This window comes from Micrococcus sp. FDAARGOS_333 (assembly GCF_002206575.2).
GTDB classification, from domain to species: Bacteria; Actinomycetota; Actinomycetes; order Actinomycetales; family Micrococcaceae; genus Micrococcus; species Micrococcus lylae.
The window spans coordinates 731,450-788,851 of record NZ_NJFJ02000001.1; the positions used below are offsets into that span (position 1 = coordinate 731,450).

Annotated in this window: 44 protein-coding genes, 5 tRNA genes and 2 rRNA genes (1 of these 51 running past the window's edge); 31 read left to right on the top strand and 20 right to left on the bottom strand. The window is 69.8% G+C overall.

From position 1 onward, the window contains the following. Window positions 1-55 precede the first annotated feature (55 nt). Both CEQ11_RS03345 and CEQ11_RS03350 read left to right on the top strand, forming a co-directional pair. Window positions 56-373, top strand: a complete 318-nt coding sequence (locus CEQ11_RS03345; RefSeq protein ID WP_088477753.1) for a hypothetical protein — start codon at window positions 56-58, stop codon at window positions 371-373. Between the two features lie 322 nt (window positions 374-695). Then, window positions 696-2,048 (top strand): hypothetical protein, encoded by a 1,353-nt coding sequence (locus tag CEQ11_RS03350; protein WP_088477754.1) that lies wholly within the window; start codon window positions 696-698, stop codon window positions 2,046-2,048. Between the two features lie 108 nt (window positions 2,049-2,156). Here the strand turns inward: CEQ11_RS03350 and CEQ11_RS03355 are convergent. Together CEQ11_RS03355 and tadA are read right to left on the bottom strand one after the other, a co-directional pair. Beyond that, window positions 2,157-2,244 (bottom strand) — tRNA-Ser (locus CEQ11_RS03355). A 68-nt stretch (window positions 2,245-2,312) separates the two neighbouring features. After that, window positions 2,313-2,765 carry a tRNA adenosine(34) deaminase TadA gene (gene tadA / locus CEQ11_RS03360; RefSeq protein WP_070638136.1) on the bottom strand — a complete coding sequence of 151 codons (453 nt, stop codon included), beginning with the start codon at window positions 2,763-2,765 and terminating at the stop codon, window positions 2,313-2,315. Window positions 2,766-2,887: 122 nt separating this feature from the next. Between tadA and upp the strand changes: the two genes are divergently transcribed. From upp to CEQ11_RS03375, 3 genes are all read left to right on the top strand, one after another. Next, the gene (upp, locus tag CEQ11_RS03365; protein ID WP_067190334.1) at window positions 2,888-3,523 is read left to right on the top strand and encodes a uracil phosphoribosyltransferase; all 636 of its coding nucleotides are present in this window, start codon (window positions 2,888-2,890) and stop codon (window positions 3,521-3,523) included. A 400-nt stretch (window positions 3,524-3,923) separates the two neighbouring features. Continuing rightward, complete coding sequence (locus CEQ11_RS03370) at window positions 3,924-4,694, top strand: winged helix-turn-helix domain-containing protein (RefSeq protein WP_067190333.1); 771 nt, start codon at window positions 3,924-3,926, stop codon at window positions 4,692-4,694. 83 nt (window positions 4,695-4,777) lie between these two features. Further along, complete coding sequence (locus tag CEQ11_RS03375; protein ID WP_088477755.1) at window positions 4,778-5,296, top strand: histidine phosphatase family protein; 519 nt, start codon at window positions 4,778-4,780, stop codon at window positions 5,294-5,296. A gap of 118 nt (window positions 5,297-5,414) precedes the next feature. On the opposite strand, the gene CEQ11_RS03380 is transcribed toward CEQ11_RS03375, so the two are convergent. After that, window positions 5,415-5,491, bottom strand: a tRNA-Arg gene (locus CEQ11_RS03380). A 234-nt stretch (window positions 5,492-5,725) separates the two neighbouring features. Between CEQ11_RS03380 and CEQ11_RS03385 the strand changes: the two genes are divergently transcribed. After that, window positions 5,726-7,567, top strand: a complete 1,842-nt coding sequence (locus CEQ11_RS03385; protein ID WP_088477756.1) for a phosphoenolpyruvate carboxykinase (GTP) — start codon at window positions 5,726-5,728, stop codon at window positions 7,565-7,567. 153 nt (window positions 7,568-7,720) lie between these two features. Here CEQ11_RS03385 and CEQ11_RS03390 read toward each other — a convergent pair whose 3' ends face one another. Beyond that, window positions 7,721-8,914, bottom strand: coding sequence for a globin domain-containing protein (locus tag CEQ11_RS03390; protein ID WP_088477757.1), 1,194 nt, complete (start codon window positions 8,912-8,914; stop codon window positions 7,721-7,723). Between the two features lie 163 nt (window positions 8,915-9,077). After that, complete coding sequence (locus CEQ11_RS03395; protein ID WP_088477758.1) at window positions 9,078-9,524, bottom strand: Rrf2 family transcriptional regulator; 447 nt, start codon at window positions 9,522-9,524, stop codon at window positions 9,078-9,080. A gap of 111 nt (window positions 9,525-9,635) precedes the next feature. Between CEQ11_RS03395 and CEQ11_RS03400 the strand changes: the two genes are divergently transcribed. Further along, entirely contained in the window at window positions 9,636-11,795 is a 2,160-nt protein-coding gene (locus CEQ11_RS03400) for an ATP-dependent DNA helicase RecQ (RefSeq protein WP_102957478.1), read from the top strand. A gap of 82 nt (window positions 11,796-11,877) precedes the next feature. Here the strand turns inward: CEQ11_RS03400 and CEQ11_RS03405 are convergent, their stop codons facing one another. Continuing rightward, window positions 11,878-13,296, bottom strand: a complete 1,419-nt coding sequence (locus CEQ11_RS03405) for a phosphomannomutase/phosphoglucomutase (protein WP_088477759.1) — start codon at window positions 13,294-13,296, stop codon at window positions 11,878-11,880. 41 nt (window positions 13,297-13,337) lie between these two features. Here CEQ11_RS03405 and CEQ11_RS03410 point away from each other — a divergent pair, with 41 nt between their 5' ends. Next, the gene (locus CEQ11_RS03410; protein ID WP_193762977.1) at window positions 13,338-14,570 is read left to right on the top strand and encodes an MFS transporter; all 1,233 of its coding nucleotides are present in this window, start codon (window positions 13,338-13,340) and stop codon (window positions 14,568-14,570) included. 2 nt (window positions 14,571-14,572) lie between these two features. On the opposite strand, the gene CEQ11_RS03415 is transcribed toward CEQ11_RS03410, so the two are convergent. After that, complete coding sequence (locus tag CEQ11_RS03415) at window positions 14,573-15,835, bottom strand: hypothetical protein (protein WP_088477760.1); 1,263 nt, start codon at window positions 15,833-15,835, stop codon at window positions 14,573-14,575. 235 nt (window positions 15,836-16,070) lie between these two features. Further along, window positions 16,071-17,507, bottom strand: a complete 1,437-nt coding sequence (locus tag CEQ11_RS03420; protein ID WP_088477761.1) for a polysaccharide deacetylase family protein — start codon at window positions 17,505-17,507, stop codon at window positions 16,071-16,073. Between the two features lie 199 nt (window positions 17,508-17,706). On the opposite strand from CEQ11_RS03420, the gene CEQ11_RS03425 reads away from it, so the two are divergent. Both CEQ11_RS03425 and CEQ11_RS03430 read left to right on the top strand, forming a co-directional pair. Continuing rightward, window positions 17,707-18,591: a hypothetical protein gene (locus CEQ11_RS03425; protein ID WP_088477762.1), complete on the top strand. Its 885-nt coding sequence runs from the start codon at window positions 17,707-17,709 to the stop codon at window positions 18,589-18,591. Between the two features lie 275 nt (window positions 18,592-18,866). Beyond that, entirely contained in the window at window positions 18,867-20,027 is a 1,161-nt protein-coding gene (locus CEQ11_RS03430; protein WP_088477763.1) for an IS481 family transposase, read from the top strand. 65 nt (window positions 20,028-20,092) lie between these two features. Here CEQ11_RS03430 and CEQ11_RS03435 read toward each other — a convergent pair. Continuing rightward, window positions 20,093-20,181 (bottom strand) — tRNA-Ser (locus CEQ11_RS03435). Between the two features lie 188 nt (window positions 20,182-20,369). Beyond that, on the bottom strand, window positions 20,370-21,347 hold the full coding sequence (locus CEQ11_RS03440; RefSeq protein ID WP_088477764.1) for a PRC and DUF2382 domain-containing protein: 978 nt from the start codon (window positions 21,345-21,347) through the stop codon (window positions 20,370-20,372). A 329-nt stretch (window positions 21,348-21,676) separates the two neighbouring features. Here CEQ11_RS03440 and CEQ11_RS03445 point away from each other — a divergent pair, with 329 nt between their 5' ends. Beyond that, window positions 21,677-23,644: an FAD/NAD(P)-binding domain-containing protein gene (locus CEQ11_RS03445; RefSeq protein WP_227718714.1), complete on the top strand. Its 1,968-nt coding sequence runs from the start codon at window positions 21,677-21,679 to the stop codon at window positions 23,642-23,644. 167 nt (window positions 23,645-23,811) lie between these two features. On the opposite strand, the gene CEQ11_RS03450 is transcribed toward CEQ11_RS03445, so the two are convergent. From CEQ11_RS03450 to CEQ11_RS03470, 4 genes are all read right to left on the bottom strand, one after another. Continuing rightward, window positions 23,812-26,487: an ExeM/NucH family extracellular endonuclease gene (locus tag CEQ11_RS03450; protein ID WP_227718715.1), complete on the bottom strand. Its 2,676-nt coding sequence runs from the start codon at window positions 26,485-26,487 to the stop codon at window positions 23,812-23,814. Window positions 26,488-26,671: 184 nt separating this feature from the next. Continuing rightward, window positions 26,672-28,972, bottom strand: coding sequence for a 5'-nucleotidase C-terminal domain-containing protein (locus CEQ11_RS03455; RefSeq protein WP_088477765.1), 2,301 nt, complete (start codon window positions 28,970-28,972; stop codon window positions 26,672-26,674). 385 nt (window positions 28,973-29,357) lie between these two features. Next, window positions 29,358-30,287, bottom strand: a complete 930-nt coding sequence (locus tag CEQ11_RS03465; RefSeq protein WP_227718698.1) for an IS3 family transposase — start codon at window positions 30,285-30,287, stop codon at window positions 29,358-29,360. A gap of 17 nt (window positions 30,288-30,304) precedes the next feature. Then, on the bottom strand, window positions 30,305-30,622 hold the full coding sequence (locus tag CEQ11_RS03470) for a helix-turn-helix domain-containing protein (protein ID WP_010080477.1): 318 nt from the start codon (window positions 30,620-30,622) through the stop codon (window positions 30,305-30,307). A gap of 212 nt (window positions 30,623-30,834) precedes the next feature. Here CEQ11_RS03470 and CEQ11_RS03475 point away from each other — a divergent pair, with 212 nt between their 5' ends. Then, complete coding sequence (locus tag CEQ11_RS03475) at window positions 30,835-31,995, top strand: IS481 family transposase (protein WP_088477763.1); 1,161 nt, start codon at window positions 30,835-30,837, stop codon at window positions 31,993-31,995. Window positions 31,996-32,057: 62 nt separating this feature from the next. On the opposite strand, the gene CEQ11_RS03480 is transcribed toward CEQ11_RS03475, so the two are convergent. After that, window positions 32,058-32,148, bottom strand: a tRNA-Ser gene (locus CEQ11_RS03480). Between the two features lie 230 nt (window positions 32,149-32,378). Here CEQ11_RS03480 and CEQ11_RS03485 point away from each other — a divergent pair. Next, the gene (locus CEQ11_RS03485) at window positions 32,379-33,449 is read left to right on the top strand and encodes an NAD(P)H-quinone oxidoreductase (protein ID WP_082740033.1); all 1,071 of its coding nucleotides are present in this window, start codon (window positions 32,379-32,381) and stop codon (window positions 33,447-33,449) included. Continuing rightward, window positions 33,446-33,898 carry a hypothetical protein gene (locus CEQ11_RS03490; RefSeq protein ID WP_067191362.1) on the top strand — a complete coding sequence of 151 codons (453 nt, stop codon included), beginning with the start codon at window positions 33,446-33,448 and terminating at the stop codon, window positions 33,896-33,898. Before CEQ11_RS03485 ends, CEQ11_RS03490 begins: the two co-directional genes overlap by 4 nt. A gap of 129 nt (window positions 33,899-34,027) precedes the next feature. Here CEQ11_RS03490 and CEQ11_RS03495 read toward each other — a convergent pair. Further along, window positions 34,028-34,101: transfer RNA gene (locus CEQ11_RS03495), tRNA-Thr, on the bottom strand. Between the two features lie 150 nt (window positions 34,102-34,251). Between CEQ11_RS03495 and CEQ11_RS03500 the strand changes: the two genes are divergently transcribed. Further along, a complete protein-coding gene (locus CEQ11_RS03500; protein ID WP_067191361.1) occupies window positions 34,252-34,992 on the top strand; it encodes an HAD-IA family hydrolase in 741 nt (246 codons plus the stop codon). A gap of 12 nt (window positions 34,993-35,004) precedes the next feature. On the opposite strand, the gene CEQ11_RS03505 is transcribed toward CEQ11_RS03500, so the two are convergent. Both CEQ11_RS03505 and tmk read right to left on the bottom strand, forming a co-directional pair. Further along, entirely contained in the window at window positions 35,005-36,192 is a 1,188-nt protein-coding gene (locus CEQ11_RS03505; protein ID WP_067191360.1) for a DNA polymerase III subunit delta', read from the bottom strand. Then, the gene (gene tmk, locus CEQ11_RS03510; RefSeq protein ID WP_067191359.1) at window positions 36,189-36,851 is read right to left on the bottom strand and encodes a dTMP kinase; all 663 of its coding nucleotides are present in this window, start codon (window positions 36,849-36,851) and stop codon (window positions 36,189-36,191) included. The genes CEQ11_RS03505 and tmk overlap by 4 nt, the downstream gene beginning before the upstream one ends. Before the next feature lie 83 nt (window positions 36,852-36,934). Here tmk and CEQ11_RS03515 point away from each other — a divergent pair, with 83 nt between their 5' ends. Together CEQ11_RS03515 and CEQ11_RS03520 are read left to right on the top strand one after the other, a co-directional pair. Beyond that, the gene (locus CEQ11_RS03515) at window positions 36,935-37,258 is read left to right on the top strand and encodes a DUF2516 family protein (protein WP_067191364.1); all 324 of its coding nucleotides are present in this window, start codon (window positions 36,935-36,937) and stop codon (window positions 37,256-37,258) included. Window positions 37,259-37,364: 106 nt separating this feature from the next. Next, window positions 37,365-38,126 (top strand): phosphoglyceromutase, encoded by a 762-nt coding sequence (locus CEQ11_RS03520; RefSeq protein ID WP_067191357.1) that lies wholly within the window; start codon window positions 37,365-37,367, stop codon window positions 38,124-38,126. Between the two features lie 84 nt (window positions 38,127-38,210). On the opposite strand, the gene phoU is transcribed toward CEQ11_RS03520, so the two are convergent. Beyond that, a complete protein-coding gene (gene phoU, locus CEQ11_RS03525; RefSeq protein ID WP_067191355.1) occupies window positions 38,211-38,867 on the bottom strand; it encodes a phosphate signaling complex protein PhoU in 657 nt (218 codons plus the stop codon). Window positions 38,868-39,021: 154 nt separating this feature from the next. On the opposite strand from phoU, the gene CEQ11_RS03530 reads away from it, so the two are divergent. Both CEQ11_RS03530 and CEQ11_RS03535 read left to right on the top strand, forming a co-directional pair. Next, window positions 39,022-40,254 carry a cell wall metabolism sensor histidine kinase WalK gene (locus tag CEQ11_RS03530; protein WP_067191353.1) on the top strand — a complete coding sequence of 411 codons (1,233 nt, stop codon included), beginning with the start codon at window positions 39,022-39,024 and terminating at the stop codon, window positions 40,252-40,254. After that, window positions 40,251-40,931 (top strand): response regulator transcription factor, encoded by a 681-nt coding sequence (locus CEQ11_RS03535; protein ID WP_067191352.1) that lies wholly within the window; start codon window positions 40,251-40,253, stop codon window positions 40,929-40,931. The genes CEQ11_RS03530 and CEQ11_RS03535 overlap by 4 nt, the downstream gene beginning before the upstream one ends. Before the next feature lie 156 nt (window positions 40,932-41,087). Here the strand turns inward: CEQ11_RS03535 and CEQ11_RS03540 are convergent, their stop codons facing one another. Further along, entirely contained in the window at window positions 41,088-41,627 is a 540-nt protein-coding gene (locus tag CEQ11_RS03540) for a hypothetical protein (protein ID WP_067191350.1), read from the bottom strand. 203 nt (window positions 41,628-41,830) lie between these two features. Between CEQ11_RS03540 and CEQ11_RS03545 the strand changes: the two genes are divergently transcribed. From CEQ11_RS03545 to CEQ11_RS03600, 12 genes are all read left to right on the top strand, one after another. Continuing rightward, the gene (locus CEQ11_RS03545) at window positions 41,831-42,313 is read left to right on the top strand and encodes a CarD family transcriptional regulator (RefSeq protein ID WP_067191349.1); all 483 of its coding nucleotides are present in this window, start codon (window positions 41,831-41,833) and stop codon (window positions 42,311-42,313) included. A gap of 273 nt (window positions 42,314-42,586) precedes the next feature. Beyond that, window positions 42,587-43,417: a 2-C-methyl-D-erythritol 4-phosphate cytidylyltransferase gene (locus tag CEQ11_RS03550; protein WP_088477766.1), complete on the top strand. Its 831-nt coding sequence runs from the start codon at window positions 42,587-42,589 to the stop codon at window positions 43,415-43,417. Beyond that, window positions 43,414-43,983, top strand: coding sequence for a 2-C-methyl-D-erythritol 2,4-cyclodiphosphate synthase (gene ispF / locus CEQ11_RS03555; RefSeq protein ID WP_067191345.1), 570 nt, complete (start codon window positions 43,414-43,416; stop codon window positions 43,981-43,983). Before CEQ11_RS03550 ends, ispF begins: the two co-directional genes overlap by 4 nt. Window positions 43,984-44,031: 48 nt before the next feature. Continuing rightward, entirely contained in the window at window positions 44,032-45,498 is a 1,467-nt protein-coding gene (gene cysS, locus CEQ11_RS03560; protein ID WP_088477767.1) for a cysteine--tRNA ligase, read from the top strand. Between the two features lie 144 nt (window positions 45,499-45,642). After that, window positions 45,643-46,650: a 23S rRNA (guanosine(2251)-2'-O)-methyltransferase RlmB gene (gene rlmB, locus CEQ11_RS03565; protein WP_067191342.1), complete on the top strand. Its 1,008-nt coding sequence runs from the start codon at window positions 45,643-45,645 to the stop codon at window positions 46,648-46,650. A 186-nt stretch (window positions 46,651-46,836) separates the two neighbouring features. Beyond that, on the top strand, window positions 46,837-47,841 hold the full coding sequence (locus CEQ11_RS03570; protein WP_067191340.1) for an ABC transporter substrate-binding protein: 1,005 nt from the start codon (window positions 46,837-46,839) through the stop codon (window positions 47,839-47,841). A gap of 157 nt (window positions 47,842-47,998) precedes the next feature. Further along, window positions 47,999-48,946, top strand: a complete 948-nt coding sequence (locus tag CEQ11_RS03575; RefSeq protein ID WP_088477768.1) for an ABC transporter permease — start codon at window positions 47,999-48,001, stop codon at window positions 48,944-48,946. Further along, complete coding sequence (locus CEQ11_RS03580; RefSeq protein ID WP_067191337.1) at window positions 48,939-49,730, top strand: ABC transporter ATP-binding protein; 792 nt, start codon at window positions 48,939-48,941, stop codon at window positions 49,728-49,730. Before CEQ11_RS03575 ends, CEQ11_RS03580 begins: the two co-directional genes overlap by 8 nt. A 114-nt stretch (window positions 49,731-49,844) precedes the next feature. Next, a complete protein-coding gene (locus CEQ11_RS03585; RefSeq protein ID WP_087133634.1) occupies window positions 49,845-51,935 on the top strand; it encodes a maltotransferase domain-containing protein in 2,091 nt (696 codons plus the stop codon). A 112-nt stretch (window positions 51,936-52,047) separates the two neighbouring features. Continuing rightward, complete coding sequence (glgB, locus tag CEQ11_RS03590) at window positions 52,048-54,327, top strand: 1,4-alpha-glucan branching protein GlgB (protein WP_088477769.1); 2,280 nt, start codon at window positions 52,048-52,050, stop codon at window positions 54,325-54,327. A gap of 755 nt (window positions 54,328-55,082) precedes the next feature. After that, a 16S ribosomal RNA gene (locus CEQ11_RS03595) occupies window positions 55,083-56,606 on the top strand. Window positions 56,607-57,040: 434 nt separating this feature from the next. Then, window positions 57,041-57,402 (top strand): 23S ribosomal RNA (locus CEQ11_RS03600) (it continues 2,732 nt past the right edge of the window). The 16S and 23S rRNA genes sit together here, the layout of an rRNA operon.

A 57,402-nucleotide genomic window follows, 5' to 3' on the forward strand; every position in this document is an offset into this window, starting at 1 on the left:
CAGACAGCACCAACTCGACCCTGAAGAACCAGAACTGACAAGGAAGGAACGACCGATGACGAACACCCTTGACGCCGAGCTGGCCGCGATCCGCAAGGAGGCGCGCGAGAAGGCCGAGAAGGCACGCGCTCGCGCTGCCGCCGAGCAGGCGAAGGTCGATGCCGAGGTGCTGCGCCTCCTCCGTGAGGAGCAGCCGGACGGCTACGCGAACCTCGCCCGCCGGGCCCGGCGGGCCCTCGCCGACAAGGCCGAGGCTCGCCGCCGGGCTCGGGCCGAGTCCAAGGCTCGGCGTGAGGCCGAGAAGCAGCAGACCACGACTTCGGGGCAGTGGCCGGCGTCCGCCGGCCACCCGGAGGAGAGGTCGGACGGCTGACGACGGCCGCCAGGCCGTCGAGGGAGGCGGGTCGCCGGTGCCCTGTGGGTGCCGGTCCCGCCGACCAGGCCGAAGGACACGCTCCGAGCGAGCGAGGAGTGGGGCCGGAGGCCAGCCCCGCAGGGCCCCGGACAGACCGAGCGCCAGCGAGTGTCTGTCTTACGGGGTTAAGACACTTCGTGTCCACGGGGCGGCGCAGCAGGGGTCCCCGTGGAGACGAAGTGTCGTCGGTGGAGGAGAGAAGGGGGTGCGCAGCAGGGGCCCCGCTCTCCTCCACCGACTGGGTGACCAAAGACAGAGTGAACGACGACAAGGAGTGAACATGGTCGGCAGGGCATCCTTGCACATCACGCACGGCAAGAACCTCGGTGAGAGGGGTGCGGTCGTGGACGAGATGTGCCGGTCCGCCTCTCCGGAGAGGTCCGCCTACTGGGCGCGGAAGAACCCTTCGATCGTGCTTGCGGACGAGCATCTCAACGAGAACTGGGTGCACACGGTGGATGGTGAGTGGGTGCAGCCTGCCTCGGTCGCCGAGGCGCAGCGCCACGTCCAGGAGTACGGACGGAGTCGCGCGGATCGGGTCGCCGGGGGTATCCGCGAGGACGTCTGGAACGAACGAAAGCAGAAGGCCACGGGAGGGACGGTCACGACGAGCTACCTGGTCGCGCACCTCCCGAGGACGCTCTGCAAGGAGGTGCCGAACGTCTACCCGGTCCTCGACGACAAGGGGAACCCGGTCCTCGATGACGACGGGAAACCGGTCCGTCGTTCGCGGTGGGTGGCACGGGACCCGGACGAGGCACGGCGGTACTTCGAGGACGTGGAGGAGTTCCTCGTCGAGCACCAGATCCCCGGCGGTCGGGATGCTCTCCTTGCCCGCAGCATCCAGCACTCGGAGAGCACGCCGCACGCGCAGTGGGCGTTCGACACCTTCGCTGACCATCCCACGAAGGACGGCTTCCTCCGGGCTGATGCCTCCCGGGCGTGGTTCTCCCACCGAGACGTCCGCGACGAGGACGGGAAGGCCATGTCGGGCCCGGCCAAGCTCCGCCGTCTCCACGAGAACCTCAAGGCCCACATGCGCGAGCGCGGCTGGGATGTGGAGCTGACCGTCGACGCGGAGCGCGAGGGCGTCGGGCAGGACAAGGCGGCCTACGAGCGGACACAGGATGCCCTGCGCAAGGCGGAGGCGCAGGCCGAGAAGTCGGAGGCCCTCCGCGCTGTGGCGAAGAGGGACGGGGATGCCGCCTTCGAGGACCGTCGGGCCGCCCGCAAGGAGCGCACCCAGGCCGAGGAGGAGGCCGTCTCGATCCGACGCAAGGCCCGCGACGAGGGGCGCAAGGAGGGCTACGCTGCCGGTCTCGCCGCCGGGGCGAAGGAAGCCCGGGAGAACCTCGCGGAGGATCTCCGGGCCGCTCAGGATGCACGGGCTGCCGCCGAGGCTCAGAGAGCGGCTCTCGCCCGCCTGGCTGAGGATCTCGAGGATGAGCTGGAGACAGCTCGGTCCCTCGTCGGCTTGGCAGGGGCAGTGAGGCTCAAGTCCGGGAAGACGGTCGCCGAGAGGGTCAAGGAGCACGAGGCTACGGCGCTTCGCGCTCAGAGACTCCTCGACGACACCTCGCCCCTGGACCTCCCGTCCTCCTCCTCGAGGAGGGAGTTCGAGGCTGGAGGGTGAGGTCCTCGAGCCTTCGTGTTACTGCTGCGTTACCGCGAGTCCATCGTCGGACATGCAGAAGGGCCCGGGATCCGCTTGTTTCTGCGGTTCCCGGGCCCTTCATCTGTGCGGTGACGGTGGGATTTGAACCCACGGTACGGGGTTACCGTACACAGCATTTCGAGTGCTGCACCTTCGGCCGCTCGGACACGTCACCAGACTGGTGCAGACTACCCGAGACCCTCTGCCGACCCCAAACCGGGCGTCGGGGGGCTGGCGCGGCGTTCAGCCCCTGCGGGCGGCGAAGAAGTCGCGGAGCAGGCGGGTGCACTCGTCCTCCCGGACGCCGGCGCGCACCTCGGCCTGGTGGTTGAACCGGGGGTCCCGCAGCACGTCCACCACGGATCCGCAGGCGCCGGCCTTCGCGTCCCAGGCGCCGAACACCACGCGGGGGATCCTGGCGAGCAGCACGGCGCCGGCGCACATGGGGCAGGGCTCGAGGGTGACCACCAGAGTGCAGTCCTCTAGTCGCCAGCCGCCCGCACTCCCGTCGGCCTGCCGGGCGGCCACGGCACGGCGCAGGGCGAGCACCTCGGCGTGGGCGGTGGGGTCGTGGACCTGCTCGCGCTCGTTGCCGGCGGAGGCGATCACCTCGCCGTCCGGCCCCACGACGACGGCCCCGATCGGCACGTCTCCGGCCTCACCGGCCGCGCGGGCCGCCTCGAGGGCGACGCCCATCCAGGCGTGTTCGGCCGGGCGCTCGTCGAGGGAGAGAGGGGAGTCGGTCACCGCTCCAGCCTACGGTCCGGTCGGGCGGTCCGGAGCCCGCCGCCGAGACGGGGCCCCGGTAGATTGGAGGCATGCGCGTACATGTCGTCGACCACCCGCTGGTGGCCCACAAGCTCACGATCCTCCGGGACAAGAACACCCCGTCGATGATCTTCCGTCAGCTCACCGAGGAGCTCGTCATGCTGCTCGGCTACGAGGCCACCCGTGGCGTGGCTGTGGAGCCGCGGGAGATCGAGACCCCGGTGTCGAGGATGACCGGCACCCAGCTGAAGCGGCCGCGTCCGCTGATCGTCCCGATCCTCCGGGCCGGTCTCGGCATGCTCGAGGGCATGGTCAAGATGGCCCCCTCCGCCGAGGTGGGCTTCCTGGGCATGGCCCGCAACGAGGAGACGCTGGACATCGTCACCTACGCCGAGCGCCTGCCGAACGACCTGACGGGCCGTCACGTGATCGTGCTGGATCCGATGCTCGCCACCGGCGGCACCCTGGTCGAGGCCATCCGCTTCCTGTACGAGCGGGGCGCCGAGCGCGTCACCTGCGTGTGCCTGCTGGCCGCGCCGGAGGGCATCGAGCGCCTGGAGAAGGGCATCGAGGGCCTCGAGGTGGACCTCTACCTGGCTGCGATCGATGAGCGGCTGAACGAGAAGTCCTACATCGTCCCGGGCCTCGGCGACGCCGGCGACAGGCTCTACGGCCTCGCGGAGTGAGAGCAGTGTGAGGTGGTCCGCTCTGTAACACTCCGGGCGAATGTTTCATCCATCAGGCGGACCGGAGCGGCTTCCGGAAGGGCCCGGCACCCATTGGGTGCCGGGCCCTTCTGCATGTGCGTGCATAGTTCTTCGGTGCCGCAGAGTGGCAACGGGTGCCGTTCTTCGGAAAACGCCCGGTCAGCGAGTTCTCTGCCGGAAAGTCGCCTGGAAGGTTATGCAGGCGCCTCAATAGTGAGCTTGGCCACGATCAGCCGCCAAGCGTCTCGCCAGGTGAGACGAGCGGCCTTGTGTTACTTGCCGGATCCTTGTGTGACGACACATTCTTGTCATGTGACACGGCGCCGGACTCCACGCCGGCGACCGCACCACCACCCGTCTCGTCAGGAAGAGCAGTCCCATGGGCGACACCGCAGGCTACGTTCACATCTCGGTCCGGAATGCACAGCGTCGAGCTGCCATGCACTCCCACGCCCCGAACCTGCGGCTGGCGTCCGCCCATGAGGACCATCCGACGACCCATCCGGCGGCGGTGTTGGCCCCCCGCGGCGGCGGCCCCCAGCCGGTCTCCCGGGAGAACGAGGCCCGGGGCTTCGTCCTCTACGTGGGCATGGACGAGCTGTCCGCCTCCGCAGCCGGAACCTCTCTGACCCGCCTGGCCAACGAGCTGCGCCACTATGTGGAGTCGCTCGTCCCCGGCGCCGAGTCCCACGCCGCCGTGGCCATCGCCCCGGCGGGCGCGGAGGGGTCGGATCTCGAGGTCGTCCGCCAGGTGCTCGGCGACCCGACCATCCAGTCGGCCGTCCGCCCCGAGCTCGCGCAGGCCCCGGCGCCCGTCTCCACCCGTCAGCCGGGCATCCTCATCGACCTGTCCCGCCGCGAGGTGCAGCTGGACGGGGAGGCACTGAACCTCACCTTCAAGGAGTTCGAACTCCTCAACTACCTCGTGGAGAACGACCAGCGCACGGTCGGCCGCGAGGAGCTGCTCGAGGCTCTCTGGAAGAACTCGGACGAGACCCCGAACGAGCGCACCATCGACGTCCACATCCGCCGGCTGCGCGCCAAGCTCGGCCGCCTCTCCAGCACCGTCCGCACGGTGCGCGGCCAGGGCTACCGCTTCTACCGCCATCCCGAGGTCGTCGTCTGGGCTGCCCCGGAGTACAGCATCTGACCTGCCCGCCGCCACGTGGCGGCCCTTGGCGACGACGGCTCCTCGCCCTGCGCGGGCGAGGAGCCGTCTCGTACTGTGGGGCCATGGCCCGCCACGACGTGAAGACCCTGCTCGTGATGCGCCACGCGACCGCCGCCTGGGCGGCCGACGGCGTCGACCACCATCGACCGTTGGCCGGTCACGGCCACGAGGAGGCGGCGGCGACGGGCCGTTGGATGACGGAGCGCGGCTGGATCCCGGATCAGATCGTCTGCTCGGACGCGCTGCGGACGCGGCAGACCTGCGTGTGGATCGGCGAGGCGCTGGGTGAGAAGGCGCCCACCCCGTACCTGGATCCCCGCCTCTACGGAGCGGACGCGACCGGCGCACTGTCGATCGTCAACGAGACCGAGGAGAGCACCCGGAGCCTGCTCGTGATCGGCCACATGCCGTGGGTGCAGGGGCTCGGAATGCGGTTGATGTCCGCTGACTCGGACGAGGACGCCGCCCTCGACATGGCCCAGGAGTACCCGCCGGCAGGGCTGCAGGTCTTCGAGGTCGAGAAGCCGTGGGCCGAGCTCGACGGCCGAGACGCCCGACTGGTGTCGTTCATCACACCCTGAGTCGAGGCGGAGGCGGGGCTGCTGCACGGGCGAGTGCCGTCGTCGGGAAGCCGCCGGCAGTCCTCGGGATACGGGCAAAGCGAAAGGCCCCGCACCGTGGTGCGAGGCCTTTTGTCTCTGGCGCGCCCTAAGGGATTCGAACCCCTGACCTTCTGTTCCGTAGACAGACGCTCTATCCAGCTGAGCTAAGGGCGCTCGTTCTCAGCTCCTCGCTGCGAACTTGTAGAACACTACACGACGATCTCGGTCGATGCAAAGTCGGGGTCCTGGTGCCGTGACGTGACCTGCCCCACGCTTCGCTTCGCGCGCGCTCGGGTAGGATGGGGCCACTCGGAGAGCCACAAGGATGTGGTGCCGCGCTATGGGCGTGTGCCGTGTTCGTGGTGACTCTGACCGGCCCCGGATCGTCTATGGGAGGAAATCCCCATCATGGCTGACAACGCCACCACCGAGTTCGCCCAGCGCGCCACCGAGAACGCGCCCACCTCGTACGCCCAGCTGCTCCAGTGGGTCGGCGAGATCGCCGAGCTGACCCAGCCGGATGAGGTGCACTGGGTGGACGGCTCCCAGGAGGAGTACGACCGCCTCGCCGCCGAGCTCGTGGAGGCCGGCACCCTCACCAAGCTGGCCGAGGACAAGTTCCCCAACTCCTATGCGGCCTTCTCCGACCCGGCCGACGTCGCCCGCGTCGAGGACCGCACCTTCATCTGCTCTGAGAAGGAGGAGGACGCCGGCTTCACCAACAACTGGATGGAGCCCGCGAAGATGCGCGGCATCCTGGAGGACGCCTTCCGCGGCGCCATGAAGGGCCGCACCATGTACGTGATCCCGTTCGTCATGGGTCACCTGGACGCCGAGGACCCGAAGTACGGCGTGGAGATCACCGACTCCGCCTACGTGGTCATGTCCATGCGCATCATGGCTCGCATCGGCACCGACGTGCTGAAGAGGATGGAGGAGACCGAGGCGTTCTACGTCCCGGCCGTCCACTCCGTGGGCGCCCCGCTCGAGCCGGGTCAGGAGGACGTGGCCTGGCCGTGCAACGAGACCAAGTGGATCGTGCACTTCCCGGAGGAGCGCTCCATCTGGTCCTTCGGCTCCGGCTACGGCGGCAACGCCCTGCTGGGCAAGAAGTGCTACGCGCTGCGCATCGCCTCCGTGATGGCCCGCGACGAGGGCTGGCTGGCCGAGCACATGCTGATCCTCAAGCTGACCAACCCGGAGGGCAAGTCCTACCACCTGTGCGGCTCCTTCCCGTCCGCCTGCGGCAAGACCAACCTCGCTCTGATCGACCCGACCGTCGAGGGCTGGAAGGCCGAGACCCTCGGCGACGACATCACCTGGATCCGCCCGGGCAAGGACGGCGAGTTCCGCGTCATCAACCCGGAGGCCGGCTACTTCGGCGTCGCCCCGGGCACCGGCTGGTCCACCAACCCGAACGCCATGCGCGCGATCGCCAAGGGCAACTCCCTGTTCACCAACGTCGCCCTCACCGACGACGGCGGCGTGTGGTGGGAGGGCATGACCGACGAGACCCCGGCCCACCTGACCGACTGGCGCGGCAACGACTGGACCCCGGACTCCGACACCCCGGCGGCCCACCCGAACTCGCGCTTCTGCACCCCGATCGACCAGACCGACATGCTGGCGGACGAGTACCACGAGCCGAACGGCGTGAAGCTGGACGCCATCCTCTTTGGCGGCCGCCGCAAGACCACCGTCCCGCTGGTGACCGAGTCCTTCGACTGGGAGGACGGCGTGCTCAAGGGCGCCACCCTCTCCTCGGAGACCACCGCCGCCGCCGTGGGCGCCGTGGGCGTGGTGCGTCGCGACCCGATGGCCATGCTGCCGTTCATCGGCTACGACGCGGGCGACTACCTGAACCACTGGGACAAGGTCTCCGGCGAGGCGGACGCGGACAAGTTGCCGCGCATCTACCTGGTGAACTGGTTCCGCCGCAACCGCGACGGCGGCTTCGCCTGGCCGGGCTTCGGCGAGAACTCCCGCGTCCTGAAGTGGGTCGTGGAGCGCCTCGAGGGCAAGGCCGACGCCACCGAGACCCCCATCGGCTTCGTCCCGACCCCCGAGTCCCTGGACCTCACCGGCCTGGACGTCAAGCCCGAGGACCTCGAGGACGCCCTCAAGGTCGACGCCGACGAGTGGGCCAAGGAGAACGAGCTCATCGAGGAGTGGCTCGGCAAGTTCGGCGAGTCCCTGCCGGCGGCCGTGCGTGAGAAGTTCGAGGCTCAGAAGGCCCGCTTCGGAGCCTGAGCGATCCCGGCCCGACGGCCGGCGACTCCCCGACGACGGCCCCCTCGCCTGACAGCGAGGGGGCCGTGGTGTGTTCGGGGCCAGGGACGGCGGTGCGCATCGGTCCGGCGTGGTGCCGTTGAGGCCCCGCACTGCCGGCGGGGCAGGCCCCGCTTAGGCGGCGAGCCAGAGGTCCGGGCCGAAGATCTCGTAGTGGATCTGTGTGGCGGGAACACCGGCCTCGATCAGAGCCGAGCGGACGGCCTGCATGAACGGCAGCGGGCCGCAGAGGACCACGTCCGCATCCTGCGGGACCTCGGCCTGCGAGAAATCCATGCGGCCCTCGCGGGCGTCGAGGCCTTCCGGGGCGTCCGCGGTGGAGTCCAGCCATAGATGCAGCTCGCCCTGCGGCAGAGCGTCTACGGCGGCGCGCACCTCGTCCGCCAGGGTCAGGGCCGCGGCCGAGCGGTCCGCGTGGAAGGCGGCCACACGGCGCTGCGAGCCGCGGGCGGCCAGGTCCTGCAGGATCGCGGCGGCCGGGGTGATGCCGATGCCCGCAGTGGCCAGCACGAGCGGGCGCTCCTCGTCCGCAGACACAGTGGCCAGGGTGAGGTCGCCGTAGGGGTTGGAGACTTCCAGAATGTCGCCGACCTGCACCGAGTCATGCAGGACCGGGGAGACTTCGCCGTCATCGTCCCGCTTGACGGTGATGACGCGGACGTCCGCGGAGGCGGCGTCCGAGGAGAGCGAGTACTGGCGGGCCTGCAGCAGGCCGTCGGCCACGGGCAGGCGTACGGACACGTACTGGCCGGGCTCGCCGACGGTGGCCGGGGTGTCGTCGGCCGGGACCAGGCGGAACGTGAACGCGGATGCGCCCGCCGGATCCTTGGACTCCACGCGCCACGGGGTCCACATCTTGGTGTTGGCCTGCTTGGCGTAGAGACCCTTCTCCAGCTTGATCAGAGCGTCGGCCATGAGCCAGTAGACCTCGGTCCAGGCCTCGGCGACCTCGTCGGTGACGGCGTCGCCGAGGGTGTCCGAGATAGCCCAGAACAGGTTCTCGTAGACGATCTGGTACTGGTCTTCGGTGATGCCGAGTGAGGCGTGCTTGTGGGCGATGCGGGAGAGCACGGCCTCCGGCAGGGAGTTCGGGTGCTCGAGCAGGTGCACGGCGAAGCGGACGATCGAACCGGACAGGGCCTTCGGCTGCTCGCCGTTGCGCTGATTGGCGCGCGAGAATACGCCGTTGAGCAGCTCTGGATGGGCCTCGAACATGTGGGCGTAGAACTTCGGGGTGATCTCATCCATGTGGGCGGCGACGACTTCGGCGGTGGCCTCGATGACGGGGCGAGACTTCTCAGAGAGCACGACTTCCTCCAGGGCGGTATGAATGTTGTCTTGTATATGCAAGATTACTCCGGTGTGCAAGGAGCGCAAGGTGGGGGCGATCGACGGTGACCGCAGCCTCGGGAGGTGAGGGGTCGTCGTCGGGACGGCGGGGAGCGGCCTGCCGATGGGGCGGAGGAATGGTTCAGCTGGGAGGCAGCGCCGGCAGTCCGAGGGCCACCGGACCTCCGGCAGCCACCAGGGAGCGGACGGTGATCGGATCGAGCTCGGCGAGGAACGCCTCTCGGGCGCGGTGCAGGGCGGTGCGCAGGCGGCAAGCGCCGGCGAGCGGGCACGGGGCGCCGGACTCGTGGCCTGCGCAGTCGATGACCTCGTCTCGGGAGGCGAGGTCACGTACCAGGGAGCCCACACTGAGGTCCAGGCCGGCCCGCGTGATCTGCGCTCCGCCGTAGCGGCCACGGGTCACGTCCACGGCACCGCGGCGGCGCAGCTCAACGATCGCCTTGCTCACATGGTTGTAGGGGACGGCGGTCTCGTCGGCGATCGTCTGCCCTGTGGCGCGCTCGTCCGGACGGCGGGCGAGATCCATGAGGACCCGCAGACAGACGTCCGTGAACGCGTTGAGCTTCATGCGGCGATTATCCCGCCTGCGGAAGGCGGATTTCCAGGAGGCGGCGGTCCTGTCCTCCACAGTCGCGCCGGAGACCGTCAGGGCGTCCGCTCCGGCTGGCAGACTGGCCGCATGATCACCGCAGAGCAGACCCCTCCGGCTGACGACGCCCTCCACACTGAGGCGCTGCAGGTGCTGCGCAGCCTCGTGGGGGACGGCCAGGCGCAGTTCAAGGACGGCCAGTACGAGGCCGTCGAGGCGCTCGTGCGGCACCGCAGACGTGCGTTGGTGGTGCAGCGGACCGGCTGGGGCAAGTCCGCCGTCTACTTCGTCTCCTCCCTGCTGCTGCGCGCCCGTGGCGCCGGCCCGACGTTGATCGTGTCCCCGCTGCTGGCGCTGATGCGGGACCAGGTGGAGGCCGCCTCCCGTGCCGGAGTGCGCGCGGTGACCATGAGCTCGGCGAACGCCACCGAGTGGGACGAGGTCCGGACACGTCTGGCGGAGGACTCCGTGGACGTGCTGCTGATCTCCCCGGAGCGCCTCAACAACCCCCGCTTCCGTGAGGAGCAGTTGCCGGATCTCGTGGCGCGCATGGGCCTGCTGGTGGTGGACGAGGCCCACTGCATCTCGGACTGGGGCCACGACTTCCGTCCGGACTACCGGCGCATCCGCGACCTCATCGGACGCCTGCCGGCCGCGGGGGGGCGGGCGGTGCCGGTGCTCGCCACCACCGCGACCGCGAACGAGCGCGTGGTGCAGGACGTGGTGGAGCAGCTCGGCGTGCAGTCCGCGCAGGAGGTCTTCGTGCTCCGCGGCCCGCTGGCCCGCGCCTCCCTGCAGCTGGGCGTGCTGCGCATGCCGAACCCGGCCTCCCGGCTGGCCTGGCTGATCTCCCACCTGAAGGATCTACCGGGCTCGGGCATCGTCTACGCGCTCACGGTCTCCTCCGCCGAGGACACGGCGCGGGCCCTGGCCGAGGCCGGGTACCCGGTGGTGGCCTACACCGGACGGACGGACCCGGAGCAGCGGGCGCAGATCGAGCAGGACCTCAAGGCCAACCGGGTGAAGGCCGTGGTGGCCACCTCCGCGCTCGGCATGGGCTTCGACAAGCCGGACCTCGGGTTCGTGGTGCACCTGGGGGCTCCGAGCTCCCCGGTGGCGTACTACCAGCAGGTCGGCCGAGCCGGCCGCGGCACCGACCACGCCGAGGTGCTCCTGCTGCCCGGTCCTGAGGACCGGGACATCTGGCGCTACTTTGCCACCGCGTCCATGCCGGACGAGCGTGAGGCGCTGACAGTCCTCGAGGCACTCGAGGCCAACGGCACCATGTCCGTGCCGCAGTTGGAGACCGCCGTGTCCATCAAACGCACGGCCCTCGAGCTGCTGCTCAAGGTCCTGGCCGTGGATGGGGCAGTGGTCCGCGTGGGTGGCGGCTGGCAGCGCACCGGGCAGCCCTGGAGCTACGACTCCGAGCGCTATCAGCGGGTGGCCGAGGCCCGGCTGGCAGAGGAGCGGCTCATGCTGGACTACGAGAACACCGACGGCTGCCGCATGGAGTTCCTCGCCCGCACCCTGGACGACCCCACCGCGGCCCCCTGCGGCCGCTGCGACACCTGCGCCGGCCCCTGGTACCCGACCGGCTCGGACATCGAGGCCCGCGCCGCCGCCGAGCGCTCCCTGGGGCGGGTGGGCGTGCCCCTGGAGCCGCGGAAGTCCTGGCCGTCCGGCATGGACCGGCTCGGCGTGCCCGTGAAGGGCCGTATCCCCGCTGAGCTGCAGGCCGACGAAGGCCGAGCCCTGGCCCGCCTCTCCGACGTCGGCTGGGGCACCCGCCTGCGCGAGCTTTTGCACGGTGAGGACGCCCCGGTGCCGCAGCAGGTCCTGGACGGGGCCGTGAGGGTCCTCTCCGCCTGGAACTGGGGACAGCGACCCATCGCCGTCGTGGCCCTGCCCTCCCGCGGCCGCCCGCAGCTGGTCGGCTCCTTCGCCGAGGGGATCGCACGGATCGGGCAGCTGCCGTACCTCGGCGCCCTCGAGCCGGTGCACGGCGGCCCCACCGCAGGGCCCGGCGGCAACAGCGCCTATCGTCTCGGCTCGGTCTACGGGCGCTTCGGCGTCCCGGCACAGCTGGCCGAGATGCTCGCTTCCGCCCCGGACGCCGGTCGCCACGGCCCCGTGCTGCTCGTGGACGACCTCGCCGACTCCCGCTGGTCCATCACCGAGGGTGCGCGCGTGCTCAGGGAGAGCGGTGCTCAGGGCGTGCTGCCGTTCGTGCTGGCGTTGTCCGCCTGACGCGACGAGGCGGCTCCGCCCAGACGAGCAGGAGGGCCTCCTCGTGTGCGCCGGGCGTCCCCGGCGGACTCTGCGCCGTCCCTCAGCGCTCGGCGCGGACCACGGCCAGCACGCGGTCGCGGACGGCGGCCATGGTGGGCTCGTCCTTCGCCTCGCCGTTGTAGCGCAGGAAGGGCTCGGTGTTGGACGGGCGGAGGTTGAACCACCAGGAGCCGTCCTTCGCGGAGACCGTGGTGCCGTCCACGCGGGAGACGTCGATGTCATCGCCCTCGTGGTCGGCCAGCACCGCGGCCACAGCGGCGTCCTTGTCCTCCACCTCGGAGTTGATCTCACCGGAGGCCACGTAGGGCTCGTACTCGTCCGCCAGCTCGGACAGCGGGGCGTCCTGGCCGCCCAGCGCCGCCAGCACATGCATGGCGGCCAGCATGCCCGTGTCCGCGTTGAAGAAGTCTCGGAAATAGTAGTGGGCGGAGTGCTCGCCGCCGAACACGGCGCCCTCGGAGGCCATCACGGCCTTGATGAAGGAGTGGCCCACGCGGGTCACCACGGGGCGGCCGCCGTCGGCGGTCACCAGCTCCGGCACCGCCTTCGAGGTGATCAGGTTATGGATGATCACCGGGGTGTCCTCGCCGGCGGCCTTGGCGCGTGCGATCTCGCGGCGGGCCACCAGGGCGGTGATCGCGGAAGGGGACACCGGGGCGCCCTTCTCGTCGATCACGAAGCAGCGGTCGGCGTCGCCGTCGAAGGCCAGGCCGATGTCCGCGCCGTGCTCCACCACGGCCTTCTGCAGGTCCACCAGGTTCTCCGGCTCCAGCGGGTTCGCCGGGTGGTTCGGGAACGTGCCGTCCAGCTCGAAGTACAGGTCCACGATCTCCAACGGCAGCGCCTCGAGCACGTCCCCGCCCAGGACCGCGGGGGTGGTCTTGCCGGCCATGCCGTTGCCGGCGTCCACCACGACCTTCAGCGGGCGGATGTCACTGAGGTCCACCAGGGAGCGCAGGTACTCGGCGTAGCCGGCCAGGATGTCACGCTCCTCCACGGTGCCGACGGTCTCGGCCGTCGGGATCTGTCCGGCGTCCAGGTAGCCCTGGGCCACGTCGCGGATCTCGAAGAGGCCGGTGTCGGAAGACACCGGGACGGCGCCGGCCTTGGCCATCTTCATGCCGTTGTAGGCGGCCGGGTTATGGGAGGCGGTGAACATCACGCCGGCCGCGTCCAGCACGCCGGCGGCGTAGTAGAGCATGTCCGTGGAGATGGTGCCGATCATCAGCACGTTGCCGCCGCGGGCGGTGGCGCCGGCGGCGAATGCGTCCTTGAACTCGGGGGAGGACGGGCGCATGTCCCCGCCGACCAGCACGGTCTTGCCGGCCAGGCCCAGCACGTCCACGAACGCGGCGCCCACGGCGCGCACGGACTCGGCCGTGATGGTCTCGCCCACGATCCCGCGGACGTCGTAGGCCTTGAACGAGTCGGTCAACTTGATGTCACCCTGAGTAGTCACGTGGTCGATGGTAGTGGACCCTTCGTGCTAGAAGTGGTCGCATGGACCCCTCCCGTGACGGCTCTCACCAGGACGCCGAGGGCACGGAGCGGTGGGCTCCCGGTCAGGCCGGCTACCGCCGCCTGCTCTTCGGCCTCTTCCTCGCGGGCATCGCCACGTTCGCCCAGCTCTACTCCCCGCAGGGCCTGCTGCCGCTGGTGGCAGCAGACCTGCAGGTGACCTCCCACGAGGCGGCGCTCCTGGTCTCCGCGGCCACCGCCGGCCTGGCACTGTCCGTGATCCCGTGGTCCTTCGCCTCGGACCGCTGGGGTCGTCGGCGGGCGATCGCGGTGTCCATGGTCTCCGCCTGCGTCTTCGCCGTGGCCGGGGCACTGGCGACCGCCTTCCCGCTGCTGCTGGCCCTGCGCTTCGCCGAGGGGCTGGCCCACGGCGGTGTCGCCGCGCTCGCGGTGGCGCTGATCGTGGAGGAGGTCGAGTCCTTCGCCGTGACCCTCGCGGCCGGCACCTACATCGCGGGCACCACGCTCGGCGGACTGTCCGGACGTCTGATGGCCGCACCGATCGGCGAGGCGGCGGGCTGGCATGCCGGCATGCTGACCGTGACGGGCGTGGGCGTGCTCTGCGTCATCGGCTTCCTGCTGGTCACCCCGCAGGCGAGGCACTTCGTCCGGCGCCCCACCCCACTGTCCGGTGTGGTCGCGGCCGCTGTGGAGAACCTGCGCTCGCCGGTGCTCTGTGCCGTCTACCTGCAGGGTGCCCTGCTCATGGGCGGCTTCGTGGCGCTCTACAACTACGTCGGGTTCGCCGTGACCGCCGAGCCGCTGTCCTGGCCGCTGTCCGTGGTGGCCCTGCTGTTCCTGGCCTATCTCGCGGGCACCTGGACCTCACCGTGGGCGGGCTCCCTCGCGCTGCGCTTCGGCCGCTACCGGGTCCTGACGGGGGCGTCGCTGGTGATGGCGGCCGGGGCGCTCCTGACCATCGTGCAGAGTCCGTTCACCCTGATCCCGGGCCTGCTGCTGTTCACCGGCGCGTTCTTCGCCGCGCACTCGGTGGCGTCCAGCTGGGCGGGCCTGGCCGCACGTGGCGGCCGCGCCCAGTCCACCTCGCTCTACAACCTCGGCTACTACGGGGGATCGTCCCTGTTCGGGTGGCTCGCCGGCGTGGTCTTCGAGGCCGCCGGCTGGGCGGCCACCGTCCTCGGCATCGTCGGCCTGGTCCTGTGTGCCACCGCCGTGGCGACCCTGGTGCTGCGCCGGGCCGCCCACGCGGACTGAGCTCAGCCGCGGACCTCGGCCAGGTCATCGCCGACGGCCGAGTAGCCCTGCTGGCGCCAGGCCTCGAGCACCTCCGGGTCCTGCAACTCCAGCCAGTCGATCATCGTCTGGTAGGTGACGCAGTAGGTGCCCTCCTGCGGGCAGAACTCCTTCATCGTCTCGGCGAGCGCCGGGTTGTAGGCGTCGCCGCCGTAGGTGTTGAAGTGGTTCCCGAACACGATCGGCGCACGGTTGGAACTGGAGACCGAGTCGTACACGTACCGGTAGGTGTCCAGGTAGATCTCTGACAGCTTCTCGGTGTCGTTCTCTCCGACGCCCAGGCGCTGGGAGGAGATCCAGAAGTTGTAGTCCATGGTCATGATGTACGGGTTCTCTGCGCCCATGGATGCGGCCATGGGCGAGTAGAACAGCGGCATCTCGAACTCCCAGATCCCGTCCTCCTGGTAGGGCCAGGTCACACCGCGCTGCTGGGAGCCGCGCGAGGTGTCATAGGTGTGGCCGAACTCCTTCCACACCGGGACGAGCTGGTCCCACCGGCCGTCCAAGCAGGGCAGGCGCTGGCCCTGGATCGCCTCGGCGGGCACCTCGAGCTCCGGGAAGTCCGGATCGTCATACCCGTTGATGCCGGCCGGGTCCGCGAGGACCTCATAGAACTGCCGGTGCTCCTCACGCCAGTCGTCGGTGTCCCACTTGTCTCCGCCGTACTTCTCCACGAAGCACAGGTGGCCCATGTAGTGGGTGCCGATCTCGTGGCCGGCGGCGTATGCGGCGTTGACGGCCCGGATGCGCTCGGCGATCTCCTCCTTGGGGCCGCCGAGGTCCTTCGCCACGTGGCCGGGCTCGTTGCCCGGGGCCTGGTACCAGGTGCGGTTCTCCGGCTGGAGCAGGTGGATGCCGGACAGGTAGACGGTGAACTTCGCGTCCACCTCCTCGGCGACGTCCATGAAGTACTCGTAGCGGTCGGACTCCAAGCCGCCGTCGAAGGAGTAGAGCAGGAACTGCGGCGGGGTCTCCTCCGCGGAGAAGGCGCGCATCGGCACTCCCTGGTCGTTCGTCTCGCCGTCCTGTGTCCCGGTGCCCTCAGAGTCCTCGGTGCCCTCAGAGCCCTTGGACGTCTTACCCGCGTCGGTGGTGGCAGTCGACGAGGGCCGCTTGTCTGAGAGGTCTTCGTATTGCACTGGATCGGCCTGGCACCCGGCGAGGATGAGGGCGAGGGCGGCGGTGAGGGCGGCGGCGGACCGACGGGCGGTGCGGACTGCAGGCATGAGGGACCCCTTCCATCACTGCAGGCAAAGATCGAGCGCGCCTACCGTCTCATGGTTGTTTCACAGCTGACGACCGACTCAGGGGGGAGTTCCATGGAAGTTCATTTGTGTCCTTGGTCTCACCTGTGTCCACAAGGGAGCCCTCTACTACGACGGCGGCGCCTCACCCTGGCAGGGTGAGGCGCCGCCGCCGTCCGGGGGCGCCGGGGCCGTCAGACCGCACGCGGAGGGAAGATCACCAGGTGATGTCCTCCAGGTCGTCGCCCTTGGCGGAGGCCTCCGCGGACTGCCACTGCCTCACACGCTCCGGGTCCTGCAGCGAGAGCCACTGGATCACGTCGCGGTGGGTGGTGCAGTAGGTGTCCGGCTCGCCGCAGACCTCGGACATGAACTGCTCCACGGCCGGGTTGAACGCGTTGTCGTTCCAGCCGTTGAAGTGGTTGCCGAGCACCAGCGGGGCGCGGTTGCCCGCGTAGGCGGAGGCGTACATGTACCGGTAGGTCTCCAGGGCGGCGTCGTACATGACCTCGCGCTTCTCTGGCTCGTTCTTGGCGCCGTTGATCTTGGCCCAGAAGTTGTAGTCCATCGCGGTCACGATCGGAGAGTCGTCGCCCTCCTTGGCCGGGTTCTCCGGGCCGTCGAAGGCCGGCGAGTACACGACCGGCACCTCGAACTGCCAGAGGCCGTCCTGCGAGTACGGCCAGTGCACGCCCGTGCCGAGCGTGGAGGAGCGGGAGGTGTCATAGGTGATCCCGTGCTCCTTCCACGCCGGGACCAGGTCGCTCCACTTGCCGTCCAGGCAGGGCAGGCGGCCGCCGCGGATCGAGTCGGGCTGCACCTCGAGGGTCGGGAACTCGGCGCCGTAGCCGTTGTTCTCCCGGTAGTTCGTGATGAAGTCGAAGAACTGGTCCAGCTCGGACTGCCAGTCCTCCGTGCTCCAGGTGTCCGCGCCGTTCTTCGAGCTGGCGCAGAAGTGGCCGTTGTAGTGGGTGCCGATCTCGTGGCCGCGGGAGTTCGCCTGGTTCAGGTCGTCGACCAGCTGGGCGATCGACTCTTCGTCCGGGTAGAAGGACACCGCCGCGGATCCCGGCTCCTGCTTCGGGCCCTGGTAGATCTCGCTGTTGGCCTTCTCCACCAGGTAGATGCCGGTCAGGAACACCGTGAAGCGCGCATCGTGCTCCTGGGCCGTCTCCATGAAGGTCTGCCAGCGGTCGTGCCAGCCGCCGCCGTCGAAGGAGACGAGCACGAACTGCGGGGGCTTCTCGCCCTCCTCGAGCTTCTTCATCGGCACGTTCGAGGGGACGGTGCGCCAGGACTCCTCGTTCGGGACCTCGGGGTTCTCCGGCATGGGCTCGCGCGGGATCGGGGCGACGCCCTTCTCGGACGCCTCCTTCCACTTCTCCTCGTTCGTGCTCTCGTCCGCGCCACCCTCGGAGTCCTCGGAGCCCTCGGCGTCCTCCGACCCGTCGGAGCCCTCGGCGTCCTCCGCGTCGGTGTCCCCCTCCTGGCCGCCCTCGGCCGGAGCGGAGGCGGACTGCTCCCGGGACGCGCCCTCCGCGGCCTGGTCGTCCTCAGGGGCCTGGCATCCGGTCACGGTCAGGGCAAGGGCCGCCGCCAGCGCCCACCAGCGGTGACGAGACGGCGTGGGTCGTGCTGCCGCGGACAGTGACATGGATGCTCCTTCTGTTCAGGTCCACTGTGGAGGGGCGCCGACAGGCAGTCCTCTCACGGTCCAGTGTGCCTCCTGTGAGCATCCTGCGTCAGGTGTTGCAGGACTGCGACGTCGGACCCGCCCGTGCCTGGACGCGCCCCCGGCGCCCTGCGCAGTAGGCACCTGGGGCACCCCGCCCAGTGACACCTAGACTGGGGATATGGAGTATCTGGTGCCGGTTCTGGCGGTGGTGGTGATCGGCGCGCTCGCCACGGGCGTGACCGTGTGGCTCGGGAAGCGCCCCAAGCCCGAACGCCACGCAGCGTCCGACGCAGGTCCCTCGGGCGGAGTGTCCGCGGAGCGGGCCCGGCACGCATCCTCCCTGCTGTCCGAAGACGCCCATCGTGCCGTATACGGCCGTATCGCCACCAACCGTCCGATGGAGGCGATCACCGAGTACCGCCGCGTGACGGGCCGCTCCCTGCGTGACTCCATGGTGGACGTGCAGTCCCTCGCCGCCTACCCGCAGGTCTACACGCTTCCGCAGGACCAGGACCCGGTGCAGGTCGACGCCCCGAATGCCGCCCCCGTCGACACCCGTGAGGCAGGTCCGGCCGGCACCGTGGAGGCTCCTGGGAAGACCTCCCCCGAGGCAGGGCCGGACCGGCTGGACGGCGCCGCACCGAGCGAGGCGGACGCGGCACGGCAGGAGGCGGACGCGGCACGGCAGGAGGCGGAGGACACCCAGGGCGGGAGAGCGGAGCAGGACGAGCGGCCGTCGTCGCGAAGTACGGAGGACGCCCAGGACGGCCCCGCACACGGGGACGGTCTGCCCGAGCTGCCTGACGACCTCATGGTCCCGGCCGAGTGGTCCGCCGAGCCTGCCCCGGAGGACCGGCCCTTCGAGGTCGAGGTGATGCGCGGCGACGCCACCGTCCACCTCTCCTCCCGCGACCTGCCGCCGTGGCTGCGCGACCAGCTGTCCGCCATGATGCGCGATGGCAACCTCGAGACCGCCGCCGTGCAGCTGTCCACCCACACCGAGCTTTCCGTGCCCGAGGCGTTCGAGCTGCTCCGACGTATCCAGGAGTCGCGGGGGCAGTGAGGCGGCCCCGCTGCGGCTGTGTGTCCCCAGATGTGAGACCGCCGGTCTGACGCAGAGGCGGGCCGGACAGGAGAAGGGCCCCGGAACCATGACGATTCCGGGGCCCTTCCCGTTGCGCGGACACGGGGGTGTCCGAAGCGGGAGCATCGTTGACACTGTCCCGGCTCAGTAACCGGCACTGATCGTTGACACCTCAGTCGCGACATCGTTGACACACCAGCCCTGGTGATCGTTGACACCTCAGTCGCGACATCGTTGACAGGCGATCCTGGACGATGGGCTTCCAACGCAACAAGGTGATCGTCAAAGCCGTGCTGGACCAACACCAGTCCGTGGCCGAGGTCGCACGCCGTCACAACCTCTCCCGTCAATGGATCTACACCCTGCTGCGCCGGTACGAGGAACACGGCACCGACGGGCTGCACCCAAGATCCCGAACACCCCACCGACTCCCGCACACCACTGACCCGGCCATCCGACAGAAAGTGATCGTGCTACGACAAGAACTCGTGGACTCCGGTGCTGACGCCGGAGCCGCCACGATCGCCTGGCACCTGCAGGCCCAGGGCATCCCCGCCCCGGCCGAGTCCACGATCCGCCGGATCCTGACCCAGGCAGGAATGATCACCCCGGAACCACGCAAACGCCCGCGCTCGTCCTACCGGCGCTTTCAAGCCGAACTGCCGAACCAATGCTGGCAAGCCGACATCACCTACTGGCCCCTGCTGGACGGGACCCGAGTGGAGATCCTGGACTTCCTCGATGACCACTCCCGCTACCTGCTGCACGCCCACGCGCAGAACTTCTTCACCGGCGCTGAAGTCACCGCCACGATGCAGCACCTGATGGACACCTACGGCACCCCAGCCGAGACCCTCACCGACAACGGGCTGGTCTTCACCTCACGCCTGACCGGTCACCCCGGAGCGAAGAACGGGTTCGAGAAGCTGTTAGCCGCGCACTCGATCCGGCAGAAGAACGGCAAGCCGGCCCACCCACAGACCCAGGGCAAGATCGAACGATTCCACCAGACCCTGAAGAAATGGCTCAAGGCCCGGCCCCGGGCCCGAGACCTGCACGAGTTGAACAGCCAGCTCGAGCAGTTCCGGCTCTGGTACAACACCGCCCGCCCGCACCGGGCCTGCGGACGGCGCACTCCAGAGCAGACCTACACCGCTCAACCCAAAGCGACCCCAGCAACGAACACAGAGCCGGAATACCGCACCCGCACCGACCGAGTCGATGCCCACGGCAAGGTCACCCTGCGCTACGCCGGACGGCTGCGACACCTGGGCATCGGACGAGCCCACGCCGGGACCGCGGTCCTGATGCTCATCCAGGACGACTACGTACGTACTTCGAACGCGAGCACCGGAGAGACTATCGCTGAACACACGATCGACCCGACCAAGGACTACCAGCCCAGAACACGATGAACCCACGAAAAAAAGTCATGAGCCGGGCCATCGTGTGTCAACGATGACCCGACTCATGACATGCGCGGACACGGGGGGATTTGAACCCCCGGCCCGATTTTCACCGGGCCCTTCATTAGCAGTGAAGTCCATTCGGCCGCTCTGGCACGTGTCCACGTCTGCCCTGATGAGAGACGAATCCCTCGGACGGACCCCACCAGCCTACCGTGTCCGGGCGGTCACGATCAAAGGTGGCCGCCGCGGCCGGCACCGGACAGGGGACGGCCCCTGCACCATGGGTGCGGGGGCCGTCCCTGCAGGCCGAGCGACGACGGCTTGCTCGCCGCCGTCTGCCCGGTCCGGTCAGCGGCGGGTGTCGTCGGCAGCGCCGAAGTCGTCCTGGGCGTTGCCCTCGACCTCGACGTCCTCGTGCTGCAGTTCCTCGGACACGGTCTCGGTGTCCTGGTGGGTGCGCTTGCCCAGGGACACCTTCTCGGCGTCCATAGTCTTCTCGGCGACGGGCACGTCCTCGTAGGTGGTCACCTCGACGGCGTCGTCGCCACGGCCGGCGGCGCGGGCCTCGGCGGAGTCCGGGTCGACCTTCTCGCGCTCGACGACGACCTCTTCGCGCTGCACCGGGACCTCGACCTGCTCGGTGGTGGTGTAGGTCTGCTTGCGCAGCCGCATACGGCCGGAGGCGCGGCGCTCGGTGCCGACGTTCAGGTGCTCGTCTCGCACGACCATCGAGTCGCCGTCCGCGACGGCACCGCGGTCGGCCTCGGTGCGGTCGGCGTCGAGGCGGTCGCGGTCGGCGTCGACGCGCCCAGCGGCATCGCGCGGCTCGTCGCCGCGGACGTCCGCGGCGCGGTCATCACGGCCGTCGCCCGCCACGGGGGCGGTGCCGGCGGCTCCCGCGGCACCCGCGGCGCCTGCGGCACCCGCGGCGCCTGCGGTCCGGTCGTCACGGAGTCCGTCGTTCTCGGCGCGGACGTCGTCGTGACCGTCGGCGTTGAGGTCGCCGTGGCCGCCCTCGTAGTCCATGGAGTAGTACTCGTAGATGCGGCGCTCCTCCTCGGGGGTGAGAGTGCCGTCCGCGTCCACGTTCGGGGCGTCCTTCACGAAGTCCTTCTCGAACGGCACCGAGATGCCGCCCTCCGCGGTCTGGGCCTTGTCCAGCGGCACGAAGGTCTCCTTCGTGCCGAACAGGCCGGTCTTCACGGTGATGAAGGTGGGCTCTTCGGTGTGGTCGTCCAGGTAGACCTGGCCGACCGAGCCGATCTTGTCGCCGGAGGTCGAGTAGACGTCGGCGTTCTGCAGCTGCTCCAGCATGGTGCGGTCCATGGTGTGCTCCTGTTCGTCGTAGGTGTCCGGGCGGCTTCTCCGCCCTGGTGATTCCGACCATTCCGAGCGGCGAGCACGCACGCAACCCCCGGCACCCCGTCCGCGCAGATTCCCAGGCGGCATGCAGGGAGTGCATTGCCCGGCACAGACTCGACACCCGGTGAGGTGCCGCACGGTGCGGCCCGGAACGGTGGGTGCTGCACCGGCACCGTGCGGGGCGCGGGATCTCGGCGGGCGGGGGAGGGGCGCTCCGCTGGCCAGGCCGACCCGTGAACGCCCTGAGTACCCTGGACGTCTGTAATCTCTGTGCCCCGACTGCGAGGAGAACCGTGCCCCTGTCTGCTGACGCCACCGCACCCCTGCGCTTCGTCCTGGTCGGAGGCGGCCCCCGCGGAGTCATGGTCATGGAGCGGCTTCTCGCCCAGCTCGAGTCCCGGGATCCGGCCGCACCGTACCGGCCTCTGGAACTGCACGTGGTGGACCCCTATCCGGTGGGTCCGGGCCGCGTCTGGCGGACGGACCAGTCCGAGCTGTACCTGATGAACACCCCGTCCTTCTTCCCCACGGCCGCCGCCGCGGACAACCCCGGCCTGCGCCCCTCCACCGCCGCCCAGTCCTTCGACCAGTGGCGCCGCGTGAACCCGGAGGCCGCCCTGGGGGTTCAGCGCAACCAGTACCCGGCGCGCGTGGTCTACGGCCGCTACCTCACCGAGCAGTGGTCCCACATCTCAGGGGCCCTCCGGAGCCGGCCGGAGGTCGCCTCCCTCACCGAGCACCGTGCGGAGGCCACTTCTCTGCGCCACCGTCCCGAGGGTGGCGTGGTCCTCACCCTCGAGCCGAGCGACGGCTCCGGCGTGAAGACACTGGAGGCCGACGCCGCCGTCCTGGCCCTGGGCCACCAGCGGGCCCGCCTCACCGCCCACCAGACCCGCCTGGCCGAGGCCGCCTCCCAGCACTCGGGCCTGCACTACCAGGGCCCGCAGATCCCCTCGGACGTGGACTGGCGCACCATCGAGGCCGGCGCGGACGTCCTGATCCGCGGCATGGGCCTGAACGCCTTCGACATCCTGGCCCAGCTCACCCAGGGCCGCGGCGGCACGTTCCATCGCACCGGCGAGCAGCCGGGCCGTGCGCTGCGCTACGAGCCCTCGGGCCGCGAGCCGGTGATGCACCTGATGTCCCGCCGCGGCATCCCGTACCTGCCGAAGGCCGAGGTGACCTCCTTCGTGCCCCACGGCGTCACCCTGTCCTACCTCTCGGACGCGGCCGTGCAGGCCCTTCTGGACCGCCACGGCGTGCTGGACCTGGACGAGCACGTCTGGCCGCTGCTGCACCGGGACGTGGTGCGCAACTACTACGCCACCATGGTCCGCACGCAGCCGGACATCCTCGGAGGACCCGTCGCCGCCCGTCGCTTCCTCGGAGAGCTCGTCGCCCTGTTGGACGATGCCGGACGCGGCGCCCCCGTCACCGCCCGCCACGCGGAGGAAGTGCTCCAGCGCTACGCGCCGGACCGCCGTTTCCTGGACATCGTGGCCTATGCAGACCCCTACCGGGACGACGTCTTCGACACCCCGCAGGACTACCACGAGCAGGTCGTCTCGCTCCTGGAACAGGCCTGCGTGGAGGCCACACTCGGTGAGGACTCCCCGTTCATGATGGCCGTGGGCGCTCTGCATGCCGGTCGTCTGCGCATGAAGCAGTGGATCGCCGAGGGCAAGGTCACGGACTCCTCGCGCCTGAAGGACGTGCAGGCCTGGTTCGAGCCGCTCGTGGAGGGCCTGTCCTCCGGGCCGCCGCGCTGGCGCGTGGAGCAGATGCTCGCCCTGCACCGGGCGGGCCTGCTGGACTGGATCGGCCCTGTGCCGTCGGTGGAGGTGGACGATGCCGGCTTCCGCGCCCGCAGCCCGAAGGTCGGCGACGAGCATGGGCAGGGTCCGGCCTCCGTGTCCGGCACCTGGCTGGTGGAGGCGATGATGCCGCCGAACCGCGTGCAGGCCGGGTCCTCCCGGCTCATGCGGCAGCTGTTGGAGGAGGGTGTTGCCGCGGTCGGCACCCTGGAGGACGCTGAGGGCGCCCTGCAGCCGGCCGCCGGGTTCGACGTCACCTCCCGCCCGCACCGTCTCAAGGCCGCGGACGGGAGCGTGGACGAGGACGTCTTCGTCCTGGGGCTTCAGCTTGCCGGAGTCCAGTGGGGCACCGCGATCGCCGCCGAGGCCGGGCAGGACCCTGCCGGACGCGCCATGAGCCTGGGCGATGCAGAGGCGATCGCCGCCGCCCTGCTCGCCCGGGCCTGACCCAGGCCGCCGCCCGGCGGCACCCGACGACGGACCCCACCGGACGCTTCCGCCTCGCCTGGGTCCGTTTCGGCGAGGACACGACGACGGTCCCGTCACCGCGCGAAAGGTGACGAGACCGTCGTCGTGCGTCAGGAGTCAGGGCGTCTCAGGGGCCCCAGGCGGGGTCAGCGCTCCCGGCCCTTGCCCTTGCCCGGCTTCCCGGGGTGGTCGCCCTTACCGGGCTTGCCGGGCTTCTCGTCCGGGCGGCACTTCTTCCACTCGTGCGGGTTGCCTCCGTCGCGCGGGTGCACGCACTCACGCGGGTCGACCGGGTCCTCCTCCTCGAGACCCGGCAGGGCCATGCCGACGAGGATCGGGTTGTGGTCCGAGGAGCGCCACTGGTCCGCGCGGTACAGGTCCTCCGCCGTGTAGTTGTGCCGGGAGTACTCGAAGGCCACGGACTCGTTGGCGTTGATCATCCAGATGTCCTGGCCGGTCACCGTCTCGTCGGCGGCCGGGGAGGCGAACACGTGGTCCAGGGAGCCGACGGTGCCGTCGTAGGTGTAGGAGTACTCGCCGGTCTTGGCGCCCTGGGAGATGTAGCCGGCCTCTTCGATCACCCGGATCGGGTCCTCCATCTCGTAGGCGTTGAAGTCGCCGAGCAGCAGGACGCGGTCGGTGCCGGCCTGCTCCTTCATCCGGTCGGCGAAGTCCACGAGGGCCTCGGCCATGCGGACGCGGTCGCCGTTGTAGGCGCCCTGGCCGTCGCCGGTGTCCACGTTGTCGTCCGCGGCGCCGGAGCCGCCCTTGGACTTGAAGTGGTTGGTGATGGCCACGAAGTCGGTGCCCTCCATGCCCTCCGCGGTGCCGTCGGCACGGCGGAACTGCTGGGCGAGCGGTTCGCGGGCGTTGTCGAAGTTCACCTGGTCGTCCAGGATCACGGACTCGCCCACCGGGGTGACCTCGTCCGGCTGGTAGATGAAGCCGGAGCGGATCACGTCCTCGGTGGCGAGGGCCGGCCGCTCGGCAGGGGAGGCCACGTAGGCCCACTTCTCCTCGCCGGCGGCGGCGTTCAGGCCGTCCACGAGATCGGCGAGGGAGTGGTCGCGGTCCAGGCCGAACTGGGCGGAGTTCTCGATCTCCTCAAGAGCGATCACCGAGGTGTCCATGCCGTTGATCGCCTCCACGATCTTGGCCTTCTGGCGCTCGAACGACTCGGCGGTGTAGGCGCCGCGGGGGTAGCAGTAGTTCGTGGTGATCGGGTTGCCGTCACGGTCCGTGTAGGCCTTGCAGTCCGGGAACTGCTCGCCGAGGGTCGTGAAGTAGTTCAGGACGTTGAACGAGCCGACCGTGACGTCGCCACCGAGGTCTTCGCGCTGCGCCTCGGCCGGCCGGGTGTCCTCGATGGAGACCGGCTGTACGGTGGCGGCCGTGTCGTCGTTGAGGTGGCCCAGCGGCTGGAAGGTCCAGGCGTCGTAGCGGTAGTCCAGGATCACGCCGGTGGTGAAGTCCACGGCGGAGCCCACGCGGGCCGGGGAGTCCACGTCCACGTACGGCAGGGTGTTCTGGTTGCCGGGGGAGCGCATGAAGTTGGTGGTCGCGCCGTCGTCCAGCACGATCGCCTTCTCCGCGTTGTCCGCCATGACAGCCTGGGCGTCGGCACCGGGCAGGGCGACGGAGGTCGGGTTCGGCAGCGGGGAGGTGCCCGGGGCCAGCGTGAGGGATCCGTACTGGTTCACGGAGTAGTTGTCCGTGATCGTCCAGTCGCCCTGCGGGGCCAGGAGCATGCCCTCGTGGGCCTCCTTCTCCGCGGCGGTGAGCGGGAAGTCGAGCTCGAGCGGTTCCACGGAGCCCGGCTCGTCCAGCTGCTCCACGCCGCCGGCGGGGACGGAGATCTGGGTGAGGCCGTAGAACTCGCCGGCGGTGCCGGTGACGCGGACATGGTCGCCCAGAGCGACCTCTCCCATGGTGTCGCGGGAGTACACGAAGACGCCGTCCGAGGCGCCCTCGGTGGAGCCGGCCGCGCCGCCGGTGCCGGCTGTCTGCAGGTAGTAGCCGTTGAGGCCGCCGGTGGAGTACACGGCGGTGACCACGCCGGTGGTGGTGACCAGCTGCTCGTCGTAGAGCGTGCGGTCTCCGGTGCCCTGGATCTGGGCGATGGTCAGCGGGATCGCCTCCTCCGGGTCCGGAGCGGGGTCGACGCCCTCGCCGGAGGACGGCATCGGGGTGACGTCGCCGGTGAGGGTGAAGTCGGCGGAGTTGTCGTCTGTGTCCACGCCGTCGGTGCGGGTCATGGACTTCGGGTCCGAGTTGGCGGACGGCGAGGAGGCGGCAGTGGTCTCGAAGGTGTTCGACGTCCCGTAGCCGAGCAGGTCGACGACGGCTGGGTCGTCACCGGTGACGACCGAGCCGGTGGCCAGGGCCGGCAGCCGCTCGGCCTGGTTCGACAGGACCAGGGTGCCGGAGACCCCGGCCGGGTTGAGGCCGCCGGCCACGAGGTCCGGCGTGGGCAGCTCAGCGCCGTTGGAGCCGTTCGAGCCGCCCTGCACGAGGAACGTGCCCTTGGCCGGGACGGTACCGGAGAGGGCCACCGAACCGTGCGGGGCACCGGTGCCGGTGGCGGAGCGGTACTGAAGGGACCAGCCGTCGAGGCTGATCGGGGTGTCGGTCGGGTTGTAGAGCTCGACGAACTTGTGGGTGAACACCGCGTTCGCGGAGCCGCCGTTCGTGTAGGCCTCGTTGATCACGAGGGTGTCGCCGGCCGGGGAGGCCTGGGCCGGAAGGGCGACGGCGGGGGAGAGCAGCGCGAGCGCGGCGGCGGCGCCGGCGGTGCGCACGAGGACGTGACGGGGCATGTGCATGGGGAGGTTCCTTCGATCGGCGGTGCGGCGCAGATAGAGAAGGGGTGCGCCGGTCACCGGGTGCGTGGGAGACGTGCCACAGCAGGGAGGCGGCGACGGCGGCGGGTCGGGGATGGACCCGCCGCCGTCGTGCGCTGCCGGCCGCGCGAAGCGGCCGGCAGGGCGGGCTCAGTCGGTCAGGGGATCAGCGGGCGGCGGTGAAGCGGCGGCGCACCATGAGCAGCGCGGCGGCGCCGAGGGCGCCGAGGCCGGCGAGGGACCAGGTGGCCTCGCCGCCGGTCTGCACCTTGGACGGCTTGGTGTGCTCGCCCTCGTCCGCGCCGTGGCCCTTGCCCGGCTCCTCGCCCTGGCCCGGCTGTTCCGGGTCGGCCGGGTCCGCGGGATCCTCCGGGTCGGCCGGGGTGCCGGGCTCGCCCGGCTGCTCGCCCTCAGCCGCGGTGACTTCGAGGGCGTGGCGGACCTCGGTGACGGTGCCGTTCGCGTAGGTCACGGACATGACGAGCTCACCTGCGCCGGCGGTGTCCGGGACGGTGATGCCGGTCAGGGTTGCGGTGTCGCCGGAGGCGTCCGCGTCCACGGTGCCGAGCTCGATCGGCTCACCGCCGGTCGGCTGGAAGGAGACGTCCACGGAGGTGGCGGCCGGGGCGCCGTCGGAGTCGATCATCAGATCGGCCAGGGTCAACGAGATCTCCTCGCCGGCGGCCACAGTGGCCGGGGCGTCGGTCACGGACACGCCCTTCTTGGCGTAGTCCGGGCGCACGGCGCCGTCCTCTGCGGCCTGGGCCTCGGCGTACTCCTGCAGTGCCGCGGCGTCCACGAGGCCGATGTTGTGGAAGTTCTCACGGCCCTCGGCGAAGGCGGTGTAGCCATCGGGCGCCTGGGACGGGTCGCCGGTGGCGACCCACGTGTCGTCGGCCAGGAAGGACAGGGTGGCGACGGTGTACATCTGGTCGTCGTCCAGGGCCACGCCGTCGATCCACACGCCGGTGACCTTCTCGCCCTGCGGGCGGGACTCGTCGTAGGTCCAGGTGAGGTTTTCGGACCAGCCGAGGTTGAACATCTTCTCGTCGTCGCGCCAGTTCTCCTCGAGGGCCTTGCGGATGGAGGAGCCCGGGATGTCGAAGTAGACGAGGGTGTTGCCGAACGGGGCGACGTCCAGGATCTCGCCGAGGGTCAGCTTGCCCACCAGGTCGGACGGCTTCGGGCCGAAGTCGCCGGAGTTGGTGAACATGTCCTCGATGATCTCGGAGCGCAGGCCACCCGGGTTGGTCACGCCGAGGTCGACCTCCGGGCCGGCGGCGGCCACGGCGGACTTCAGGCCGTCGGCCACCCAGTTGCCCAGGGTGGTCTCGGCGGTGCGGGAGCCGCCGGCGCGCCAGGTGCCTCCGGAGGCGAGGACGTCGGCGTAGTCGGTGGTCAGGGAGCCGTCCAGGTCGGCGATGACGGTGGACTGCTTCTCCTCGAAGACGGCCACGGCGTCCTGCTCGATGGCGTAGACCTCGGCGGTCACCGGGGACTCGGCGGCGGCCTCGGCGGGGTCCTGGGTGGAGCGCTCGATGAGCTGCTGCGTCACGTCGGTCACCGAGTCGGTGGCCGGGTCGTAGGTGAGCTCGACGGCGGCCAGGTGAGAACCGGAGGAGCCGGTCTGCATGACCGGGCGGCGGACGCCGTCCACGTCGGTCTCATAGCTGTACAGCTGGTGCGAGTGGCCGTTGAAGACCATGTCCACGTTCGCGGAGGTCTCCTGGACCATGGAGCGGAACTTGGCGCTGCTGGCCATCTCGTCCGCCAGGGAGCCGGAGCCGTTGGCGCCGTCGTGGTAGGAGGCCACGATCACGTCGGCGGCGTCGTTCGCGGCCAGCTCGTCGGCCACGCTGTTGACGGCCTGGACGAGGTCGAGGACCTCCATGCCCTTGAGCCCCGCGGCGGTGGTGGTCGAGTACAGGTCGTTCGGCACGGCGCCGATCACGGCCACGCGCACGCCGTTGACGTCGAACACCTGGTGGGAGGTGAGCACGGGCTCCTTGGTCTGCGGATCCACGAAGTTGGCGGCGATCACCGGGAACTGGGCGCGCTCGGCCACGCGGCCGGTCAGGTCGTCCAGGCCCTTGTCGAACTCGTGGTTGCCGGCGGTGAGGACGTCCAGGCCGAGGGCGTTCATCACGTCGATGGTCGGCAGGTCCTGCTGCACGTTGGACACGGAGGCGGAGGCGCCGATCAGGTCGCCGGCGCTGGTGAGCAGAGTGGAGTCGGCACCGTGCTGGGCCTCGAAGGCACGGCGGTAGTCCTCGACCGTGTCGGCGAACTGGGTGCCGGAGAACTCCGGGGACAGGGCGCCGTGGAAGTCGTTGAAGGACAGGATGGAGATCGTCTTCGAGTCCTCGGAGGCCTCGACGGCCAGGGCCGGGACGGCGCTGGCCGGAGCCAGGACGAGGGTCGCGCAGGCGGCGGTGGCCACGGCGCGGCGGCGGAAGAAGTAGGACACGGGTGCTCTCCTCATGCCCGGGCGGCGGGGTGCTCCGGGCCTCGTGCGGGTGCGGGCGTGCGGCACGGGGCGGACCCGGCCGTGGAATCGATCCGACCACAGTCAGTTTTCATCCAGGTGAACACCATGCAGGGCGCACATGTCCGATGAGTTGTGATCGGCGCCCGCCCGGCATGTGATCGCACCCACCATAGCCCTCGGGTGGGAGGGGCGGACGTCCGAGGGGGCCGGGGTGGGACAGGCGGCGCAGGGGGGGGGGGGAAGCGGAGACGACGCAGGGGAGGGAAGCGGAGACGACGACGGGCCGTCGCCTGGGGAAGACCGCTGGGATCCGCGGAGGTGACGGCCCGTCGTCGTGGGAGTGCTGGCGGATGGTTGTCCCGCGTCAAGTAGTTGGCAGGATTTCCTTGGTTTTGAATGTCGGGGTGGTGGGGTCGGCCAGGCCCAGGTGCACCTCCTTGGGCCGGTTCCATGAGATGGCCTCGTGGGGCCGGAGCTCGTTGTACTCGATCCGGTAGTCCTCGGCCCGCTCGGCGAGCACGATCGCGTCGTCAATCTCGTCCAGGTAGAGCCGTTCGTACTTCAGCGTGCCGAAGCCGCGTTCACGGGACCCGTTCTGCCCCGGGGTCTTCACTCGGGTGCGCACGTGGTGTAGCTCGGGGTGGGCGGCGATGAAGGACTCGAAGCGGAAGGACCGGAACGGCCCGCCGTTGTCCGTCACGATGGTCACCACGGGCAACAGCTCACCGGTCTCGGGATCGACCGGGCAGGCCTCGACCAGCGGGTGACCGAACATGGCCTCGTAGTCGGCCAGGGCCAACTCGATCGCGTCGATCGCGTCGTGCTGGTTCCCGGTGGGCGAAACGTGGAAGGGGTACTCGTACTTGGACCAGTAGTCCCGGCACCCGGCCAGCCGCCAGGTCCCTCCGGTGGTGGTCTCGAACTCGCTGAAGTCCAGCTGCCAGACTTGGTTCGGGCCTGAGGGCTCGGTGGCGAACGCGGCCTTGCGCCGCTCGGCCAGCTTCCGTCGCTCCCGTTGGTACTGCGCGGGCAGAATCAGCCCCTCGTCGCGCAGGATTCGCAGCACGGTCGCCTCGGAAACCACATGCCCGTCGTGGCGGACCATTGCCCAGATCTTCCGATGCCCCCACGCCGGATGGGCCAGCGCGTGCTTGACCACCAGTTCCCTGGCGGCCTGCCGTCCCGGTTGCGGCCACGGTCCCTTCACCGCCGTCCCGGTGCGGGCCTTGGCCTGCCAGCGGCGCCAGGTCCGCTCGGGCATGTCGAAGAGCTGGCAGAACCTCGCGGTCGACATGCCCGCTTCCACGCGGATCACCTCGAGGTCCTCGAAGGGCCCAGCCGGCCCTCCGCGGACTTCTTCCACACCCTGGCTTCCAGGTGTGCCTCGCCCAAGGCCTGGGTCAGCTCGGCGACCTCGGCCTCCAGCTGTTCCTCTCGGGAGGATGGTCCGGACCTGCCGGCCACCAGGGCGGTCTTGCCGGCTTCCAGGAACTCGGCCTTCCACCGTCCGATGGACTGCTCACTGACTTTCTCCTTGCGTGCCGCTTCGGCGATGGACATCTCGCCGGCCAGCACGCTCAGCACTATCCGGGTCTTCTTCTCCGCCGGAATCGAGGGTGGTCTACCCATGTCTGACTCTCCTTCAGGACCTACATAACGGCCCTGCCACTAAGTCTGACGCGCGACATGGTGAGGTGTCCGAAGCGGGAGCATCGTTGACACTGTCCCGGCTCAGTAACCGGCACTGATCGTTGACACCTCAGTCGCGACATCGTTGACACACCAGCCCTGGTGATCGTTGACACCTCAGTCGCGACATCGTTGACAGGCGATCCTGGACGATGGGCTTCCAACGCAACAAGGTGATCGTCAAAGCCGTGCTGGACCAACACCAGTCCGTGGCCGAGGTCGCACGCCGTCACAACCTCTCCCGTCAATGGATCTACACCCTGCTGCGCCGGTACGAGGAACACGGCACCGACGGGCTGCACCCAAGATCCCGAACACCCCACCGACTCCCGCACACCACTGACCCGGCCATCCGACAGAAAGTGATCGTGCTACGACAAGAACTCGTGGACTCCGGTGCTGACGCCGGAGCCGCCACGATCGCCTGGCACCTGCAGGCCCAGGGCATCCCCGCCCCGGCCGAGTCCACGATCCGCCGGATCCTGACCCAGGCAGGAATGATCACCCCGGAACCACGCAAACGCCCGCGCTCGTCCTACCGGCGCTTTCAAGCCGAACTGCCGAACCAATGCTGGCAAGCCGACATCACCTACTGGCCCCTGCTGGACGGGACCCGAGTGGAGATCCTGGACTTCCTCGATGACCACTCCCGCTACCTGCTGCACGCCCACGCGCAGAACTTCTTCACCGGCGCTGAAGTCACCGCCACGATGCAGCACCTGATGGACACCTACGGCACCCCAGCCGAGACCCTCACCGACAACGGGCTGGTCTTCACCTCACGCCTGACCGGTCACCCCGGAGCGAAGAACGGGTTCGAGAAGCTGTTAGCCGCGCACTCGATCCGGCAGAAGAACGGCAAGCCGGCCCACCCACAGACCCAGGGCAAGATCGAACGATTCCACCAGACCCTGAAGAAATGGCTCAAGGCCCGGCCCCGGGCCCGAGACCTGCACGAGTTGAACAGCCAGCTCGAGCAGTTCCGGCTCTGGTACAACACCGCCCGCCCGCACCGGGCCTGCGGACGGCGCACTCCAGAGCAGACCTACACCGCTCAACCCAAAGCGACCCCAGCAACGAACACAGAGCCGGAATACCGCACCCGCACCGACCGAGTCGATGCCCACGGCAAGGTCACCCTGCGCTACGCCGGACGGCTGCGACACCTGGGCATCGGACGAGCCCACGCCGGGACCGCGGTCCTGATGCTCATCCAGGACGACTACGTACGTACTTCGAACGCGAGCACCGGAGAGACTATCGCTGAACACACGATCGACCCGACCAAGGACTACCAGCCCAGAACACGATGAACCCACGAAAAAAAGTCATGAGCCGGGCCATCGTGTGTCAACGATGACCCGACTCATGACACTGGCGGATGGTGAGGGATTCGAACCCTCGGTACGGGGTCACCGCACACCGGTTTTCAAGACCGGCTCCTTCGGCCGCTCGGACAACCATCCCCGCGCGGGCACCGGGGACGCCCGGCACTGCGCCCGCACCACTCTACCCAGGCGGGAGGGGCGGGGCTGCCCGCCTTGAGGGGCCTGGCGGGGCTGCCCGCCTTGAGGGGCCCGGCGGGCCCGGGGGAAGATGGAGGCCGCCCGTGCGTCCGCACGTGGCGGCCCCGAGCACGCAGGAGGACCGACGCATGACGGCACCCGCCGACCCCGGCACGGACGTCCCGGCCACGATGCGCGCAGTCCGCTGCGACGGCGCCGGAGGCACGGAGGTGCTCCGGGTCGTGGATGAAGCCGTGCCGGAGCCCGGCCCCGGCGAGGCCCTCGTGCGTGTGGCCGCGGCGGGCGTGAACCGCGCGGACGTGATGCAGCGGCAGGGCCACTACCCGCCGCCGAAGGGCGAGTCCGAGGTGCTCGGGCTCGAGGCCTCCGGTGTGGTGGCCGCCTTCGGCCCGGGGGCGGAGGAACAGACCTCCCTGCGGGCGGGAGACCGTGTGTGCGCGCTGTTGGCCGGCGGCGGCGCGGCCGAGTATGTGGCCGTGCCCGTGGGCCAGCTGATGGCGGTGCCCGAGGGCATGTCCCTCACGGATGCCGCGGCGTTCCCCGAGGTCGCCTGCACCGTGTGGACCAACCTGTCCGAGCGCGGTGCCGTCTGTGCCGGGGACGTGGTGCTGGTGCACGGCGCTTCCGGCGGCATCGGCTCCTTCGCCGTGCAGTACCTCACGGCGATCGGGGCGCGGGTGTTCGCCACAGCCGGCGGCCCGGACAAGTGTGCGCGCGCCGTGAGCCTCGGCGCCGAGGCGGCCTTCGATCACCGCGCCGCCGCCGAGGCAGGCGAGCCCGGCGGCTTCGCCGACTGGCTGCGCGAGCACACGGACGGCCACGGCGCCGACGTCGTCCTGGACGTGGTGGGCGCCCCGTACCTGGCCCCGAACGTGGACGCGCTCGCCCAGGACGGTCGCATTGTGGTGATCGCGGTGCAGGGCGGACTCAAGGCGGAGTCCTTCAACATCATGAAGCTCGTGGCCAAGCGGGGCTGGCTCACCGGCTCCACCCTCCGCGCACGCAGCCGCACGGAGAAGGCCCATGTGGTGGCCGGCGCCGCGAAGGCCGCCCTTCCGCTGGTGGCCGATGGCCGGGTGCGCCTGTCCGTCGAGGCCGTCTTCCCGCTGGAGGACGTGGTGGCCGCGCACGAGCACTTCGAGCGGGACGACCGCGCCGGTCGCGTGGTTCTGGTGGTGGACCCGGCGCTCGCCGGCGGTCAGGACGGGGCCGCCGACGTGGACGGACAGGCCACGGCATGAGGCGCGGACCCTTCGCCCGCATGCGTCAGGCCCGCGCGGACGAGCGCGAGCTCGGTACCGGACTCTGGCGGCGGGACCATGACCGTTTCGTGCGTGCCCTGGACCGCTGCTGGCAGGTCCTCCAGGAGGCCGAGGCGCGCAGCGAGCTCGACGCGGACGAGCTGAACGGCGTCGTCCACGCGGCCAACGTCCTCTCCGACGCCCTGCCTGAGGTGCGCGCCCTGTGCGTGCGCATGCAGGCCGCCTGCCCTGCCACGGAGGACCACCGCATCCCCCCGGCCGCGGCAGAGACGCATCGGGAGCTCTCCCGGGCCGCCCACGAGCTGGCCGCCACGGCACAGGCCGTCGCCATGTTCCGGCTGCGCCAGACCGGCTCGGACTCCGTCGGCCGGCACGCAGAGCGCACCCTGGACCACGTGCGCCGGGCACAGGAGGCAGCGCCGGCCTGAATCCCCAAGACCAGCCCAGGCGGCTCCGGGGGCGGCGACGCAGTCCTCGAGGCTGCGGCGAGAGGACCCCGGACAGGCGACGAGGCCCCGTCTCCGATGCGATCGGTGACGGGGCCTCGTTCTGCGCCGAGCCCCCTGCCGGATTCGAACCGGCGACCTGCTCTTTACGAGGGAGCTGCTCTGGCCAGCTGAGCTAAGGAGGCACGTGGCCGCACGGCCACGGCTGACCATGCTACCCGGCGCGGGCACGGCACGGCAAAAGGTCGCGGTGTCGCCGTCCCGTGACCGAGCCCTCCGCCGCCGTTCACCCGGCGGCCACGGAGGCGTCAGACGGGGAGGCTGGACTGGTTCGCATGACCACGCAGCCGCTGCCTCCGCGTCAGGCCCACGCCGAGCCCCGCCCGCTGCCCGTGCCCCTGCGCCTGGCCGTGGTGGACATGTCCGGGACGTCGATCGTGGACACCGGCCTGCAGGACACCGCCTTCGCCGAGGCCCTGGACGCCCACGGGGTGGGGGAGGGGCACCCGGAACGGACCTTCCACCTGGCGGCCTTTCGCCGCCGGCGGCGCAGTTCCCGGACGGACGTCTTCGCCTCGATCTTCGGGGACCGGGCGACGGCGCGCTCCGCCGTCCGCACCTTCGAGGAGCGGCTCGACGCCCTGATCGCGGAGCATGGGGCGCGCCCCCAGCCCGGTGCGGTCGAGGCCCTGGAGCGCCTGCGAGAGCAGGGCATGGCGCTGTGCCTGGCCACCGGGTTCGCCCGGCACACGCAGAACACGCTGCTCGAGTCGCTGGACTGGATGGGATTGGCAGACCTGAGCCTGTCCCCGGACGACGTCGGCAGGGGAGTCCCCTACCCGGACATGGTGCTCACGGCGCTGCTGGCCCTGGACCTGGAGGACGTGCGGTCCGTGCTCACTGTGGGTGACACGGACGCGGACGTGCAGGCCGGTCGTCGTGCGGGCGCGGGCCTGGTGGTGGGCGTGCTCAGCGGAGAGGACGACGGGGACGCGCTCGCCGCGGCCGGGGCGGACGCGGTGCTTCCGCTGCTCGCCGACGTCCCGGAGCTGACTGAGCGTCTCGCACGAGCCTGAGGCGGGCGGGGCTCAGCGCCGCTGGCGCGGTGTGCGGGTCCGGGCCGGCAGCAGGGCGAGCATGAGCGCCTCGACGGCGAGCTGCTCGGGCACGTTGGCGGCCAGGCGCTCGCGGGCGAGGTTGATCGCGTCGATGCGGGCGACCACCTCGGAGGAGGTCCCGGCGGCCCCGTGGGCGTAGGAGGCGATCTCGGCGCGACGGTGCTCGTTGATGAGCTCACCTTCGGCGTCGAGCTGCACGGCGAGGACGTCCCGGAACAGGCCGAACAGGTCGATCATCGCCCGGTCCAGGGAGTCGTGGACGCTGCGGCGGCGGCGCCGGGCCTGGTCCTCCTCGAGGCGCTTGACGTGGTGGCGGAGCTTGGCGGGCACCTGCTCTCCCTCCACGATGCCGAGCTGGCGGCGCAGGGCGGCGAGCTCCTGGGCGTTGCGGGCCTCGGCGGAGGACTCGGCCTCATCCTTGGCGACCTTGACCAGATGCGCGGCCATGCCCATCGCGTCGGAGACGGCGCTGCTGCGCAGGGGCAGGGAGAGGATCTCCTCACGGCGGGCGAGGGCCTCGGGGTCCTGGGCGAGGCGACGGGCCATGCCCACGTGCGACTGGGAGATGCGCGCGGTCATCCGGGCGGTCTCTGCGTCCAGGCGGTCGCGGCGCACCAGCAGGTCCGCCACGTCCTCCACGGACGGGATGCGCAGGGAGACGGTGCGGCAGCGGGAGCGGATGGTGGGGAGCACGTCCGCCGGGGACGGGGTGCAGAGCATCCAGACGACGCGCTCCGGGGGCTCCTCGATGGCTTTGAGGAGCACGTTGGTGGCGCGTTCGGTCATGCGGTCCGCGTCCTCCATGAGGAAGATGCGCCAGCGGCCGGTCGCCGGCCTGGACTGGGCGGCCTCGACGAGCTCGCGGACGTCCTCGATCTTGTAGCTGACGTTCTCCGTGGCCAGGATCGTCACGTCCGGGTGGGTGCCGCCCATCACGGTGGTGCAGGCGTGGCACTGACCGCAGCCGCGCTCCTGCAGGTCCCCTGCTTCGCACTGCAGGGCGGCGGCGAAGGCGCGGGCGGCAGTGGAGCGTCCGGAGCCGGGCGGGCCGGTGAACAGCCAGGCGTGGGTGGGCCGCTCCTGGCGCGCGCTGCGGGCGAGCTGCTCCACCACGGCGTCCTGGCCGGCGAGGTCCGCGAAGACGGCCGGCGCGCTCATCCGGCCTCCTCCAGGAGCTCCTCGAGCCGCTCGCAGATCTGCGCGGTGCGGTCGTCCATCTCGGTCGTGGCGTCCAGCACCAGGTAGCGCTCGGGGGCCGCGGCGGCCCGTTCCAGGAAGGCGGCGCGCAGCTGCTCGTGGGCGTGGGCGGTCTCCTGCTCGAGGCGATCCGGCCCGGTGCCCCCGGCTCCCTGGCGCCAGGTGCGTCGGGCGGCGGCGGTCTCCGCGTCGATGTCCAGCACCACGGTGAGGTCCGGCAGCGTGCCGTCGACGGCCCACTCGTTCAGCTCCACGATCCAGTCCACGCCGAGCCCGCGCCCGACGCCCTGGTAGGCCACGGAGGAGTCGATGAAGCGGTCCGTCACCACGGTCGTCCCCGCCTCGACCGCCGGGCGGATGCAGCGCTCCACGTGGGCGGCGCGGGCCGCGGAGAACAGCAGCGCCTCGGTGCGCGGGTCGATCGGTGCGTGCTCCGGGTCCAGGACGAGGGAGCGCAGGCGCTCGCCGAGGTCGGTCCCGCCGGGCTCGCGGGTCAGGTGCACCGGGTGGCCGGCGGCCTCCCAGGCGGCGGCGAGGGCGCCGGCCTGGGTCGTTTTGCCCGAGCCGTCGGGTCCTTCGAGGGCCACGAAGAGGCCGCGTGCGTCAGCTGGCTGTTCCACCCGGCCAGCCTATCGGCCCGACATCCTGCCGGGCCCGTGCCGGACCCGTCTGTGCGGGGAGGTCAGCGCGTAGAATGGCGGGCATGACCCACCCCTTCGTGTACGCCGCCTACGTCGAGTACTGGCTGATGCTCGCGCTCGGCATCGTCGCCCTCGCCCTGGAGGTGTGGGCCGTCGTCGACGCCGCCCGCCGCCGCCCGGAGGACTTCCTGCGTGCCGGCATCCGGGAGAAGCGCTTCTGGCTGATGCTCACCGGGGGCGCCACGCTCATCGGCGTGCTGGGCGTGCTCGGGCCGTTCGGTGGCCTGGGCGTGCTCGGCCTGCTCGCCGTCTGCGTCGCGGCCGTGTACCTCGCCGGCCCGCGTGAGCAGATGAACCTCTACAGCGGAGGCCGCTCCGGCTGGTGACCGGCCGGCCGCGGTTCCGCCCCGGCCGACCTTCTCGCCCGTGTCCGCCGGAGCAGGCAGCGGCAGGCTCGGGTCAGGGACTGCGGCAACGCCATAGACTTGCGGTATGGCGAACAACACCTACACGCTGGTCCTGCTCCGTCACGGCCAGAGCGAATGGAACGAGAAGAACCTGTTCACCGGCTGGGTCGACGTGCCGCTGACCCAGAAGGGCCGCACCGAGGCCACCCGCGGCGGCGAGCTCCTCAAGGACGAGGGCATCCTGCCGGACGTGCTACACACCTCCCTGCTCAAGCGCGCGATCACCACCGCGAACCTGGCTCTGGAGGCCGCTGACCGCCAGTGGATCCCGGTCAAGCGCAGCTGGCGCCTGAACGAGCGCCACTACGGTGCGCTGCAGGGCAAGGACAAGGCCCAGGTGAAGGACGAGTTCGGCGAGGAGCAGTTCATGATCTGGCGCCGCTCCTTCGACACCCCGCCGCCGACCCTGGACGACTCCTCCGAGTTCTCCCAGGCGAACGACGAGCGCTACGCCGAGCTCGGCGACGAGGCCCCGCGCACCGAGGCGCTGAAGATGGTCATCGACCGCCTGCTCCCGTACTGGGAAGGGGAGATCGTGCCGGACCTCGAGGCCGGCAAGACCGTCCTGGTCGCCGCGCACGGCAACTCCCTGCGCGCGCTCGTGAAGCATCTGGACGGCATCTCGGACGAGGACATCGCCGCCCTCAACATCCCGACCGGCATCCCGCTCGTGTACGAGCTGGACGAGGACATGAAGCCGGTGAACCCGGGCGGTCGCTACCTGGACCCGGAGGCCGCCGCCGCCGGCGCCGCCGCGGTCGCCGCGCAGGGCGACGCCAAGCACTGACGGCAGCCGGCCGCGTCCGGAGGACAGCACGACGACGGGGCGCCGGCGGGAGGACACTCCCGCCGGCGCCCCGTCGGCTCTGGTTCAGGCGGACTGGTGGGTGGGCATCTGTCCGGTGACCAGGTAGCGCATCTTGCCGGCCACGGACACCGCGTGGTCGGTGAAGCGCTCGAGGTAACGGGAGGCCAGGGTGACGTCCGTGGTCGTCGCCGCGGACTCGGTCCAGGAGGGGGCGCCGATGGCGCGGAAGACGCTGACGTGGTGCTCGTTGACCGTCTCGTTCAGCTCGGAGAGCGAGTCCGCGTGGCCGAGGTCTTGGGTCTCCAGCAGCAGGACCACCTGTGCGGCGGCGTCCACGGTGGCGTCGGCCATCGCGTGGAAGGTCGGACGGATCGACTCGGGGATGACGAGTTCCGGGTAGCGCAGACGGGTCAGCTGCGCGATGTGCCGGGCCAGGTCGCCCATGCGCTCGAGCGAGGTGCTCATGCGCAGGGTGGCCACCACGGTGCGCAGATCCGAGGCCACCGGGGCGTGGAGGGCGAGCAGCTGGATGGCCTGTTCGTCGAGCTGCTCCTGCAGTCGGTCGATGCGGGCGTCCTCGGAGATGACCTGTTCGGCGCGATGCACATCCGCGGTCTCGAGCGCGGCACGGGCGTCGTCGGCCGCTCGGTGGACCAGCTCGGCGATGGTCGTCAGGTCCTTGCCGAGGCGGCTCAGGTTCGCACGGAAGAGCTCGCGCATGTGGCCTCCAGGCGGTGTTCGGTGAGGCCTGCGGGTCCCAGGCCGAAGGGACAGTCTGTCCGGTCCAGGTGAACGGACCCTGAACCCGTCCTGGCCTGCGAGGGAAGACCTGACGGCGGGCTGTGACGCAGTGGGCAGCGGCTACCCTTGAGGGGTGGACCCCGTGATCATCGGCCTGCTCTGCGGAGTGATCGGCCTCGCCGTCGGGGTGGCCTCGATGCTCGCGTTCCGTGCCTCGGAGCGCAGCCGCACCGTCGACCTGACGGTCGACGAGCCCACCCTCCCGAGCGGTGCGGCCGAGGTGCTCTCCGTCATCGGGCGCGCCTACGTCGTCGTGGACGCCGTGGACGGCGTCGTCCGGGCCAACCCCTCCGCCTATGCGTTCGGGCTGGTCCGGGGATACCGCCTGGTCCACGACCAGCTGCGTGAGCTGACCGGCCGTGTCCGCGCCGAGGGCATCACTGTGGAGCGCCGCTACGAACTGCCCCGCGGGCCGATCGGCCAGGGCAGCATCATGGTCCAGCTGCGTGTGGCCCCGCTGGACAACGAGTACATCCTGATCCTCGCCGACGACCGCACCGAGATCACCCGCACCGAGGCCATGCGCAACGACTTCGTGGTGAACGTGTCCCACGAGCTGAAGACCCCCGTCGGCGCCATCTCCCTGCTGGCCGAAGCGCTGGACGACGCGGCGGAGGACGAGGAGGCGGTGCACCGCTTCGCCGGCCGCCTGCAGGTCGAGTCGGTCCGCCTGTCGGCCCTGGTGCAGGACATCATCGAGCTCTCCCGCCTGCAGTCGAAGGACGTTGTCCATGAGGGCCGCCCGGTGGACATGAACAAGGTGGTCGCGGATGCCGTGGACCGGCTTCGTCTCACCGCGGAGGCGCGGGACATCGCGATCAAGGTCGGCGGCTCCATCCCGTACCCGGTGCATGGGGACGCGGACCAGCTGATGACCGCCGTCCGCAACCTCGTGGACAACGCCGTGCGCTATTCGCCGGACCAGACCACGGTGGGCGTCGGCCTGTCCGCGGTGGACGGCCTGGCGCAGGTCACGGTGAAGGACCAGGGCATCGGCATCAGCCCGGAGGAGCAGGAGCGCGTCTTCGAGCGCTTCTACCGAGTGGACACCGCCCGGTCCCGCCAGACCGGCGGCACCGGCCTGGGCCTGTCCATCGTCAAGCACGTCGTCGCCAACCACGGCGGCGAGGTGACAGTGTGGTCCCAGCAGGGCCGCGGGTCCACCTTCACCGTCCGCCTGCCGCTCTGGAACGGCGGCGACCATGCCCATGACCAGGACACCGTCGAGGCCGACGGCGTCCGTACCCGCCGCGGCGCTCTCTCAGCCGCCGGACGAACAGCACATCGGAAGGAGAACCGCGCATGAGCCGCATCCTGATCGTGGAGGACGAGGAGTCGTTCAGCGATCCGCTGTCCTACCTCCTCGACAAGGAGGGCTTCGAGGTCTCGGTGGCCGCGGACGGCAACGCCGCGATGGCCGAGTTCGAGCGCTCCGGCGCCGACCTGGTCCTGCTGGACCTGATGCTGCCGGGCATGTCCGGCACGGAGGTCTGCCGTCAGATCCGCCAGCGCTCCAACGTGCCGATCATCATGCTCACCGCGAAGGACTCGGAGGTGGACAAGGTCGTCGGCCTCGAGCTCGGCGCGGACGACTACGTCACCAAGCCGTACTCCTCGCGCGAGCTGGTGGCCCGCGTGCGCGCCGTGCTGCGCCGTCAGGGCGAGCCGGAGGAGCTGGTGACCACCACCGTGGCCGCCGGTCCGGTCCGGATGGACATCGAGCGCCACGTGGTCTCTGTGGACGGCGAGCCCGTGTCCCTGCCCCTCAAGGAGTTCGAGCTGCTGGAGATGCTGCTGCGCAACGCCGGCCGTGTGCTCACCCGCGGGCAGCTGATCGACCGCGTGTGGGGCTCGGACTACGTCGGGGACACCAAGACCCTGGACGTGCACGTCAAGCGCCTGCGCTCGAAGATCGAGCCGGACCCGTCCAGCCCGCGCCACCTCGTGACCGTGCGTGGCCTGGGCTACAAGTTCGAGGCCTGAGCGGCCCAGGCGCCGTCCGGGCGGCCGTCCGTGCCGGCGGCGCCTCGGCCGTCTCCGGCCGAGGCGGAGCGCTCCGGCTGGCGCGGTGGCCCCGCATGGCGAAGGCCCCGCCTCCCGGATCGGGGAGGCGGGGCCTTCGCGGTGCCTGGGGGAGCGTCAGTGCTCTCCGCCGTAGTGGTGGGTCTCCTCGTGGAGGTGGTCGGTCCACTCGGCCTCGTCGAAGTCTCCCGGCACGAGGTCCCGGTACTCGGCCATGGTGGGACCGAGGACAGGGATCTCGAGGTCCTGGGAGTCGCCGTCCACGGAGAGGGCGCCCTCGGTGTACTCGCCGGCGTCGGCGCCGGCCTCGTCGACCACCCACTCCTCGTCCTGCAGGGACACGACCTTGCCGGCCGGGACGTCGACGTCCTGGGAGTCGCCGGAGACCTCGACGGTGACGGTCATGTCCTCCTGGGTCTTGTTCACGACCGACCCGATGACGCGGCCCTGCTCGTCGGCGCCGGTGGAGACGACGGCGAGGTTGCGCACGCCGGCACCGTCCAGGTCGGCCACAATGCCGTCGCTCGGCGAATACGGGATGCCGGTGGCGATCGGGCTGATGGCGCTGCAGCCGGTGGCCGCCAGCAGGGCGACGGCGGCGGCGGAGCCCGCGCCGAGGCGGCGCAGGCGTGCGGACCGGGTGGCGGCGGTGTTCACGATGATCTCCTCAAAGCGGTGCGGGGCCGGGGCGCACGCGTGCGTGCGGACGGTCGGCTCCAGCCTATCGCACAACCGGACCTGCTCACGCTCGTGACGGCGCAGGCCTCCACTATCACGACCCCCGCCCCGGCCCTCGCTCCGACACTCCGTCCGGCAGGGCCCCCGTGATAGGATGAAGCGTCACGAAAGGGGCCGTTTACATGGTTTTTGAGGTCGGAGAGACCGTCGTCTACCCGCATCACGGTGCAGCCCGCATCGAGGAGATCAAGATGCGGAACATCAAGGGCGAAGAGAAGATGTACCTCAAGCTGAAGGTGGCGCAGGGTGATCTGACCATCGAGGTCCCGGCGGAGAACGTCGACCTCGTCGGTGTGCGCGACGTCGTCGACAAGGAGGGACTCGAGCGCGTCGTCGAGGTGCTCCAGGCCGAGCATGTGGAGGAGCCGACCAACTGGTCGCGCCGCTACAAGGCCAACCTGGAGAAGTTGGCCTCCGGCGACGTCATCAAGGTGGCCGAGGTCGTCCGCGACCTGTGGCGCCGTGAGCAGGACCGCGGCCTGTCCGCCGGTGAGAAGCGCATGCTCTCCAAGGCCCGTCAGGTGCTCGTCTCCGAGCTGGCCCTGGCGAAGAAGGTCTCCGAGGAGGAGGCCGAGGGCATCCTGGACAAGACCCTCGAGGGCTGATCGCCCGGTCTGCGTCCACACCGCATCAGGCGTGAACCGACGACCCGTCCGCTGCACCGCAGCGGGCGGGTCGTCTGCGTCTCCGCCCCCAGACACTTTCGTTCGTAAAAATGTCGAGTCCCGGGGCGCTTTCGTTCGTGAAAATGTCGAGTCCCCAGACATTTTCGTTCGTGGAAATGTCGAGTTCCGCCCGCACCCCGCCGGCCGCCCACCCGAAAGCGACGCGCATGTGCGGTAGGAATGGGGGAGCAGCCGCTCGCCGAAGGAGTCCTCATGCCCACCGCTGTCCTGCTCGCCGCTGCGGGCTCGGGCACCCGCCTCGGGGCGGGCATGCCGAAGGCCCTGGCCCCGCTGTCCGATGGTCGCACGCTCCTGGAGCACGGTCTCGAGACCGTGGCACAGGTGCCGGATGTGGACGTTGTGGTCGTCCTCGTCCCGCCGGCCGACCAGCCGCGCGCGGAGGTCACCGCGATCGTCGAGGAGTGCGCCCTGCGCCTGGGCTTCACCGCCTCCTGTGTGCCCGGCGGCGCCGAGCGGGCCGACTCCGTGGCCGCCGGCCTCGCCGAGGTCGCCCGCCGGCTGGGGGCCGCACCCGCCTCGGCCACCCCCGCCCCGGACGTCGCCTCGGCCGCCGCGTCCTCCTCCCGGCACGACGACGGCACCCACTGCCGCCACGACCCTCACCTCGTGCTCGTCCACGACGCCGCGCGCCCGTTCACGCCGCCGGCCGTGTTCGCCGCCGTGGTCGCGGGCCTCGCCTCCGCGAAGGCCGTCATCCCGGCGGTGCCGGTGACGGACACCGTGAAGCAGGTGAGCGTGGACGCGAACGGTGCCGAGACCGTCGTCGGGACACCGTCCCGGGCGATGCTGCGGGCGGTGCAGACGCCGCAGGGCTTCGACCTGTACGCGCTGCTGGCCGCGCACGATCAGGTGCGCCGGGACCCGGAGCTGGACGCCGCGGCCCTGACCGACGACGCGATGGTCATGGAGGCCGCCGGGCATGTCGTCCGTGTGGTCCCCGGCCATGCCGACGCCTTCAAGATCACCACCCCGGCGGACCTGGAGCAGGCCGCCGCCCTCATCGCCCGCAGGAGCCTGTCATGAGCCAGCACACCGCCGCCGACCACCCCGCCGACCGCCCGTTCCCGCTGCCCCGGACAGGGATCGGGGTGGACGTGCACGCCGTGGCGGACCCGGAACGTCAGGGCCCTGACGCACAGGAGCACCGCGCCGCCGTGGAGCGCGGGTGTTGGGTGGCGGGCCTGCACTGGCCCGGCGAGTCGGCGCTGGCCGGCCACTCGGATGCGGACGTCGCCGCGCACGCCTGCTGCGACGCGCTGTTCTCTGCCGCCGGCATCGGGGACCTGGGGCAGCACTTCGGCACCGGCCGTGTCGAGTTCGCCGGTGCCTCCGGCAGCACCCTGCTGGCCGAGGCCGCGCGTCTGGTCCGTGAGGCGGGGTACGAGATCGGCAACGTCGCGGTGCAGGTGGTGGGCAACCGTCCGAAGATCGGAACGCGGAGGGACGAGGCCCAGGCCGTGCTCTCGGAGGCCGCCGGCGCCCCGGTGTCCGTCTCCGGCACCACCACGGACCGCCTCGGCCTGACCGGCCGCGGCGAGGGCACCGCGGCGATCGCCACGGCGCTGGTGTACCCGCGCGACGCCGGCTGACCGGCCCGCTGACCGGCCCGCGCGACGGCCCCGATAGGATCGGGGACCGTGGCACAGCGTTTCTATGACACCCAGGCGGCCCAGGTCCGCGATTTCGTCCCCGTCCGCCCCGGCGAGGCGTCGGTCTACTACTGCGGCGCCACCGTGCAGGGCATGCCGCACGTGGGGCATGTGCGCAGTGCCATCGTCTTCGACATCCTCGTGCGCTGGCTGGAGGCCTCCGGCCTGAAGGTCACCTCGGTCCGCAACGTCACGGACATCGACGACAAGATCCTGGACCGCTCCGCCGCGTCCATGGAGGACGACTTCGAGGCCTCGGCCCTGTACCCGGCGCGCGAGCAGTGGTGGGCGCTGGCCTACCGGTTCGAGAAGGCGTTCGACGCCGCCTACCTGGCCCTCGGCGTCCGCCGTCCCACCTACGAGCCGCGAGCCACCGGCCACGTGACCGAGATGTTCGCGCTCATCCAGCGCCTCATGGACCGCGGCCACGCCTACCCAGCCACGGACGACTCCGGGGACGTGTACTTCGACGTCCGTTCCTTCGACGCCTACGGCTCCCTCACGCGTCAGCGCGTGGAGGACATGCAGGACGCCCCGGACGCGGACCCGCGCGGCAAGCGCGACCCCCGCGACTTCGCCCTGTGGAAGGGCGCCAAGGCCGGTGAGCCGGAGACCGCCCGGTGGGACTCCCCGTGGGGCCGCGGCCGCCCGGGCTGGCACCTGGAGTGCTCGGCCATGGCCACCAAGTACCTCGGCGCCGAGTTCGACATCCACGGCGGCGGACTGGACCTGCGCTTCCCGCACCATGAGAACGAGCTGGCCCAGTCCTCGGCCGCCGGCGACCCGTTCGCCCGCTTCTGGCTGCACAACGGCCTGGTCACCTACGAGGGCGAGAAGATGTCCAAGTCCGTCGGCAACACCATCTCCCCGGAGGAGATGATGCAGATGGCCCGCCCGAAGGCCGTCCGCTACTTCCTCGGCCAGGCCCACTACCGTTCCCAGCTGGACTACCGCCCGGGTGCTCTGGACGAGGCCGAGGCCGCCGTGGAGCGCATCGAGAACTTCGTCTCCCGGGCCTCCTCCCAGCTGGGAGACTCCGTCGTGAACCACGACGACGGCACGCCCCTGGGCGCGCACGTCCCGGAGGCCTTCCGCGCGGCGATGGAGGACGACCTCAACGTGCCGCAGGCGCTCGCCGTGCTGCACGAGACCGTCCGCTTGGGCAACTCCGCCCTGGCGGCGAAGGAGACGGACGCCGTGGCCGCCCGGTACGCCGAGGTCACCGCGATGACCCGCATCCTCGGCCTGGACGACGTCCCGGAGTCCTCCGCCGGCGCCGCCGGCCCGGCCGCCGACGCCCTGGACTCGCTGGTGCGCTCGCAGATCGAGGCCCGCGCCCAGGCCCGCGCCGAGAAGGACTGGGCCACCGCGGACCGCATCCGCGACGCCCTGACGGCCGCTGGCATCGTGGTGGAGGACGGCGCAGACGGCGCCACCTGGCACCTGGCCGACTGAGCCGGTGCCCTCCGTCCGCAGAGGCGAGCGCCACTAGACTGGCCGCTGAGTCGGTGAGCCGGGTGCCGTCGTCGTGCCCCGCCGCCCCCGTACCCCGCCGGAGCCGAGGGCTCCGCGCAGTCCCCACCCGCTGAAGGAGACGCCATGTCGTCCGCACCCCGCTCCGGCGGTTCCCGCAAGGCCAAGGGCAAGAAGGGCCCGCAGAAGGGCACCGGCGGCCACGGCCGCAGGGCGCTCGAGGGCAAGGGCCCCACCCCGAAGGCCGAAGACCGCGTCTACCACAAGGCCTACCGCAACAAGCAGCTCGCCGAGCGTGCGGCGGCCAAGCGTCCGGCGTCGCCGCGCCGGCAGCGTTCCTCCACCGCGGATGAGACCGTGTCCGGCCGCAACCCGGTGGTGGAGGCGCTGCGCGCCGGCATCCCGGCGAAGGCCCTCCACGTGGCCACCCGCATCGAGGTGGACGATCGCGTGAAGGAGGCCCTGCGCCAGTGCGCCGAGCAGGGGATCCCGGTCATGGAGAACACCAAGCCGGAGCTGGACCGCATGTCCGGCGAGGCCATCCACCAGGGCCTGGTCCTGCAGATCCCGCCGTACGACTACGCGGACGCCCTGGACCTGGCCCGCACCACCCTGGAGAAGGACGCGGCCGGGCACCTGCGCACCCGTCCGCTGCTCATCGCGTTGGACGGCATCACGGACCCGCGCAACCTCGGCGCGATCATCCGCTCCGGATCCGCGTTCGGCGCGGACGGCGTGATCGTCCCGTCCCGCCGCTCCGTGGGCGTCACCGCCACCGCCTGGCGCACCTCCGCCGGCGCGGCCGCCCGCGTCCCGGTGGCGCAGGCCGGCAACCTGAACACCACGCTGGCCGAGCTGCACCGCATGGGCTACTTCGTGCTCGGCCTGGACGGCGGCGGAGACGTCGGTCTGCCGGGCCTGGAGCTGGCCACCGAGCCTCTCGTGCTCGTGGTGGGCGCCGAGGGCAAGGGGCTGTCCCGCCTGGTGCGCGAGCACTGCCAGCAGATCGTCTCCATCCCGATCGACTCGTCCATGGAGTCCCTCAACGCCTCCATGGCGGTGGGCGTCTCCCTGTACGAGATCTCGGTGCAGCGCTCGGGTGGCCGGAATGCCTCCGCACAGGACGCTTCCTGACGATTCGTCCACACGTGGCGTGTGAACCGCGTCATAGGGTCCCGAACCGCGGTCCAGGCTGTATGTTGTGTGCATCACATCACGCGATGTGACCCACTGCGGGCCGGAACACCGTCTCCGGCATCGGCCCGCAGCGCTCGCACACCACGGTCGCCGCGGCGACCCCGAACGCTGAGGACACTTCCCATGAAGAGGACCGCATCCCCGCTCCGCATCACCGCCGCCATGGCTGTCCTGGCCGTCGGTCTCACCGCCTGCGGTGACTCCGGTGCCGGCGACGGCAACGGTGACGGCAACGACGGCCCCTACAAGATCGGCATCTCCCAGCTGACCTCGCACCCGGCGCTGGACGCCACCGCCGAGGGCTTCCAGGAGGCCTTCGACGAGGCCGGCATCGAGGTGGAGTTCGACCTGCAGAACGCCCAGGGCGAGGTCGCCACCGCGAACTCGATCGCCAACACCTTCGCCGGTGACGGGGACGTGGACCTGGTCGCCTCGATCGCCACCCCGGCCGCCCAGGCCGCCGCCACCGCGGTGAAGGACAAGCCGGTCGTCTTCATGGCCGTCACCGACGCCGTCGGCGCCGGCATCGTCGAGGACGAGGAGAAGCCGGGCGGCAACGTCACCGGCCAGTCCGACCGCAACCCGGTGAAGGAGCAGCTGCAGCTGCTGCTGGACGTCAAGGACGACGTCAAGACCGTCGGCATCGTCTGGAACTCCGGCGAGGCGAACTCGAAGTCCCAGGTGGAGCAGGCCAAGGAGGCCGCCAAGGAGCTGGGCATCGAGATCAAGGACGTGACCGTCACCAACTCCTCCGAGGTCCAGCAGGGCGTGCAGTCGCTGTCCGACGTGGACGGCATCTACGTGCCGACCGACAACGCGGTGGTCTCCGCCCTCGAGTCCGTGATCTCCTTCGGTCAGGAGAACGAGATCCCGGTGATCTCCGCGGACACCGACTCCGTGGAGCGCGGCGCCCTGGGCACCTACGGCATCGACTACGAGCAGCACGGCAAGCTCGCCGGCGAGATGGCCGTCAAGATCCTCAAGGACGGCGAGGACCCGGCCGACATGGCGGTCGGCTTCGCCCCGGAGGACGCCCTCGAGCTGGTCGTCTCCCCGGAGAACGCCAAGAAGTTCGGCGTGGAGATCCCGCAGGAGGTCATCGACCGCGCCGACGAGACCATCGACTGACCCACTCTCCCCGTTCGCACCGGGTGCGGCCCTGACAGGACCCGTGTCCTGGTCAGGGCCGCCCCCGTGTGGGCCCCCCGGCGGCACGACGACGGCCGCCCGCCCGGCAGGGGCGGCACACCGTGGTCGCAGGTCGCCTCCCAGAAAGGCTTCACGCATGATCTCAGCGCTCGAACTGGGTCTGGTCTACGCCGTGATGGCACTCGGCGTGTACCTGACCTTCCGCATCCTCAACTTCCCGGACCTCACCGTGGACGGGTCGTACACCTCCGGCGCCGCCACCGCGGCGATCCTCATCACCAACGGCACCCACTGGGCACTGGCCATGGTCGCGGCGTTCTTCGTCGGCACCGCCGCCGGCCTCATCACGGGCCTGCTGCACACGAAGGGCAAGATCGACGGGCTGCTCGCCGGCATCCTGACGATGATCGCCCTGTACTCGGTCAACCTGCGCATCATGGGCGGGGCGAACATCCCGCTGCTGGGCCAGGACACCCTGTTCTCCGGGCTGGCCGGATTCGGGGTCGGCCGCAACTGGCAGTCCGTGGCGGTCCTGTTCCTCCTCGTGTTCGTCCTGAAGCTGGTCCTGGACTGGTTCCTGCACACGGACATGGGCCTGGCCCTGCAGGCCACCGGCGACAACGAGGAGATGATCCGCTCCTACGGCGTCTCCACGGACCGCATGAAGATCCTCGGTCTGATGCTCTCCAACGGCCTGGTCGCCCTCTGCGGATCTGCCATGGCGCAGTACCAGGGCTTCTCGGACATCTCGATGGGCATCGGCCTCATCCTGGTGGGCCTGGCCTCGGTGATCGTCGGCCAGGCGATCTTCGGCACCCGCACCGTGTTCATCGCGACCTTCGCGGTGATCGTGGGTGCCGTCCTCTACCGCGTGATCATCCAGCTGGCGCTGAACGCCGGCCTGAACCCGAACGACATGAAGCTGATCTCGGCCGCCCTCGTGGTGCTCGCCCTGCTGCTGCCGCAGTTCGGCATCGCCAAGCGCCTGAGCATCCGATCCAGGGCCACGGCGGACACCTCCTCCCCGGCTGCCGTGGACGCCGAGGCCGACGCTCCGACCCCGCAGGAGGCCACCCGTGCTTGAGATCCGTGACGTCTCCAAGACGTTCTTCCCGAACACCGTCAACGAGCGCAAGGCGCTGCGCGGCATCGACCTGCACCTGGACGAGGGTGACTTCGTCACGGTCATCGGCTCCAACGGCGCCGGAAAGTCCACCGTCCTCAACACGATCGCCGGCAAGCTGACCCCGGACACCGGCTCGGTGTCCGTGGCGGGCAAGGACGTCACGAAGATGGCCGACCACCGCCGCGCGCAGTGGATCGGCCGCGTGTTCCAGGACCCGACGGCCGGCACGGCGCCGAACCTGACGATCCAGGAGAACATGGCGCTGGCCTTCCGCCGCGGCCACGTCCGCGGCCTGGCCGCCGGCGTCTCGAAGTCCCGCAAGGACCTGTTCCGCGAGGCGCTCACCACGCTGGAGCTCGGTCTGGAGAACCGCCTCACCACCAAGGTGGGTCTGCTCTCCGGCGGCCAGCGCCAGGCGCTGTCCCTGCTCATGGCGACCTTCTCCGGCCCGAAGATCCTGCTGCTGGACGAGCACACCGCAGCGCTCGACCCGTCCCGCGCCGAGCTGGTCACCCGCCTGACCGAGCAGGTCGTGGCGGAGCACCGGCTGACCACGCTGATGGTCACGCACAACATGGACCAGGCGCTGCAGGTCGGCAACCGGCTGATCATGATGCACGACGGTGAGATCATCCTCGAGCTGGACGAGCAGGAGAAGGCCGGCAAGACCGCCCAGGACCTGCTCGCCGAGTTCGGCAAGATCAAGGGTGCGGTGGTGGATGACAAGACCATGCTCCAGTGATCTGGGCGCCGTGGGGGCAGGGGCCGTGCCCGGTCCGACCGGTCCGGCGTCTGTTCCCGCCGGACCCTGCCGCGCGGTAGCGTCTCAGACGTGGAGAAGCCTCAGAACGTCGCCGTGTCCGCCGATCGTCCGGTGTCCGTCGCCGGAACCCGTCCCGTGACCCTCACCGGTCGCATCCCCGTCACGGAGGTGGAGCCCGTCGTCGAGGGCGGCAGCTTCCCGGCGAAGGCTGTGGTGGGGGAGGACGTGCCTGTCCGCGCCACCGTGTTCCGTGAAGGTCATGACGGCCTGGGCGCCACCGCCCGGCTGATCGGCCCGGACGGCGCCGAGGTCCAGCGGGTGCACATGCGCCCCGGCCGTCCCGGCCTGGACGAGTTCCTCGCGACCCTGCGCCCCTCGCGGCCGGGCCTGCACCACTTCGTGGTGGAGGGATGGTCGGACCCGGTGGGCACCTGGCATCACGCGGCAGAGGTGAAGATCGCCGCCGGAGTCGATGTGGAGCTGATGCTGGCCGAGGGCGAGGCCCTCTTCGCCCGTGCCGCCGAGGACGCCACCCGCTCCGCCGAGGACCGTGCCCTGTTCTCCGCCGCCGCCCGCACTCTGGCGGACACCTCCCGCCTGCCCGCCGAGCGCCTGGCTGCGGCCGAGGACCCGGAGCTGGTCGCCGCGCTCGCCGCACGCCCCCTCCGCGAGCTGCTCTCCAGCTCGGAGGAGTACCCGCTGGACGTGCAGCGCGAGCTGGCCGGCCGCGGCGGCTGGTACGAGTTCTTCCCGCGCTCGGAGGGCGCCCGCTTCGACGAGGCCACCGGCACCTGGCACTCGGGCACCTTCGCCACCGCCGCCGAACGCATCCCGGCCGTGGCCTCCATGGGCTTCCAGGTCCTCTACGTGCCGCCGATCCACCCGATCGGCCACGCCCACCGCAAGGGCCCGAACAACACGCTGACCGCCGGTGAGCAGGACCCGGGATCGCCGTGGGCCATCGGCTCGGAGGCGGGCGGCCATGACGCCGTGCACCCGGACCTGGGCACCCTCGAGGACTTCGACGCCTTCGTGGCCGCCACCCGGGAGAACGGCCTCGAGCTCGCCCTGGACCTGGCGCTGCAGTGCGCCCCGGACCACCCCTGGGTGCAGAGCCACCCGGAGTGGTTCACCACCCGCGTGGACGGCACCATCGCCTACGCGGAGAACCCGCCGAAGAAGTACCAGGACATCTACCCGCTGAACTTCGACAACGACCCGCAGGGTCTGGCCGACGCCGTCCTCGAGGTGGTGCGCGGCTGGGTCGCCCGCGGCGTGCACATCTTCCGCGTGGACAACCCGCACACCAAGCCGCTGTGGTTCTGGGAGTGGCTGATCGCGCAGGTCCGCGCCGAGACCCCGGAGGTCGTCTTCCTCGCCGAGGCGTTCACCCGCCCGGCGATGATGCACGCCCTCGGACGCGTGGGCTTCCAGCAGTCCTACGGCTACTTCACCTGGCGGAACACCCGGGAGGAGCTGGAGGAGTACCTCGAGGAGGTCACGCAGCAGACGGCGGGCTTCTACCGCCCGAACTTCTTCGTGAACACCCCGGACATCCTCACCGAGTACCTGCAGACCGGCGGCCCCGGTGCCTTCCGCATCCGCGCCGTCGTCGCCGCGATGTCCAATCCGCTGTGGGGTGTCTACGCCGGCTTCGAGCTGTTCGAGCATGTGCCGCGGCCGGGCGCCGAGGAGTACATCGACTCGGAGAAGTACGAGTACCGCCCGCGGGACTGGGCCGGCGCCGAGGCCGCGGGGCAGTCCCTGGCCCCGTACCTGACCCGCCTCAACGAGATTCGGGCCGAGCACCCGGCGCTGCGGGACCTGCAGAACCTGACCCTGCACTCGGCGCTGCATTCGGACGTGCTGGTCTTCTCCAAGCGTCGTGCCGCCGCCCCCGAGGGCATCCACGCAGACGCCGCCGCGGTCACCGACGCCCCGGCCGGCACCGCCGATGACGTCGTCCTGGTGACCGTCACCTGCAACCCGCACGAGGTGGCCGAGTCCACCCTCGAGCTGGACTTCGAGGCGCTCGGCGTCCGCGACGAGGACCGGGACGAGCAGGGCCGCATCGAGGTCGAGGACCTGCTGACCGGTCAGCGCTGGCACTGGGACGAGCGCCCGTACGTGCGCCTGGACCCGTCCGCGGAGCCGGCCCACATCCTGCGGATCGTCCGCGGCTGAGGCGGGCGGGGCGCCGTCGTGGACCCGGATTCGACGACGACGACCCCTCGCCACCCGCGGACGGGGCGCCCCCGGTGCCCCGTCGCCCACCGTTCGCCACCGAGAGGACCGCATGAGCACCCCGTCCCCCGCCCCGCTGCCCGTCGAGCAGGAGCTGCTGGCCGCCGTCGCGCAGGGCCGCCACTACGCTCCCCACGACGTGCTGGGCGCCCACCCGCACCCGGACGGCACCGCTGTGACCTACCGCGTGCTGCGCCCACTGGCGGGGACGGTCGAGGTCGTGCGCGCCGGGGACGGCGTGCGCGTGGAGCTCGAGCATGAGCACGACGGCGTCTTCGTCGGCGTGGCCCCGATCCCCGCGGCGGCCGGCGTCTCCGCCGGGGACTACCGGGTGCACGTGGCCTACCCGGTCGGGGAGGACGGCGCCCTCGGTGACGTCGAGGAGCAGGACGACCCGTACCGGCACCTGCCGACCGTCGGCGAGCTGGACCTGCACCTGATCGCGGAGGGCCGCCATGAGCGGCTCTGGGAGGCGCTGGGAGCGAGAGTGCGCCGTTCAGACGACGGGGCCGTCGTCGGAACCTCCTTCGCGGTGTGGGCGCCGAACGCGCGCGCCGTCCGCGTGGTGGGGGACCACAACGGCTGGTCCGGGCGCGTGCAGGCGATGCGCAGCCTGGGCGCCTCCGGCGTCTGGGAGCTGTTCGTGCCCGGCGTCGGCCACGGCACCCGCTACAAGTACGAGATCCTCGGCGTGGACGGCCACTGGCGGCAGAAGGCGGACCCGCTGGCCCGCTGGACCGAGGTGCCGCCGGCCACCGCGTCGCGCGTCTGGGACTCGGAGTACACGTTCCGGGACCGCGAGTGGATGCAGCGCCGTGCGCAGACCGACCCGCACGAGCAGCCGCTGAGCGTCTACGAGGTGCACCTGGGATCCTGGCGTCCGGGCCTGGGCTACCGGGAGCTGGCGGAGCAGCTCGTGGAGTACGTGACGTGGCTGGGTTTCACGCATGTGGAGTTCCTGCCCCCGGCCGAGCATCCGTTCGGCGGCTCCTGGGGCTACCAGGTGACCGGTTTCTACGCGCCGACCTCCCGGTTCGGCACCCCGGACGAGTTCAAGCACCTGGTGGACGCGCTGCATGCGGCGGGCATCGGTGTGATCGTGGACTGGGTCCCGGCGCATTTCCCCAAGGATGAGTTCGCGCTCGGACGGTTCGACGGCTCCTGCGTGTACGAGCACCCGGACCCGCGCCGCGGTGAGCACCCGGACTGGGGCACCTACGTCTTCGACTACGGGCGGCCACAGGTGCGGAACTTCCTGGTGGCCAACGCCCTGTACTGGCTGGAGGAGTTCCACATCGACGGGCTGCGCGTGGACGCCGTGGCCTCGATGCTGTACCTGGACTACTCCCGCAACGAGGGCGAGTGGGAGCCGAACGTCCATGGCGGCAACCACAACCTGGAGGCCATCGCCTTCCTGCGCGAGGTGAACACCACCGCGTACCGCTCGCATCCGGGCATCCACATGATCGCGGAGGAGTCCACGGCGTTCGAGGGCGTCTCTGCCCCGGTGGACGCAGGCGGCCTGGGCTTCGGCAAGAAGTGGAACATGGGCTGGATGCACGACACCCTGGCCTACCTCGGCGAGGACCCCGTGAACCGCTCGTGGCACCACGGGCAGTGGACGTTCTCCATGGTCTACGCGTACTCGGAGAACTACGTGCTGCCCCTATCCCATGACGAGGTGGTGCACGGCAAGGGCTCGCTGCTGACGAAGATCCCCGGCGATCGGAGCGTCCAGCTGGCCACCCTGCGGGCGTACTTCGCATACATGTGGGCGCACCCGGGCAAGAAGCTGCTGTTCATGGGCGGTGAGTACGCCCAGCCCTCCGAATGGTCCGAGGGCGACGGCCTGGACTGGGGCGCCTCCTGGGCGCCCGAGCACCGCGGCGTGCAGCTGACGGTGCGGGAACTGAACCGCCAGTACGGCCAGACACCGGCCCTGTGGTCCGCGGACCACACGCCGGACGGATTCACCTGGCTGGAGAAGGATGCCGCTCAGGAGAACCTGCTCGCCTTCGTGCGGCATGCCGCCGCCGGGCACGACGACGGCCGGGACCTCGTCTGCCTGACCCACCTCTCCGGAGTGGAGCGTCAGGGCTACCGCCTGGGCGTACCGTCGGCGGGGCAGTGGGAGATCGTGCTCGACACCTCGGATGCCGCGTTGGCCGGCAGAGCGGAGGACGCTGCGGCACAGGACGCGCTTCTCGCGCAGCGGAGCATGTCCACGGTGACGGCAGAAGACACGCCGTGGCACGGACAAGACCACTCCGTGGTGGTGAACGTGCCGGCGCTGACCACACTGTGGCTGCGTCCACGGTGCGGCACGATGTGACCGACGACACCGCTCACGTAGGTGTTCGTGTGCCGGCGCAAACGGTGCCAGGCCCCGCCAGAAACCGCGGAATACCGCGGAATCCGGGGTGGCAGGTGCCGGACTCAGCTCCGATTTTGCGTGTGGGTGGGGATGTGTGTAGAGTTCTTTCTCGTGCTGAGGCGCGGAACGGATCAGTTCGCAGCGTCGGAGTGAGTACCACGGTTTCCGTAGAAAACACGAGAAACAAGCGGTTGTTGGCCGTGTTCACGTCAGCATCCCGGTCATTTCCTTGGGGAAGTGAAGGGGTATTCTTGAAGAGCTGATCGCCTGGTGTGTCAGTGCGGTTCGTGTCTGGGGTCGTGGAGGCCTTCTGGTTCGTGCCGGCTGGTGTGAGTCCTGGAGGATCCGGTTGGCAGTGTTGCAGCCAGCGGTTGGGTTTGACAGGGACCGGGTTGGTGGTGGTAAGGTTAATCCTTGTCTGCCACGGCCGGATGGTGAATGACTTGAGAACATCAAGTTGACACTCTCTGGTCGGTCGGCTAAGATGGAGAAGTTGCTCCGGAGTGAAGCGCCGCGATGGCGGGTCGAGCTGAGTGTCGGAAGCGCCTGTTGTTTGAGAACTCAATAGTGTGCCAAGTTTGTTGATGCCAATTATTTATTGATTGGTGGCTGTCGGCGGACGCACCCCCGTGTGTCTGTGTCGATGGCATGCCAGTGATTGAATTGACTGGTTGATGGTTCTTCCGGCTGTTGACTGGTTGTTCTGTAATTTTTTTACGGAGAGTTTGATCCTGGCTCAGGATGAACGCTGGCGGCGTGCTTAACACATGCAAGTCGAACGATGAAGCTCCAGCTTGCTGGGGTGGATTAGTGGCGAACGGGTGAGTAACACGTGAGTAACCTGCCCTTGACTCTGGGATAAGCCTTGGAAACGGGGTCTAATACCGGATAGGAGCATTCACCGCATGGTGGGTGTTGGAAAGAATTTCGGTCTTGGATGGACTCGCGGCCCATCAGCTTGTTGGTGAGGTAATGGCTCACCAAGGCGACGACGGGTAGCCGGCCTGAGAGGGTGACCGGCCACACTGGGACTGAGACACGGCCCAGACTCCTACGGGAGGCAGCAGTGGGGAATATTGCACAATGGGCGCAAGCCTGATGCAGCGACGCCGCGTGAGGGATGACGGCCTTCGGGTTGTAAACCTCTTTCAGTAGGGAAGAAGCGAAAGTGACGGTACCTGCAGAAGAAGCACCGGCTAACTACGTGCCAGCAGCCGCGGTAATACGTAGGGTGCGAGCGTTATCCGGAATTATTGGGCGTAAAGAGCTCGTAGGCGGTTTGTCGCGTCTGCCGTGAAAGTCCGGGGCTTAACTCCGGATCTGCGGTGGGTACGGGCAGACTAGAGTGCAGTAGGGGAGACTGGAATTCCTGGTGTAGCGGTGGAATGCGCAGATATCAGGAGGAACACCGATGGCGAAGGCAGGTCTCTGGGCTGTAACTGACGCTGAGGAGCGAAAGCATGGGGAGCGAACAGGATTAGATACCCTGGTAGTCCATGCCGTAAACGTTGGGCACTAGGTGTGGGGGCCATTCCACGGTTTCCGCGCCGCAGCTAACGCATTAAGTGCCCCGCCTGGGGAGTACGGCCGCAAGGCTAAAACTCAAAGGAATTGACGGGGGCCCGCACAAGCGGCGGAGCATGCGGATTAATTCGATGCAACGCGAAGAACCTTACCAAGGCTTGACATGTTCTCGTTCGCCGTAGAGATACGGTTTCCCCTTTGGGGCGGGTTCACAGGTGGTGCATGGTTGTCGTCAGCTCGTGTCGTGAGATGTTGGGTTAAGTCCCGCAACGAGCGCAACCCCTGTTCTATGTTGCCAGCACGTGATGGTGGGGACTCATGGGAGACTGCCGGGGTCAACTCGGAGGAAGGTGGGGACGACGTCAAATCATCATGCCCCTTATGTCTTGGGCTTCACGCATGCTACAATGGCCGGTACAATGGGTTGCGATACTGTGAGGTGGAGCTAATCCCAAAAAGCCGGTCTCAGTTCGGATTGGGGTCTGCAACTCGACCCCATGAAGTTGGAGTCGCTAGTAATCGCAGATCAGCAACGCTGCGGTGAATACGTTCCCGGGCCTTGTACACACCGCCCGTCAAGTCACGAAAGTCGGTAACACCCGAAGCCGGTGGCCTAACCCTTGTGGAAGGAGCCGTCGAAGGTGGGACTGGCGATTGGGACTAAGTCGTAACAAGGTAGCCGTACCGGAAGGTGCGGCTGGATCACCTCCTTTCTAAGGAGCATTTAGTGCCGATGGCATCACCGAGTGTGTGATGGTCGGTTGCTCATGGGTGGAACATCAATGAATGGTGCCAGTGGTGGTGCCGGCCTCTGGTGAGTACGCAGCTGTTGTGGGTTGTTGGAAAGCTTTGGGTGCTGGTGGTGCGTGCTGGTGTTGGCACACTGTTGGGTTTTGGGACAGCAGGCACATCCTGTGTGGGTGTGACGTTGTTTCCTGGTTGAGTCTTCGCATGGTGAAGCATCGACTGTGTGTTGGTGTGGGGCTGTGTGGGGGTTGTTGTTTGAGAACTGCATAGTGGACGCGAGCATCTTATTTTTGTTGCTGCATCGTTGATCTGAGTGTCCCACGTTGTGTGGGGTGTTTGGTGAGGTGTGGTGATGCCGAGAATGATGTCATCTTATGCTCATTTTTTGGACTTCTAGTGTTTGGAAGTTTCTAAGGGCGCATGGTGGATGCCTTGGCAACAGGAGCCGAAGAAGGACGTGGGAATCTGCGATAAGCCTGGTGGAGTCGATAACCGGACGTTGAGACCAGGATTTCCGAATGGGGAAACCCCGCACGACGTGTCGTGTGACCACCGGTTGAACACATAGGCCGGTTGGGGGAACGTGGGGAAGTGAAACATCTCAGTACCCACAGGAAGAGAAAACAAAAGTGATTCCGTGAGTAGTGGCGAGCGAAAGCGGATGGGGCTAAACCGTATGTGTGTGATACCCGGCAGGGGTTGCATGTGCGGTGTTGTGGGCCTGCTCTTGGCGTGTCTGCCGGCACGTCGCGGTGAGGTGCG

Coding starts and splice junctions, on each gene's coding strand:
- ispF (WP_067191345.1), top strand. CDS start 43,414: ATGAGCCAGCACACCGCCGCCGACCACCCCGCCGACCGCCCGTTCCCG.
- CEQ11_RS03430 (WP_088477763.1), top strand. CDS start 18,867: ATGGGCTTCCAACGCAACAAGGTGATCGTCAAAGCCGTGCTGGACCAA.
- CEQ11_RS03520 (WP_067191357.1), top strand. CDS start 37,365: ATGGCGAACAACACCTACACGCTGGTCCTGCTCCGTCACGGCCAGAGC.
- CEQ11_RS03505 (WP_067191360.1), bottom strand. CDS start 36,192: ATGAGCGCGCCGGCCGTCTTCGCGGACCTCGCCGGCCAGGACGCCGTG.
- CEQ11_RS03385 (WP_088477756.1), top strand. CDS start 5,726: ATGGCTGACAACGCCACCACCGAGTTCGCCCAGCGCGCCACCGAGAAC.
- CEQ11_RS03375 (WP_088477755.1), top strand. CDS start 4,778: ATGGCCCGCCACGACGTGAAGACCCTGCTCGTGATGCGCCACGCGACC.
- CEQ11_RS03545 (WP_067191349.1), top strand. CDS start 41,831: ATGGTTTTTGAGGTCGGAGAGACCGTCGTCTACCCGCATCACGGTGCA.
- CEQ11_RS03400 (WP_102957478.1), top strand. CDS start 9,636: ATGATCACCGCAGAGCAGACCCCTCCGGCTGACGACGCCCTCCACACT.
- CEQ11_RS03425 (WP_088477762.1), top strand. CDS start 17,707: ATGGAGTATCTGGTGCCGGTTCTGGCGGTGGTGGTGATCGGCGCGCTC.
- CEQ11_RS03500 (WP_067191361.1), top strand. CDS start 34,252: ATGACCACGCAGCCGCTGCCTCCGCGTCAGGCCCACGCCGAGCCCCGC.
- CEQ11_RS03415 (WP_088477760.1), bottom strand. CDS start 15,835: ATGCCTGCAGTCCGCACCGCCCGTCGGTCCGCCGCCGCCCTCACCGCC.
- tadA (WP_070638136.1), bottom strand. CDS start 2,765: ATGGGCGTCGCCCTCGAGGCGGCCCGCGCGGCCGGTGAGGCCGGAGAC.
- glgB (WP_088477769.1), top strand. CDS start 52,048: ATGAGCACCCCGTCCCCCGCCCCGCTGCCCGTCGAGCAGGAGCTGCTG.
- CEQ11_RS03410 (WP_193762977.1), top strand. CDS start 13,338: ATGGACCCCTCCCGTGACGGCTCTCACCAGGACGCCGAGGGCACGGAG.
- CEQ11_RS03450 (WP_227718715.1), bottom strand. CDS start 26,487: ATGCACATGCCCCGTCACGTCCTCGTGCGCACCGCCGGCGCCGCCGCC.
- phoU (WP_067191355.1), bottom strand. CDS start 38,867: ATGCGCGAGCTCTTCCGTGCGAACCTGAGCCGCCTCGGCAAGGACCTG.
- CEQ11_RS03465 (WP_227718698.1), bottom strand. CDS start 30,287: ATGTCGACCGCGAGGTTCTGCCAGCTCTTCGACATGCCCGAGCGGACC.
- CEQ11_RS03345 (WP_088477753.1), top strand. CDS start 56: ATGACGAACACCCTTGACGCCGAGCTGGCCGCGATCCGCAAGGAGGCG.
- CEQ11_RS03490 (WP_067191362.1), top strand. CDS start 33,446: ATGAGGCGCGGACCCTTCGCCCGCATGCGTCAGGCCCGCGCGGACGAG.
- CEQ11_RS03350 (WP_088477754.1), top strand. CDS start 696: ATGGTCGGCAGGGCATCCTTGCACATCACGCACGGCAAGAACCTCGGT.
- CEQ11_RS03515 (WP_067191364.1), top strand. CDS start 36,935: ATGACCCACCCCTTCGTGTACGCCGCCTACGTCGAGTACTGGCTGATG.
- CEQ11_RS03485 (WP_082740033.1), top strand. CDS start 32,379: ATGCGCGCAGTCCGCTGCGACGGCGCCGGAGGCACGGAGGTGCTCCGG.
- CEQ11_RS03370 (WP_067190333.1), top strand. CDS start 3,924: ATGGGCGACACCGCAGGCTACGTTCACATCTCGGTCCGGAATGCACAG.
- CEQ11_RS03535 (WP_067191352.1), top strand. CDS start 40,251: ATGAGCCGCATCCTGATCGTGGAGGACGAGGAGTCGTTCAGCGATCCG.
- CEQ11_RS03440 (WP_088477764.1), bottom strand. CDS start 21,347: ATGGACCGCACCATGCTGGAGCAGCTGCAGAACGCCGACGTCTACTCG.
- CEQ11_RS03575 (WP_088477768.1), top strand. CDS start 47,999: ATGATCTCAGCGCTCGAACTGGGTCTGGTCTACGCCGTGATGGCACTC.
- upp (WP_067190334.1), top strand. CDS start 2,888: ATGCGCGTACATGTCGTCGACCACCCGCTGGTGGCCCACAAGCTCACG.
- CEQ11_RS03395 (WP_088477758.1), bottom strand. CDS start 9,524: ATGAAGCTCAACGCGTTCACGGACGTCTGTCTGCGGGTCCTCATGGAT.
- CEQ11_RS03470 (WP_010080477.1), bottom strand. CDS start 30,622: ATGGGTAGACCACCCTCGATTCCGGCGGAGAAGAAGACCCGGATAGTG.
- rlmB (WP_067191342.1), top strand. CDS start 45,643: ATGTCGTCCGCACCCCGCTCCGGCGGTTCCCGCAAGGCCAAGGGCAAG.
- CEQ11_RS03550 (WP_088477766.1), top strand. CDS start 42,587: ATGCCCACCGCTGTCCTGCTCGCCGCTGCGGGCTCGGGCACCCGCCTC.
- CEQ11_RS03475 (WP_088477763.1), top strand. CDS start 30,835: ATGGGCTTCCAACGCAACAAGGTGATCGTCAAAGCCGTGCTGGACCAA.
- CEQ11_RS03420 (WP_088477761.1), bottom strand. CDS start 17,507: ATGTCACTGTCCGCGGCAGCACGACCCACGCCGTCTCGTCACCGCTGG.
- CEQ11_RS03570 (WP_067191340.1), top strand. CDS start 46,837: ATGAAGAGGACCGCATCCCCGCTCCGCATCACCGCCGCCATGGCTGTC.